40 protein-coding genes, 9 tRNA genes, 1 pseudogene and 1 riboswitch (1 of these 51 running past the window's edge) are annotated in these 57671 nt (G+C 74.4%); of the genes and pseudogenes, 24 read left to right on the plus strand and 26 right to left on the minus strand.

Annotated elements, in window-relative coordinates:
- Positions 1 to 416: 416 nt before the first annotated feature.
- Entirely contained in the window at positions 417 to 965 is a 549-nt protein-coding gene (locus ACZ7LB_RS30055) for a MarR family winged helix-turn-helix transcriptional regulator (protein ID WP_471472575.1), read from the minus strand.
- A gap of 138 nt (positions 966 to 1103) precedes the next feature.
- On the opposite strand from ACZ7LB_RS30055, the gene ACZ7LB_RS30060 reads away from it, so the two are divergent.
- On the plus strand, positions 1104 to 2381 hold the full coding sequence (locus ACZ7LB_RS30060; protein ID WP_471472659.1) for an MFS transporter: 1278 nt from the start codon (positions 1104 to 1106) through the stop codon (positions 2379 to 2381).
- 87 nt (positions 2382 to 2468) lie between these two features.
- Here ACZ7LB_RS30060 and ACZ7LB_RS30065 read toward each other — a convergent pair whose 3' ends face one another.
- Entirely contained in the window at positions 2469 to 4157 is a 1689-nt protein-coding gene (locus tag ACZ7LB_RS30065) for an ATP-binding SpoIIE family protein phosphatase (protein ID WP_471472578.1), read from the minus strand.
- A gap of 169 nt (positions 4158 to 4326) precedes the next feature.
- Positions 4327 to 5706: an NAD(P)/FAD-dependent oxidoreductase gene (locus tag ACZ7LB_RS30070; RefSeq protein WP_471472580.1), complete on the minus strand. Its 1380-nt coding sequence runs from the start codon at positions 5704 to 5706 to the stop codon at positions 4327 to 4329.
- Between the two features lie 374 nt (positions 5707 to 6080).
- Here ACZ7LB_RS30070 and ACZ7LB_RS30075 point away from each other — a divergent pair, with 374 nt between their 5' ends.
- Positions 6081 to 6866, plus strand: coding sequence for a TetR/AcrR family transcriptional regulator (locus tag ACZ7LB_RS30075; protein WP_471472582.1), 786 nt, complete (start codon positions 6081 to 6083; stop codon positions 6864 to 6866).
- 172 nt (positions 6867 to 7038) lie between these two features.
- Positions 7039 to 9003 carry a sigma-70 family RNA polymerase sigma factor gene (locus ACZ7LB_RS30080; protein WP_471472584.1) on the plus strand — a complete coding sequence of 655 codons (1965 nt, stop codon included), beginning with the start codon at positions 7039 to 7041 and terminating at the stop codon, positions 9001 to 9003.
- A gap of 973 nt (positions 9004 to 9976) precedes the next feature.
- On the opposite strand, the gene ACZ7LB_RS30085 is transcribed toward ACZ7LB_RS30080, so the two are convergent.
- Positions 9977 to 12094, minus strand: coding sequence for an asparagine synthase-related protein (locus tag ACZ7LB_RS30085; protein ID WP_471472587.1), 2118 nt, complete (start codon positions 12092 to 12094; stop codon positions 9977 to 9979).
- 829 nt (positions 12095 to 12923) lie between these two features.
- On the opposite strand from ACZ7LB_RS30085, the gene ACZ7LB_RS30090 reads away from it, so the two are divergent.
- The 4 genes from ACZ7LB_RS30090 (at position 12924) to ACZ7LB_RS30105 (ending at position 18695) form a co-directional block, all read left to right on the plus strand.
- The gene (locus ACZ7LB_RS30090) at positions 12924 to 14348 is read left to right on the plus strand and encodes an MFS transporter (RefSeq protein WP_161224123.1); all 1425 of its coding nucleotides are present in this window, start codon (positions 12924 to 12926) and stop codon (positions 14346 to 14348) included.
- 44 nt (positions 14349 to 14392) lie between these two features.
- The gene (gene lhgO, locus ACZ7LB_RS30095; RefSeq protein WP_471472591.1) at positions 14393 to 15631 is read left to right on the plus strand and encodes an L-2-hydroxyglutarate oxidase; all 1239 of its coding nucleotides are present in this window, start codon (positions 14393 to 14395) and stop codon (positions 15629 to 15631) included.
- A 721-nt stretch (positions 15632 to 16352) separates the two neighbouring features.
- Positions 16353 to 17225, plus strand: a complete 873-nt coding sequence (gene trmB, locus ACZ7LB_RS30100) for a tRNA (guanosine(46)-N7)-methyltransferase TrmB (RefSeq protein ID WP_471472593.1) — start codon at positions 16353 to 16355, stop codon at positions 17223 to 17225.
- A 9-nt stretch (positions 17226 to 17234) separates the two neighbouring features.
- The gene (locus ACZ7LB_RS30105) at positions 17235 to 18695 is read left to right on the plus strand and encodes a PrsW family intramembrane metalloprotease (RefSeq protein ID WP_471472595.1); all 1461 of its coding nucleotides are present in this window, start codon (positions 17235 to 17237) and stop codon (positions 18693 to 18695) included.
- A 56-nt stretch (positions 18696 to 18751) separates the two neighbouring features.
- On the opposite strand, the gene ACZ7LB_RS30110 is transcribed toward ACZ7LB_RS30105, so the two are convergent.
- From ACZ7LB_RS30110 to ACZ7LB_RS30150, 9 genes are all read right to left on the minus strand, one after another.
- Positions 18752 to 19705: an aldo/keto reductase gene (locus tag ACZ7LB_RS30110; RefSeq protein ID WP_471472596.1), complete on the minus strand. Its 954-nt coding sequence runs from the start codon at positions 19703 to 19705 to the stop codon at positions 18752 to 18754.
- A gap of 418 nt (positions 19706 to 20123) precedes the next feature.
- Positions 20124 to 21194, minus strand: coding sequence for a M23 family metallopeptidase (locus ACZ7LB_RS30115; RefSeq protein ID WP_471472599.1), 1071 nt, complete (start codon positions 21192 to 21194; stop codon positions 20124 to 20126).
- A gap of 10 nt (positions 21195 to 21204) precedes the next feature.
- A riboswitch (cyclic di-AMP (ydaO/yuaA leader) is annotated at positions 21205 to 21362 on the minus strand.
- Positions 21363 to 21597: 235 nt separating this feature from the next.
- Positions 21598 to 22869 (minus strand): PP2C family protein-serine/threonine phosphatase, encoded by a 1272-nt coding sequence (locus ACZ7LB_RS30120; RefSeq protein WP_471472601.1) that lies wholly within the window; start codon positions 22867 to 22869, stop codon positions 21598 to 21600.
- 279 nt (positions 22870 to 23148) lie between these two features.
- Positions 23149 to 23222 (minus strand) — tRNA-Met (locus tag ACZ7LB_RS30125).
- 168 nt (positions 23223 to 23390) lie between these two features.
- On the minus strand, positions 23391 to 24539 hold the full coding sequence (locus ACZ7LB_RS30130) for a dihydrofolate reductase family protein (RefSeq protein ID WP_471472603.1): 1149 nt from the start codon (positions 24537 to 24539) through the stop codon (positions 23391 to 23393).
- A 311-nt stretch (positions 24540 to 24850) separates the two neighbouring features.
- Positions 24851 to 24923 (minus strand) — tRNA-Lys (locus tag ACZ7LB_RS30135).
- Positions 24924 to 25090: 167 nt separating this feature from the next.
- The gene (locus ACZ7LB_RS30140; RefSeq protein ID WP_471472605.1) at positions 25091 to 27310 is read right to left on the minus strand and encodes a DEAD/DEAH box helicase; all 2220 of its coding nucleotides are present in this window, start codon (positions 27308 to 27310) and stop codon (positions 25091 to 25093) included.
- A gap of 459 nt (positions 27311 to 27769) precedes the next feature.
- Positions 27770 to 28372 carry a hypothetical protein gene (locus ACZ7LB_RS30145; protein ID WP_471472607.1) on the minus strand — a complete coding sequence of 201 codons (603 nt, stop codon included), beginning with the start codon at positions 28370 to 28372 and terminating at the stop codon, positions 27770 to 27772.
- Positions 28373 to 28468: 96 nt separating this feature from the next.
- A complete protein-coding gene (locus ACZ7LB_RS30150; protein ID WP_471472609.1) occupies positions 28469 to 28819 on the minus strand; it encodes a metallopeptidase family protein in 351 nt (116 codons plus the stop codon).
- Positions 28820 to 28916: 97 nt separating this feature from the next.
- Between ACZ7LB_RS30150 and ACZ7LB_RS30155 the strand changes: the two genes are divergently transcribed.
- The 7 genes from ACZ7LB_RS30155 (at position 28917) to ACZ7LB_RS30185 (ending at position 35663) form a co-directional block, all read left to right on the plus strand.
- Positions 28917 to 30581 (plus strand): metallophosphoesterase family protein, encoded by a 1665-nt coding sequence (locus ACZ7LB_RS30155; RefSeq protein WP_471472611.1) that lies wholly within the window; start codon positions 28917 to 28919, stop codon positions 30579 to 30581.
- 80 nt (positions 30582 to 30661) lie between these two features.
- Positions 30662 to 30734 (plus strand) — tRNA-Glu (locus ACZ7LB_RS30160).
- Positions 30735 to 30784: 50 nt separating this feature from the next.
- Positions 30785 to 30859: transfer RNA gene (locus tag ACZ7LB_RS30165), tRNA-Asp, on the plus strand.
- 24 nt (positions 30860 to 30883) lie between these two features.
- A tRNA-Phe gene (locus tag ACZ7LB_RS30170) sits at positions 30884 to 30957 on the plus strand.
- A gap of 117 nt (positions 30958 to 31074) precedes the next feature.
- The gene (gene hrpA / locus ACZ7LB_RS30175; protein WP_471472613.1) at positions 31075 to 35043 is read left to right on the plus strand and encodes an ATP-dependent RNA helicase HrpA; all 3969 of its coding nucleotides are present in this window, start codon (positions 31075 to 31077) and stop codon (positions 35041 to 35043) included.
- Positions 35044 to 35186: 143 nt separating this feature from the next.
- Positions 35187 to 35261 (plus strand) — tRNA-Asp (locus ACZ7LB_RS30180).
- Positions 35262 to 35477: 216 nt separating this feature from the next.
- Positions 35478 to 35663 (plus strand): DUF6274 family protein, encoded by a 186-nt coding sequence (locus tag ACZ7LB_RS30185; protein WP_471472615.1) that lies wholly within the window; start codon positions 35478 to 35480, stop codon positions 35661 to 35663.
- Positions 35664 to 36121: 458 nt separating this feature from the next.
- Here ACZ7LB_RS30185 and bldC read toward each other — a convergent pair whose 3' ends face one another.
- On the minus strand, positions 36122 to 36328 hold the full coding sequence (gene bldC, locus ACZ7LB_RS30190; RefSeq protein ID WP_003949541.1) for a developmental transcriptional regulator BldC: 207 nt from the start codon (positions 36326 to 36328) through the stop codon (positions 36122 to 36124).
- A 470-nt stretch (positions 36329 to 36798) separates the two neighbouring features.
- On the minus strand, positions 36799 to 37662 hold the full coding sequence (locus tag ACZ7LB_RS30195) for a DUF8083 family protein (RefSeq protein WP_471472617.1): 864 nt from the start codon (positions 37660 to 37662) through the stop codon (positions 36799 to 36801).
- Between the two features lie 218 nt (positions 37663 to 37880).
- On the opposite strand from ACZ7LB_RS30195, the gene ACZ7LB_RS30200 reads away from it, so the two are divergent.
- Positions 37881 to 38975, plus strand: coding sequence for a Leu/Phe/Val dehydrogenase (locus ACZ7LB_RS30200; protein ID WP_471472619.1), 1095 nt, complete (start codon positions 37881 to 37883; stop codon positions 38973 to 38975).
- A gap of 299 nt (positions 38976 to 39274) precedes the next feature.
- A complete protein-coding gene (locus ACZ7LB_RS30205) occupies positions 39275 to 39526 on the plus strand; it encodes a DUF3073 domain-containing protein (RefSeq protein ID WP_161228747.1) in 252 nt (83 codons plus the stop codon).
- Between the two features lie 95 nt (positions 39527 to 39621).
- Here ACZ7LB_RS30205 and purM read toward each other — a convergent pair whose 3' ends face one another.
- The 8 genes and pseudogenes from purM to purS form a co-directional block, all read right to left on the minus strand.
- Positions 39622 to 40704 (minus strand): phosphoribosylformylglycinamidine cyclo-ligase, encoded by a 1083-nt coding sequence (purM, locus tag ACZ7LB_RS30210; protein WP_471472621.1) that lies wholly within the window; start codon positions 40702 to 40704, stop codon positions 39622 to 39624.
- A gap of 48 nt (positions 40705 to 40752) precedes the next feature.
- Complete coding sequence (purF, locus tag ACZ7LB_RS30215) at positions 40753 to 42279, minus strand: amidophosphoribosyltransferase (RefSeq protein WP_161228749.1); 1527 nt, start codon at positions 42277 to 42279, stop codon at positions 40753 to 40755.
- Between the two features lie 62 nt (positions 42280 to 42341).
- A pseudogene (locus tag ACZ7LB_RS30220) lies at positions 42342 to 42605 on the minus strand (META domain-containing protein); the annotation flags it as partial.
- A 30-nt stretch (positions 42606 to 42635) separates the two neighbouring features.
- A complete protein-coding gene (locus tag ACZ7LB_RS30225) occupies positions 42636 to 43304 on the minus strand; it encodes an META domain-containing protein (protein ID WP_471472624.1) in 669 nt (222 codons plus the stop codon).
- Positions 43305 to 43339: 35 nt separating this feature from the next.
- Positions 43340 to 44137 carry a sterol carrier family protein gene (locus ACZ7LB_RS30230; protein WP_471472626.1) on the minus strand — a complete coding sequence of 266 codons (798 nt, stop codon included), beginning with the start codon at positions 44135 to 44137 and terminating at the stop codon, positions 43340 to 43342.
- A gap of 599 nt (positions 44138 to 44736) precedes the next feature.
- A complete protein-coding gene (gene purL, locus ACZ7LB_RS30235; RefSeq protein ID WP_471472628.1) occupies positions 44737 to 46995 on the minus strand; it encodes a phosphoribosylformylglycinamidine synthase subunit PurL in 2259 nt (752 codons plus the stop codon).
- A complete protein-coding gene (purQ, locus tag ACZ7LB_RS30240; protein WP_471472630.1) occupies positions 46992 to 47696 on the minus strand; it encodes a phosphoribosylformylglycinamidine synthase subunit PurQ in 705 nt (234 codons plus the stop codon). The genes purL and purQ overlap by 4 nt, the downstream gene beginning before the upstream one ends.
- Complete coding sequence (gene purS / locus ACZ7LB_RS30245) at positions 47693 to 47965, minus strand: phosphoribosylformylglycinamidine synthase subunit PurS (RefSeq protein ID WP_161228754.1); 273 nt, start codon at positions 47963 to 47965, stop codon at positions 47693 to 47695. The genes purQ and purS overlap by 4 nt, the downstream gene beginning before the upstream one ends.
- 342 nt (positions 47966 to 48307) lie before the next feature.
- Between purS and ACZ7LB_RS30250 the strand changes: the two genes are divergently transcribed.
- From ACZ7LB_RS30250 to ACZ7LB_RS30285, 8 genes are all read left to right on the plus strand, one after another.
- Positions 48308 to 48625: a histone-like nucleoid-structuring protein Lsr2 gene (locus ACZ7LB_RS30250; protein ID WP_471472632.1), complete on the plus strand. Its 318-nt coding sequence runs from the start codon at positions 48308 to 48310 to the stop codon at positions 48623 to 48625.
- Positions 48626 to 49083: 458 nt separating this feature from the next.
- Positions 49084 to 49155, plus strand: a tRNA-Gly gene (locus tag ACZ7LB_RS30255).
- A 100-nt stretch (positions 49156 to 49255) separates the two neighbouring features.
- Positions 49256 to 49328, plus strand: a tRNA-Gly gene (locus ACZ7LB_RS30260).
- A 243-nt stretch (positions 49329 to 49571) separates the two neighbouring features.
- Positions 49572 to 50606 (plus strand): ABC transporter ATP-binding protein, encoded by a 1035-nt coding sequence (locus ACZ7LB_RS30265; RefSeq protein ID WP_471472634.1) that lies wholly within the window; start codon positions 49572 to 49574, stop codon positions 50604 to 50606.
- A complete protein-coding gene (locus tag ACZ7LB_RS30270; RefSeq protein WP_471472637.1) occupies positions 50603 to 51400 on the plus strand; it encodes an ABC transporter permease in 798 nt (265 codons plus the stop codon). The genes ACZ7LB_RS30265 and ACZ7LB_RS30270 overlap by 4 nt, the downstream gene beginning before the upstream one ends.
- 35 nt (positions 51401 to 51435) lie before the next feature.
- Positions 51436 to 52686, plus strand: a complete 1251-nt coding sequence (locus ACZ7LB_RS30275; protein WP_471472639.1) for a sensor histidine kinase — start codon at positions 51436 to 51438, stop codon at positions 52684 to 52686.
- Positions 52683 to 53297, plus strand: a complete 615-nt coding sequence (locus ACZ7LB_RS30280; RefSeq protein WP_471472641.1) for a response regulator — start codon at positions 52683 to 52685, stop codon at positions 53295 to 53297. Before ACZ7LB_RS30275 ends, ACZ7LB_RS30280 begins: the two co-directional genes overlap by 4 nt.
- 49 nt (positions 53298 to 53346) lie before the next feature.
- Positions 53347 to 53419: transfer RNA gene (locus ACZ7LB_RS30285), tRNA-Gly, on the plus strand.
- A gap of 419 nt (positions 53420 to 53838) precedes the next feature.
- Here ACZ7LB_RS30285 and ACZ7LB_RS30290 read toward each other — a convergent pair.
- From ACZ7LB_RS30290 to ACZ7LB_RS30300, 3 genes are all read right to left on the minus strand, one after another.
- On the minus strand, positions 53839 to 54741 hold the full coding sequence (locus tag ACZ7LB_RS30290) for a phosphoribosylaminoimidazolesuccinocarboxamide synthase (RefSeq protein WP_471472643.1): 903 nt from the start codon (positions 54739 to 54741) through the stop codon (positions 53839 to 53841).
- A gap of 72 nt (positions 54742 to 54813) precedes the next feature.
- On the minus strand, positions 54814 to 56337 hold the full coding sequence (locus tag ACZ7LB_RS30295) for a N,N-dimethylformamidase beta subunit family domain-containing protein (protein ID WP_471472645.1): 1524 nt from the start codon (positions 56335 to 56337) through the stop codon (positions 54814 to 54816).
- A 1097-nt stretch (positions 56338 to 57434) separates the two neighbouring features.
- Positions 57435 to 57671, minus strand: the final stretch of a protein-coding gene (locus ACZ7LB_RS30300; RefSeq protein ID WP_471472647.1) for a M48 family metalloprotease. It continues 1944 nt past the right edge of the window; the window shows 237 of its 2181 coding nt (coding positions 1945-2181); the start codon falls outside the window, past its right edge; the stop codon is at positions 57435 to 57437.

The following is a 57671-nucleotide window of genomic DNA, read 5'->3' on the forward strand; positions in this document are numbered from 1 at the left end:
CCTTCGGTCTTGCGTTTCCGACTCTATCAGATCTTTCCGATCCGATTTCCTCGGTGCTTTCCAGGTTCCCGCTTCCGCGTTTCCCTTTCCGGCGGCTCCGACTCTATCAGAACCTTTCGGGTCCCGATTCCCCGTCAGAGGGGGCTGCCGGTGCGGCCGTTGGGCCGTTGCGGCGTCCCAGACACTAGCGGATTCCCCCGGCGATTCCCAATCGGTGTCGACCGGGCCGTCGGGCCCCGCCGGGAATACGAATTCGGGCATGCCGAAAATACGTTCCCGAAGGGAGATCCTGCTGGTGGTGTGGGGTGCCGCTACCGCGGCGGGAGGTGCTGCCGCAAAACCGTTACGGCTGTGTGGCAACCCGGAGAACATTACGGATCGGCCGGGGGGGCTGTCAAGCGACGCTGTCAAGATCTTTAATCGAGGTCGCTCAGGCGCCCGCCGGCGTCCGGCTGGGCGTCCTCCACCCGGCGCAGCAGACGGGTGAGGACCTCGCCCAGGGTCGTCCGCTCCTCGGCGGAGAGGTCCTGGAGGAGGTCCCCTTCGAAGACGGTGGCCAGGCGCATCGCCTCCAGCCACTTCTCGCGCCCCTCCGCCGTGAGCTCGACGATGACCCGGACCCGGTTGGTCTCGTCCCGGTCCCGGGTGACCAGGCCCTCGGCGACCATGCGGTCGATGCGGTGGGTCATCGCGGCCGGGGTGAGGCCGAGCCGCCGGGCCAGCTCACCGGGGCCCAGCCGGTAGGGGGCCCCTGACAGCACCAGCGCCTTGAGGACCTCCCAGTCCGTGTTGCCGATGCCCAGTTCGGCGGTCTGTCGGCCGTACGCCACGTTCATGCGGCGGTTGAGACGCGAGAGCGCCGAGACGATCTTCTCGACCTGGGGGTCGAGGTCCTGGAACTCGCGTTGGTAGGCGGCGATCTGCTCTTCGAGTGTCGGCTCGCCGGCGCCGGAGGTGTCGCCCATGAGCGCAGTATGGCACGCGGCCTCTTTGCCTTGAAGTCCTTCGCTGTGTACTGTTTACCTTCGAACTTTATCTTCTAAGTCTTCAGCCCTAACGGCTGGAGGCTTGCGATCCCGGAGAGGGTGAACGTGACCAGGGCGATGGGCGCTGCGATGCGCCGGATTCATGTGGGCAACGCACTCAGCGCGTTCGGGCTGGGCTTCACGGTCCCGTATCTGTACGTCTACGTGGCGCAGGTACGGGGGCTGGGGTCCATGACGGCGGGTCTCGTACTCGCCGTCTTCGCCGTGGCCGCGCTGGTCGTGCTGCCGTTCGCCGGACGGGCGATCGTCCGGCGCGGCCCGCTGCCGGTGCTGCTGGTCGCCCTCGTCACCGCCGCGCTGGGCGCGCTGAGCCTCGGGCTCGCCGCGGGGGCGGCCACGGTGCTGCTGTCCGCGGCGGCGCTCGGCGCCGGCCAGGCCGTCATGCAGCCGGCGCTCGCGACGATGATCGTGGACTGCTCCTCGGCGCAGACGCGGTCGCGGGCCTTCGCCACGCAGTTCTTCCTGCAGAACCTCGGGCTCGGGGTCGGCGGGCTCATCGGCGGCCATCTGGTCGACGCCTCCCGCCCCGCGTCGTTCACCCTGCTGTTCGCCATCGAGGCGGCGATGTTCCTGGTGCTGGTCGCCGTGATGGCGACGGTGCGGATGCCGCGGGCGCCGCGGGTGGCCGGGGTGCCCGGGCGGACGTCGGGCGGCGGCTGGCGGGAGCTGCTCGGCAACCGCGCCATGGTGCAGCTCTGCGTGCTGGGCTTCGTGCTGTTCTTCGCCTGCTACGGCCAGTTCGAGTCGGGGCTGAGCGCCTACGGCGTCGAGGCGGCCGGGATCTCCACGTCCGCGCTGGGCACGGCGCTGGCCGCGAACACGCTGGTGATCGTGATCGCGCAGTTCGCGGTGCTGAGGTTCGTGGAGCGGCGCAAGCGCTCCCGGGTGATCGCCTCCGTGGGCCTCATCTGGGCCGTGGCGTGGGCGGTGGCCGGTTACGCCGGGCTCGGGCACGGCAGCCAGGCGATGGCGACGGCGGCGTTCGTCTCCACGTACGCGCTGTTCGGGCTGGGTGAGGCGCTGCTGTCGCCGACGGTGGCCCCGCTGGTGGCGGACCTGGCGCCGACCGGCATGGCCGGGCAGTACAACTCGGCGTTCGCCCTGGTCAAGCAGCTCGCGCTGGCGATCGGGCCGGCCGTGGGCGGTCCGCTGGGGGCCTCGCTGCACGGGCCCTACATCGTGATGTTCCTGCTGTTCTCGCTGGGCATCACGGTGCTGGCGGTGCGGCTGGGCCGGCAGCTCACGGACGTGCAGAACCAGCCGTCCCTGGCGCGGGCCCGGGTGGTCCGGCAGGGCGGGCCCCCGGTCGGCGCCGTGGCGGCGGCGGAGGCCTGAGCGGCGCGGTGGCCCGTCCCGGCGGCGCGGCGGCGCGGCCGGGACGGGGTGGAGCGCAGAGCGGTGGTGCGGCGGTGGACCCCCGGGTCACCGGCGGGCCACCGCTCCGGCGTTCGCCGGCGGTCCGGGCAGGAGGAACTCGCACCAGACGGCCTTGCCGCCGCCGGGTGTGTGGCGGGCGCCCCAGTGGGTGGCGATGCTCGCGACGATGGCGATGCCCCGTCCGGACTCGTCCCCCGGCTCGGCGCGGCGCCGTCTCGGCAGGTGGTCGTCCCCGTCGGTGACCTCGATGATCAGGCGGCGGTCGGTGCGGCGCAGCCGCAGGCGCATCGGGGGCGTGCCGTGCTGGAGGGAGTTGGCGACCAGCTCGCTGGCGGCCAGCACGCCCAGGTCGTGCAGGTCGGCGGGGAAGCGCCAGCTCGTGAGGACGCCGGAGGCGAAGGCCCGCGCGCGGGGCGCCGCCTCGACGCCGCCGAGCAGGTCGAGGGCGGCGTTGCGGAACAGTTCGGCCTCGGCGCCCCGGCGGGCGGGGTGCTGGAGGACGAGGACGGCCACGTCGTCGTCGTGGTCCGGGGTGACGCCCGCGGAGCGGATCAGGCGGTCGCAGACCACCTGGGGACTGCCGGTCGCGCCGGCCAGGGCGTGCTCCAGCGCGGCGATGCCCTCGTCGAGGTCCTGGTCGCGGCGTTCGACGAGGCCGTCCGTGTAGAGGACGGCGGTGGAGCCGGGGGCGAGGGGGACGGAGCCGGAGGAGTGGACCCAGTCGCCGGTGCCGAGCGGCGGGCCGGTCGGTTCGTCGGCGCGGTGGACCGTGCCGTGCTCGTCGCGGACGAGGATGGGCAGGTGTCCGGCGGAGGCGTACTCCAGGCGGCCCTCGTTGGGGTCGTGGATGGCGTAGACACAGGTGGCGATCTGGTTGGCGTCGATCTCGGCGGCGAGGCCGTCGAGGAGCCGGAGCACCTCGTGCGGGGGCAGGTCGATGCGGGCGTAGGCGCGGACGGCGGTCCTGAGCTGGCCCATGACGGCGGCGGCCCGGACGCCGCGGCCCATGACGTCGCCGATGACGAGGGCGGTGCGGCCGCCGCCGAGGGTGATCACGTCGTACCAGTCGCCGCCGACGGCGGCCTCGGTGCCGCCGGGGTGGTAGGTGGCGGCGACGCGCAGGTCGTCGGGGGCCTCCAGTTCCTGCGGGAGCAGGGAGCGCTGGAGGGTGACGGCGGTCTCGCTCTGGCGGCGTTCGCTGGCGCGCAGCCGCTCGGCGGCCTCGGCGTGGTCGGTGACATCGATGGCGAAGACGAGCACGCCGCGGCCGTCGCCCCGCCCGGTCTCGGTGACCGGGGTGCAGGTGAAGGTGTAGGAGCGGCCGCCGGCGGCCCTGCGGGACTTGAGCGTGCGGGGTCTGCCGCTGCGCTGGACCTGGTCGAGCAGCGGGAAGAGGCCGAGTTCGTCGAGTTCGGGCAGGGCGTCGCGGGCGCGCGCCCCGGGCGGGCGGGCGCCGAAGGCCGCGGTGTAGGCGTCGTTGACGTAGGCGACGCGGTGGTCGGGTCCGTGCAGGAGGGCGACGAGGGCCGGGACGCGGTCGAGGACGTCGCGCACCGGGAGGTCGTCGACGGCCGGCACGGGCTGGGTGTCGTCACCGGACCGGCCGGCGCGGGCGGCGGGGACGGAGCCGTCCGCCCGTCGGCCCCGCGAGAGGGCGGGGTCCCGTGTGTCGGTCCGCGCTGCGGCGCGGCGCTGCGTTCCGGGGAGCCGGGCGCTCCAGCGCGTGAAGTTCACGAATCCTTGCCTCGTGTAGTCGTCGGCGGGCCGGGGCCGGTACCGGCCGGTCCCGGGGCCGCGCGGGTCGAGCGGTGGGGCGCCCGCGGTGGTGGACCAGTCTGGCAGGGTGCGGGCCCGGCCGACATCCGTCGGACGCCGGGCGGTCCGGCGGAGTTCCCGCCGTGGGTCAGGACGACCCCTTCGGGTCGCCCGGTGGTTCCGGGGAAGGCTTGCCACCGGCAGCGAGTTCGAACTCGGCACGCGGGTGTTCGAGCGACCCGAGGGAAACGATCTCCCGCTGGAAGAGTCCGGCGAGGATCCACTCGGCCAGGACGCGCGCCTTGCGGTTGGCGGTGGGAACGCGGCCGAGGTGGTGGGCGCGGTGCAGCAGCCAGGCGGGCAGGCCCGTCACCCGGCGCCCGTACACCTGGGCGACGCCCTTGTGGAAGCCGAGGGAGGCGAAGGAGCCGGCGTTCCGGTGGGCGTAGGCGCGCAGCGGTTCGCCGCGCAGGGCGCGGGTGAGGTTGTCGCCGAGGACCGCCGCCTGGCGCACGGCGTGCTGGGCGTTGGGGGCGCAGGTCCGGCCGGGCTCGCCGGCGGTGACGTCGGGGACGGCGGCGGCGTCGCCCGCGGCCCAGGCGTGGGGCGCGCCGTCCAGGTCGAGGCAGGGGGTGCATCTCAGCCGGCCGCGCTCGTCGAGGGGCAGGTCGGTGGAGGTCAGCACGGGGTGGGGGCGTACGCCGGCGGTCCACACGACGGTGCGGGTGGGGAGGCGGGAGCCGTCGCTGAGGACCGCGATCCGGTCCGCGCAGGACTCCAGGCGGGTCCGCAGCCGCACGTCGACGTTGCGGCGGCGCAGCGCGGTGACGGTGTAGCGGCCGAGGTCCTCGCCGACCTCGGGCAGGAGGCGGCCGGTGGCCTCGACGAGGATCCACCTCATGTCCTCGCGGGAGACGTTGTGGTAGTGCCGGGCCGCGTGGCGGGCCATGTCCTCCAGCTCGCCGAGCGCCTCCACGCCCGCGTAGCCGCCGCCGACGAAGACGAAGGTCAGGGCCGCGGCGCGGAGCGCGGGGTCGCGGGTGGAGGAGGCGATGTCCAGTTGCTCGATGACGTGGTTGCGCAGGCCGATGGCCTCCTCGACGGTGCGGAAGCCGATGCCGTGCTCCGCGAGCCCGGGGACGGGCAGGGTGCGGGCCACGGAGCCGGGGGCGAGGACCAGTTCGTCGTAGGTCGTGCGGCGGGCGCCGATCCCCTCGTCCTCGGTGGCGAGGGTGGTGAGGGTGGCGGTGCGGGTGGTGTGGTCGATGGACCGGACCTGGCCCACGACGACGCGGCACCGGTCGAGGACGCGGCGCAGCGGCACGACCACGTGGCGCGGGGAGATCGATCCGGCCGCCGCCTCGGGCAGGAACGGCCGGTACGTCATGTAGGGGTCGGGGGTGACCACGGTGATCTCGGCCTCTCCCCTCCGCAGTTCGCCCCTGAGGTTCCGCTGCAGCCGCAGGGCCGTGTACATCCCGACGTAGCCGCCGCCGACAACGAGAATGCGCGCACGTTCCTTCACCATCCCATGACGCACCCGGCGCACGCGTTTGTCCACAGGCCCGTCAATTTGTGTGACCGGGGACCACCCGGACGCCGCGCGGGCCCCCTCGCCGGGCCGGGCCACGGCCGCCCAGGTCAGCGGGGGTCGGAACCGGGGATGACGGCGGCATTTCCGGGGCGCATACGCCGCGCGCTCCGGGCGCCTGCCACACCGCGCGGAACGTGCCCCTTCTGAATTGACGCCCACTCAACTATGTTCATTGCTACGGAGTGTGGGGGGATGGCCTCATCGGGTCCATGCGACTGGACCACCCGAGGCGGGCCTGTTCCGGACACTCCGTCTTTCGATGGCGGGGAGAGTCTCCGGGGGGAGACGTCATTACCGGGGGATTGTCTATGCATGTTCAGGACTCTCATTGGTCGTCCGCCGCGTCCGCGGTCGCGGGCGGGGCGGCGGTGGGCACGGCGGTCGGCGCGCGGACGGACGGTCCGCGGACGGCGCCGCTGCGGGTGGACGCCCAGCGCAATCTGGAGCACGTGCTGCGCGCGGCCCGCGAGGTCTTCGGCGAGCTGGGGTACGGCGCGCCGATGGAGGACGTGGCGCGGCGCGCCCGGGTCGGGGTCGGCACGGTGTACCGGCGCTTCCCGAGCAAGGACGTCCTGGTCCGGCGCATAGCCGAGGAGGAGACGGCCCGGCTGACCGAGCAGGCGCGGGCCGCGCTGGGGCAGGAGGACGAGCCGTGGTCGGCGCTGTCCCGGTTCCTGCGGACCTCGGTGGCGTCCGGGGCCGGGCGGCTGCTGCCGCCGCAGGTGCTGCGGGTCGGCGTCGCGGAGGAGCAGGACGGCCCGGGGGCCGGCGCCGCCGGTGAGCTGCGGGTGCCGCAGCAGCGCCACCAGCCCGCCCCCGGCGATCTGCGCCTGGTGCCCGAGGAGCCGGTGGCCGTGGCCGCCCCGGTGCCCGCCGTGGACGACCACGGGGCGGCGGCGCTGCTGGAGGTCGTGGGCCGGCTGGTGGAGCGGGCCCGGGCCGCGGGCGAGCTGCGGACCGACGTGTCGGTGGCGGACGTGCTGCTGGTGATCGCCACGGCGGCGCCCTCGCTGCCCGATCCGGCGCAGCAGGCGGCGGCCTCGGCCCGGCTGCTGGACATCCTGCTGGAGGGGCTGCGGTCCCGCCCCGCGTGAGCGCCGCGGCGGTGCGGAGCTCCTACCCCGAACGCCTGAGCGTGGGCGCTCCGTATCGCCAAGTGCCCACGGACGGGTGATGGTCGGGTTCCGGAAGGCCCCGGCCACGGCGCGTGTGGCACGCTGACCCGGTGTTCAGTACTGGCCGGGAAGGTGTCGGGGGCTTTCCGAGATGAGCATTGACGGGCGGAACGGTTCCCCGGCCGAGGGCGGCCCCGAGACCGGGGGTCCGCCGCAGGTGCCGGAGCAGGGCGGCCGGGCGGACGTCCCCCGGGACGGTCCGCCGCCGGAGGCCGTGCGGCCCGGGGACTTCGCGTCGGGCGGCGTCCCGGCGCAGCGCGGGCCGGACGGGGACGAGGGGGTCCTGCCGCCCCCGCGCGACCTGCCGCCGTCCGACGCCGAGCTGATCGGCCGGATGCGCGCGGGCGACGACTCGGCCTACGAGGAGCTGTTCCGGCGCCACGCCGACGCGGTGCGCCGGTACGCCCGCACCTGCTGCCGTGACGCCCACACCGCGGACGATCTGACCGCCGAGGTCTTCGCCCGCGTGCTGCAGGCGGTGCGCGGCGGCTCCGGCCCCGAGTACGCGGTGCGCGCCTATCTGCTCACCAGTGTGCGGCGGGTCGCCGCGGGGTGGACGCGGTCGGCCGGGCGCGAGCACCTGGTCGACGACTTCGCGGTGTTCGCGACGCAGTCGGCGCGCTCGTCCGCGGTGTCCGAGGACGAGACCCTGGAGCTGGGCGCCGACGTCCGGGCGATGCACGAGGCCGAGCAGTCGATGGCCATGCGCGCCTTCCGGTCGCTGCCGGAGCGGTGGCAGGCCGTGCTGTGGCACACCGAGGTCGAGGACGAGTCGCCGAGCGAGGTGGCGACGCTCTTCGGCCTGGACGCCAACGGCACCCGGGTGCTGGCCAGCCGGGCCCGGGAGGGGCTGAAGCAGGCCTATCTCCAGGCCCACGTCAGCGACGCGCTGGCCGCCGAGGCGGGCTGCGCCCGCTGGGCCGACCAGCTCGGCACCTTTGCCCGCGGCCGGCTGCGCACCCGTGCCGAGCGGGGGCTGCGCAAGCACCTGGAGGAGTGCGCCCGCTGCCGCCTGGCCGCGAGCCAGATCGCCGAGGTGGCCAACGGCATTCCCGCCGTGGTGCCGGTCGCGGTCATCGGCTGGTTCGGCGCCGCCGGGTACGCCAAGGCGGCCGGGCTCATCGCCGGGGGCGGCACGGCCGCGAGCGCGGTCGGCGCCGCGGGCGCGGCAGCGGCGGCCGGCGGTTCCTCGGGCGGCTCGGGCGGCGCGGCGGCCTCGGAGGGGCTGGGCGCGCCGGTGAAGGCCGGTATCGCGAGCGGCGTGGTCGCGGTCGCCGCGGCGGCGGCCCTGGCCCTCGCCCTGGCGGGCAACGACGGCCCGGCCCCGCCCCCCGCGAAGGCCCGGCCGCCCGCGTCGGCCCCGGTGGTCCACCCCGCCCCCGACACCCCGGCCCCGCCCGCGCCCTCACCCCCCCGGCCCCCGGCCCAACCCCCCGCAGCACCCCCGCCCCCGACGCCCACGAGGCCCACCCCGCCCCCACCAGTCCACCCCACCGCCAGGCCCGCACCACCACCCCCGAAGCCCACGGCCACCAGAAGGCCACCCCCGCCCACCCCGACCACGCCCACACCCACGCCTCCGCCCCCGAGCACGAGCCCGACCCCCGCCCCGCCCGCGCCCCCCGCGGTCTACCGGTGGAGCGAACTGGCGTACGACGTCGGCGGCGACGGCACGGGCCCGGAGATGCGGCTGGCGCAGAGCAGTTGGGTGTGGCAGCGCACCTCGCTCTCGATCGCGGGCGAGGAGCACGCGCACGGCGTCACGGTGCGGGGCCGCTCCTCGGCCACGATCGACCTGAACCGCGCCTGCACGGCCTACGACGCGCTGGTCGGCGTGGACGACCTGTCGATGGGCCTGGGCGAACTCCGCTTCACGGTCCTGGCCGACGGCACCCCCCTCTGGACCTCCGGCCCGGTCAGGGGCGGCACCCCGGCCGTACCGGTCCACGTGGACATCACCGGCCACAAGACCCTGACCCTGACGGTGGAACCGAACAGCCCGCTGGACGAGGTGGTCCTGGCCGACTGGGCCGAATCCCGCTTCACCTGCGAGTAGCCCCCGAACACCCCCGCGCAACCGAGCAGCCTCCTGCCCCGCAGCCCGCGGGGCGGGGGCACCCACCCGGAGCCGACCGGCCGACCCGCCCACGGCGAAGGCGGAGAAGCGACAACGCGGCCGCGGGCCCGGCCCTCGCGCACGGCGAAGATCAAAAAGCGACCGCGGGCATGACCCGGCACCCGCCCACGACGGAAACCGGCAGACAAGGGGGTTCGGCCCCCACACCCGCGCCCGGCGGAAGCCGAAGCCGACAGCGAGCGCGCCCCCGCACCCGAGCGAGGCGCGAAGCCAGGAGCGGCCGAGGACATGAGGCCCGCCCCGGCCGAGAAACCGAGCGTGACCAACGGCGTGCCCCGCACCCGCACACGGCGGAACCCGACGGAGAAGAGTGGACGGGGATCTGCACCCGGCGGAACCCGGCCGAGAAGGTCGGGCGGGCACCCGCAGCCGCACACGGCGGAACCCGGCACAGGAGAGTGGGCGGATACCCGCAGCCGCACACGGCGAAAGCCGGAAGAGAAGGGCGGGCGGGCACCCGCAGCCGCACACGGCGGAACCCGGCGGTGGAGAGTGGGCGTGGCCCCGCACCCGCGTACGGCGGGAAGGGGACGGGGCGGGGGTGGTCGCCCGCAGAGGTTGGCGCGTCAACAAACTGCGCCCCACACCCACCCCATTCCGCGCCGTTCCGAGGACGACCACCCCCGCCCCGGCCCCAACCCCCCACCAGGACAAGGCGCAACACACACCCCCACCAACCGAAAGCTGCGCCGCAGGCACCCCCACAACCCACCCGCACCCGGCAACAACCCGCCCCAGGCATCCCCCACCCACGGAAACGATCCACCGCAGGCACCCCCCGCTCAGACCCCACCCGCACACAGCAACGGCAGGCCGCAGACACCCCCGCACACACCCCACCCGCACCCAACGAGCCCCGGCAAGGCCCACGGACCACCCCGGCGGCCGTCCCCTACCCCCGCCGAACCACCGCCCCCGCACCCCCCAACGCCCCCCGCTGCGGAACCACCCCCGCGGGAACCGCCCGCTGCCGACCGGGAGTCCCCGTCCAGCAGGTCCCCCGCCGGGACAGCAGCCGCCGCAGCCACAGTTCGAGCGAGATGAGGTCGGCCAGCCCGTCCAGCGCCAGCGCCTCCCCCGCAGCCGCCCCGCGCACCGCCTTCCGCACCACCCGCGCCTCCACCAGCCCCGCCTCCGCGAGCAGCGGTGTGTCGAACAGCCCCAGCAGGGAGTCCGCCGCCATCCGCAGCCCCGTGTGCGCCGCGGAGACCGCCGGCACGGCGGACGGCACCCCCCAGCCACCGGGCAGTTCGCTCACCCCCGCCCCCTCCAGCACCGACCGCAGCACCGCCGACCGCGCCCCCGGCCGCACCCGCAGCGCCTCGGGCAGCGCCCGGCAGGCCCGGACGACCTGGTTGTCGAGGAACGGCGTGTGCAGCCGCTGGAAGCGGATCTCCGCGGCCTGTTCCAGCACCCGCACCTCCGCCGCCCGCCGCGCCAGCGCCGCCCGCGCCCGGAAGTCCCCGGGCCGCTGCGCCGGCCCGACCGCGGACCGCTGCGCCGACGCCTGGAGGCGAACCGATACTTCAGCCAGCGCCTCCCCGGTCAGCCACCGCGCCGCCGGCCCGGGCCCGCCCCAGGTGAGCGCCGCGAGGGAGGCGTCCGTCGCCCCGCCGTCGCCCGGCGCGTCGAAGCGCCGCCGCAGCAGCCGTTCGGCGAGCCCTTCGAGCCCGGCCCGGTACGGGGTGCGGGAGAGCCGCCGGGCGGCGGCGTAGACGCGTGCGGGGACGAGGACGGAGCCGTCCGCCTTGGCGAGGGCGGCGACGGGCCGCACGAGATGGCGCCGCTTGCGGTCCATCAGCAGGTCGGCGAGGCGCGCCGGATGGGCGTCCAGGACCTGCCGCGCCCCGTACCCGGTGAAGTGGTCGGCGCTGCCCGCGGCGAGCCGCGCCCGGTGGCGCGCGGCGGCGACCAGGCAGGGCCCCGGCTCGTCGGTGAGCGGTCCGTCCAGGGTGGCGTAGGGCAGTTCGTGCCGGCCGCCGGCGACGACCACGTGGTGCAGCCGGGGGTCGGCGGCGAGCGCCCCGGCCCGTTCCAGTTCGGTGTCCTGCCCACCGGTGGCGAGGTCGTTGAAGGTCACGGCGAGCAGCCGCTCCCCCGCTCCGGTGCCGTGCCCGAGCACGGTGCCCGGCGCTCCCGGCAGCCCGGCCGCCAGCAGGGCCAGGGTCGCGGAGGCCGGGCCGCCGGAGAGGTCGGCGCCGATGCCGGGCACCGGCATGCCGCGCGCGGCCCGCCGTTCGGCGGGGCCCATGCCGGGGACGGGGCCGGGGTCGATGCCGTCCCCGGGGACGTGCCGGGGCGCGGCGAGGCGGGTGCGCACGGCCTCGACCAGGGCGTCCCGCACACCGTCGACGGCGTGGTCGGGGTCGGCGGGGGGCGCGGCGACGGCGAGCGAGGCCACCGGTTCGTATCCGGTGATCTCCCGCGCCCCGGCGCGCAGGACCAGCGCGTGTCCCGGCGGGATGCGCCGCACGCCGTCGTAGGGGGTGGAGTCGTCGAGGGCGGCGGGCACGTCGGGCGCGGCAAGCAGCGCGGCGAGGTGCCCGAAGTCGAGGTTGGCCTCGACGAGGTCGGCGAGGGGCAGCGCGGCGGTGGCGTAGGCGGTGCCGCCGGCCCAGGGGGTGTGGAAGACGGGGCGGGCCCCGGCGAGGTCGCCGCAGACGGTGATCCGGCGGCCGACCTGGACGACGGCGGTGTAGCTGCCGGACCAGGCGGTGAGATGGCGCAGGGCGCCGCCGCGCGCGGCGAAGAGGCTGAGCCGCAACTGCTCGTCGCTGGCACCGCAGATGCCGAGCACGGCGATACGGGTGCGGTCGTCGGCGGCGACGACGCGGATCTCGTCGGGGCGCCAGTCGCCGACGGCCCAGAGGGGGTCGGGGTCGCCCCAGAGGAGCTGGGAGCCGACCGGCCGCACGGTCTCGCCGTCGTGTCCGGTGGCTCCGGCGGAGTCGCTCCCAGCGGCTCCGGGGACGGCCGCGGCGGCACTGCTCCATCCCACCAACCACCGCATCGACGCCTCCACAGGCTGGGGACAACCAGCGCACCGCAGGAACTGGTTCCCCATGCTGCCATGAAGGGCGCGCCACGGAGCGTCGGCGGAGCCGCGTGTGCCCCACGAATGCGCCCCGTGGAGCCGTCCGGACCCGTCGGCGCGTCGTCTGCCGAGCCGTCAGCGGTCTCTCGTCCCCGTACCTCCCCAACTCCCGGGAAAACACCTCGTGTCCCATCGGACGCACCCGTCAACCGGGCCGCGCCCCGCTCCCGCGCCTCGTCCGTCGCACACGCGTCGGGCGCCGGTTCCGAGCCGACTCCGGCCGCTCCGGCCGGACCCGCGCACGCCCCCGAAACACGCCCTTCCGCTCCTCATGCACGCCCCCGAATCCCCGGTGGAGGCGCCTCAACCCCGGTGCGTGAGGGTCGATTTTCAGCCAATCTGAACCGGCGCCCCTCGTGACGGACACGCTCCGTGGAGGCTCTGCGCACCGCCCGGGTCCGCGCGGTCCGGGAGGCGAGGCATGCCCCCCGGACCGGTCCGCCGCCCGCGGGGATGTAGGCGGCGGCGTCCCCCAGCCCACTGGACCCAGTACAGCGGGCCGACCCACGCACCGCTCATGGAATCGCCGCCGGCTCGGCCCCAGAAAGAGCGCACACGCGGGCGCACGGCCACACACCGGGAGCGCGCCGCGACGCACCGTGCCCGCTCCGCACCTCAGTACGGACCACAATCCCGCCATCCGGAACAATGCCTCTTAACGCATGGGATGCGGCGAACTACGCTGGGTTTACGAATGCCGCGTGGTTATGCCAGGGCGGCAGCCGTCTGTGTCGAGGGGTGGCGCATGTCCAGGGAGCAACGCGGGCCGAACGAAAAGCTCGGCGCCGTTCTCGCCCTCGCGGGAATCAGCAACGCGGGCCTCGCCCGCCGCGTCAACGACCTAGGCGCACAACGCGGGTTGACGCTTCGCTACGACAAGACCTCGGTGGCGCGCTGGGTGTCGAAGGGCATGGTGCCGCAGGGCGCCGCCCCCCACCTGATCGCCGCCGCCATCGGTCAGAAGCTCGGCCGCCCGGTGCCGCTCCACGAGATCGGCCTGGCGGACGCGGACCCCGCTCCGGAGGTCGGCCTGGCCTTCCCCCGGGACGTCGCGCAGGCGGTCAGGTCCGCCACCGAGCTGTACCGGCTCGACCTGGCGGGCCGCCGGGCGGGCTCCGGCGGCATCTGGCAGTCGCTCGCCGGCTCCTTCGCGGTCAGCGCGTACGCGACGCCCGCGTCGCGCTGGCTGATAACCCCGGCCGACAGTTCGGTCGCGCGTGACGCGAGCCCGGCCGAGGGCTCCGGCGCACCGCTCAAAGTCGGCCACAGCGATGTGCAGAAACTCCGGGAGGCCGCCTCGGACGCCCGCCGCTGGGACTCCAAGTACGGCGGCGGGGACTGGCGTTCCTCGATGGTCCCCGAGTGCTTACGGGTCGAGGCGGCCCCGCTCCTCCTCGGCTCCTACTCCGACGAGGTCGGCCGCGCCCTGTTCGGCGCCTCCGCCGAGCTGACCCGCCTGGCGGGCTGGATGGCCTTCGACACCGGCCAGCAGGAGGCGGCCCAGCGCTACTACATCCAGGCCCTCCGCCTGGCCCGCGCGGCGGCCGACGTACCGCTGGGCGGCTACGTCCTGGCCTCCATGTCCCTCCAGGCCACGTACCGCGGCTTCGGCGACGAGGGCGTGGACCTGGCGCAGGCCGCGCTGGAGCGCAACCGGGGCCTGGCCACGGCGCGCACCATGAGCTTCTTCCGCCTGGTCGAGGCGCGCGCCCACGCCCGCGCGGGCGACGCGGCGGCGGCCGGCACGGCGCTGAAGGCCGCCGAGAGCTGGCTGGAGCGCTCCCGCCCCGGCGACAGCGACCCGACCTGGCTGGGCTTCTACTCCTACGACCGCTTCGCCGCCGACGCGGCCGAGTGCTACCGGGACCTGAAGGCCCCGCGCCAGGTGCGCCGCTTCACCGAGCACGCCCTGTCGAAGCCGACGGAGGAGTTCATCCGCTCGCACGGCCTGCGGCTGGTCGTCTCGGCGGTGGCCGAGCTGGAGTCCGGCAATCTGGACGCGGCCTGCGAGCAGGGCGTCCGGGCCGTCGAGGTGGCCGGACGGATCTCCTCCGCGCGCACCACGGAGTACGTCAGGGACCTCCTGCACCGCCTGGAGCCGTACGGCGACGAGCCGCGCGTGGCCGAGCTGCGCGAGCGGGCCAGGCCGCTGCTGGTGACCCCGGCCTGAGACGGGTACCGCCTCCCGGGTTTGAGGGCACTGTCGGCGGCGCAGTGCACTATCGGAGCCGGGAGGTGGAGCGGGTGCGGACCGGGAGCGCATACGACTGCGACGTGCTGGTGGTCGGCGGCGGCATCGTCGGGCTGTCCACGGCGTACGCGATCAGCCGCGCCGCGCCGGGCACCGGGGTCACCGTGCTGGAGAAGGAGCCGGGCCCGGCCCGCCACCAGACGGGCCGCAACAGCGGCGTGGTCCACAGCGGCGTCTACTACCGCCCCGGCTCCCTCAAGGCCCGGTACGCGGTCCGGGGCGCCGCCGAGATGATGAAGTTCTGCGCCGAGTACGGCATCGCCCACGAGGTCACCGGCAAGCTGATCGTCGCCACCGAGCGCTCGGAGCTGCCCCGGCTGCACGCCCTGGTCCAGCGCGGCCGGGAGAACGGGATCCCGGTGCGGGAGCTGGGCCCCGCCCAGATCGCCGCGTACGAGCCGGGGGTCCGGGGCCTGGCCGCCATACACGTCGGGACGACGGGGGTCTGCGACTACCGGGCGGTGGCCCGGCAGCTCGCCGCCGCGTCCGGCGCGGAGCTGCGCACCGGGGAGGAGGTGGTCCGCGTCGACCGCCGCCCCGGGCTCGGGGTCGCGGTCCGCACCCGCAGCGGCACGGTGCTGCGCGCGCGGGTCCTGGTCAACTGCGCGGGGCTGCACTGCGACGAGGTGGCCCGGCTGACGGGCGACGAGCCGGGCATGCGGATCATCCCCTTCCGGGGCGAGTACTACGAGCTGGCGCGCCCGGAGCTGGTCCGCGGGCTGGTCTACCCGGTGCCCGATCCGGCGTTCCCGTTCCTCGGCGTGCATCTGACCCGGGGCATCGACGGCGGCGTGCACATCGGACCGAACGCGGTCCCGGCACTGGCCCGCGAGGGCTACGGCTGGGGGATCGTACGGCCCCGCGAGCTGGCGTCGACGCTGACCTGGCCGGGCACCTGGCGGATGGCCGGACGGCACTGGCGGTACGGCGCCGGGGAGCTGCGCCGGTCGCTGTCCAGGACGGCGTTCGCCACGGCGGTGCGCCGGCTGCTGCCCGGGGTGCTGGACGGGGACCTGGTGCGGGCGGCGTCCGGGGTGCGGGCGCAGGCGGTACTGGCGGACGGAACCCTGGTGGACGACTTCCTGATCCGGGAGGGCCCCCGGACGGTGCACGTGCTGAACGCGCCGTCCCCGGCGGCGACGGCGGCCCTCCCCATCGGCCGCGCGACAGCCGCCCGGGCCCTGAAGTCCCTCACCACCTGACCCACCCGAAGCCGGCACCGACCGGAGCAACACCCCACCCCCACGGGCCCGGCACCAGCCACGGCGCAGCCGAAGCACCCGTGGACATGCCCGCACCCGCACACGGCGGAAGCCGACGGAGAAGGGTGGGCCGGGCTCGCACCCGCGCACGGCGGGAAGCGAAGGACAACGGTGGCCGTGCCCCCCGCGCACGGCGGGAGCCGGAAGAGAAGAGTGGGCGAATGCCCGCAGTCGCGCAGGGCGGAAGTCGGCGGAGAAGGACGGGCGGGCGCCCGCACCCGCGCACGGCGAGAGCCGGAAGAAGAGGACGGGCAGGTTCCCGCAGTCGCGCACGGCGGAATCCGGCGGAGGAGAGTGGGCGGGTACCCGCAGTCGCGTACGGCGGGAAGGGGACGGGGCGGGGGTGGCCGCCCGCAGAGGTTGGCGCGTCAACGGGCTGCGCCTCATCGCCACCCGATTCCGCGCCGTTCCGAGGACGACCACCCCCGCCCCGGCCCCAACCCCCCACCAGGACAGGGCGCAACACACACCCCCACCAACCAAAAGCTGCGCCGCAGGCACCCCAACCCACCCACGGAAACAGACCACCCCAGGCACACCCCCACCCACGGAAACGACCCGCCACAGGCACCCCCCGCACAGACCCCACCCGCACACAGCAACGGCAGGCCGCAGGCACCCCCGCGCACCCCACCCGCACCCCACGTAAAATCGACGCACTGTGTCTGATTCCCCCAACACCCCCGCGTCCCCCCAGCCGCACGCCCCCCGTGCCAAGGGCGAGCCCCGGTTCCCCGACGGCCCCCGCGCCGACCCCGCCGGGTCGCACTTCGAGCGGCGCATCCGGAGCTTCCAGCCCCGCCGCAGCCGGGTCACCACCGGTCAGGCGGACGCGTTGCAGCGGCTCTGGCCCGCGTGGGGCCTGGACATCGACGGACAGCGGGTCATCGACCTGGCCGACCTGTTCGGCAACACCGCCCCCGTCGTCCTGGAGATCGGCTTCGGCATGGGCGAGGCCACGGCCCTGATGGCCGCCGACGCCCCCGGCACGAACATCCTGGCCGTGGACGTCCACACCCCCGGCCAGGGCAACCTGCTGCGCCTGGCGGACCTCGCCGGTCTGACCAACGTCCGCGTGGCCAACGGCGACGCGATCATCCTGCTGCGCGAGATGCTCGCCCCCGGCTCCCTCGCGGGGCTGCGCGTCTACTTCCCCGACCCGTGGCCGAAGAAGCGGCACCACAAGCGGCGCCTGATCCAGCCGGAGTTCCTGACGCTGGCCGCCTCCCGGCTGGTCCCCGGCGCCCTCGTGCACTGCGCCACCGACTGGGAGCCGTACGCGGAGCAGATGCTGGAGGTGCTGACCGCGCACCCGGCCTTCGAGAACACGGCCCCCGGCGGCGGCTTCGCGCCCCGCCCGGAGCACCGCCCCCGGACCCGGTTCGAGGGCCAGGGCCTGGAGAAGGGCCATGTGGTGAACGACCTGCTCTTCCGCCGTGTGGAGCCCGGCGAGGAACGGGACACCGAGGAGTGGAACGGCGAGGAGCGGGACGCCCGGGAACGGAACGGCGAGGAGCGGAACGCCAACGGTTAGGGTCCTGAAGTGGCCACCAGTCCCCCGTACCCGCCGTACGCCCCCCACCCGGCGCACGTGCCACACCCGGCACGGCCGCCCCGCCCGCACTGGTGGCACCGCGCCCGGGTGCGCTACGGTGCCCTGGGCACGCTGCTCGCGCTCTCCGGCCTGGTCATCCTGGCCCTGGTGCGCCGGCAGACCGGAGCGGACGGCTTCCTGGTGGGCCTCGGCCTGGCGGTGCTCCCCGTCCCGCTGCTGGTCGGCGCGTTCCACTGGCTGGACCGGGTCGATCCCCGCCCCTGGCGCAACCTGCTGTTCTGCTTCGCCTGGGGCGCCTGCGCGGCGGCGCTGATCGCCATCGTCGCCAACAGCTTCGCCACCCGGTGGATAGCGACGGCGACCGCCGACCCGAGCGGCGCGGACACCCTGGGCGCCACGGTGATCGCACCGGTCGTGGAGGAGTCCGCCAAGGCCGCCGCGGTGCTGCTGCTGTTCCTGTTCCGCAGGAAGCGCTTCACCGGCCTGCTGGACGGCGTGGTGACGGCGGGCGTCACCGCCGCCGGCTTCGCGTTCACCGAGAACATCCTGTACCTGGGCGAGGCCTTCGGCACCGACCAGGCCAGCGGGGAGCGGGGCGTCGCCTCGGTGGTGGCGGCGACGTTCTTCGTCCGCGTCGTCATGTCGCCGTTCGCGCACCCGCTGTTCACGGTGCTCACCGGCATCGGCTTCGGGCTGGCGGCGCTGCGCGCGGACCGCCCGGGCAGCCGCCGGGCGCGCCGCGCGCTGCTCCCGCTCACCGGCCTGCTGCTGGCGATGGGCGTGCACTCGCTGTGGAACGGCTCGGTGACGTTCGGGACGTACGGCTTCTTCGTGGTGTACGGGGTGTTCATGGCCCCCGCGTTCGGCCTGCTGACCTGGCTGGTGATCCGGTCCCGGCAGGGCGAGCTGCGCACGGTCCGCACGGAGCTGCCGGTGTACGTGCCGGCCGGGTGGCTGGGCCCGTTCGAGCCGTTCGCGCTGGGCTCGGTGCGGGGCCGGAGGGCGGCCCGGCAGTACGCCCGCCGCCACGGGGGCCGGCGGGCGGAGCGGGCGGTGGCGGAGTACGGGACGTACGCGAGCGCGCTGGCGTACCTGCGCCGGAAGGGGCGCCTCGGCCGGGCGGGCGCGGACTACCCGGCGCGGGAGCGGCTGCTGCTGGACGCTCTGTGGGAGCGCCGGGAGGCGGCCCGCCCGGCGCTGGACCACGCGGCGCGGGCGACCGCGCCGCGCCGCCCGTACCCGGTGCCGCCGTGGCCGCACCCGCACGCCGGCCCCTGGCCGCAGGGCCACCACCGGTACGCCCCGCGCGTCCCGTACGTCCCGCATCCGGCGCGCGCCCCGTACGGGCACCCCGTGCCCGCCCCGTACACCCCCTCCGCCCCGTACGGCCCGTACACGCCGTACGGCTCCTTCCCGGTGCTCCCCCGGCCCGGGCCGCCCCGCCCGTAGGCACGGCGGCGTCCGCCCCGGCCGGGTCGGCGCCGGGGCGGACGCCGCGCGGGGGCTCAGGCGGAGGCGTCCGTCAGCAGGCCCGTCTCCTCCTCCGTCAGCTCCAGTCCGGCCACGCCGAGCAGTGCCGGGAGCTGCTCCACGGTCCGCGCGGAGGCGATCGGCGCGGCCACCGTCGGCCGCGCGGCGAGCCAGGCGAGGGCGACCGTGGCGACGGCGGTGCCGCGGTCGCGGGCGATCCCGTCGAGGGCGGCCAGCACCCGGCGGCCCCGCTCGCTCTCCAGGTGCCCGGCGGCTCCGGCGGCCCGGGGGCTGTCGACCCGCGCGCCGGGCCGGTACTTGCCGGTGAGGAAGCCGGAGGCGAGGGCGTAGTACGGCACGGCGGCCAGCCCGGCGCGCTCGGCGAGGGCGGACAGCTCGCCCTCGTAGGTGCCGCGGGAGACGAGGTTGTAGTGCGGCTGGAGCGCCACGTACCGGGCGAGCCCCTCGCGGTCGGAGAAGTCCAGGGAGGCGGCGAGCCGTTCGGCGGTGATGTTGGAGGCGGCGATGTGCCGGACCTTCCCGGCCCGCACCAGCTCGTCGAGGGCGCCGATGATCTCCTCGACCGGCACCTCGGGCTTGTCGAAGTGGGTGTAGTACAGGTCGATGTGGTCGGTGCCGAGCCGCCGGAGCGAGGCGTCGGCGGCGGCGCGGATGTTGGCGGCGGTCAGCCCGGGGTAGTCGGGGTGCTGGCTGACCTTGGTCGCGACGACGACGTCGGAGCGGCGGCCGCGGGAGGCGAGCCATTCGCCGATGAGGGTCTCGGACTCCCCGCCGCTGTTGCCGTCGACCCAGGCGGAGTAGGAGTCGGCGGTGTCGACGAAGTTGCCGCCGGCGGCGGTGTAGGCGTCGAGGACGGCGAAGGAGGCGTCCCGGTCTGCCGTCCAGCCGAAGACGTTGCCGCCGAGGGCGAGCGGGAAGACCTCCAGGTCGGAGGAGCCGAGCTTGCGCAGATGCGAGGTGGTGGTCATGCCCTGTGTCAACGACCGGGCGGGAACCGGGCATTCCACCGGCCGGGCATTTCACCGGCCCGGCATTCCACCGGCCGGGCGGAACGGCCGGGCATTCCGCACGCCGGGCGGAACGGCCGACCGGTGCCCGCCACCGGACCGGTGGGGACCGGCGGCCCCGACCTCGGGGGGCGAGTGTCGGGACCGCCGGGGCATCGGGAGCGTCACCGCGGCGGCGCCCCGCACGGCGTCACGGCGGGCGGGCGGCACGCGGGAGGGCACGGCGGGACCACGGGGCCCCGCCCGGCGCGGCGGTACGCGGACACGGCGGCGGTACCGCGGACACGACCGCTCGTCGGCACGGCCGCCCGGCGGGCACCGCCCGTGTCCCGCGCGGGACGCGGGCGCGCCGCCGTACCGCGGGTCCGCCGCGGTGGTGTCAGAGGCCGAGGCCCTTGCCGCGCAGCCAGGCCGCCGGGTCGACGCCGCTCGCGGAGCCGCCGGGGTGGACCTCGAAGTGCAGGTGCGGGCCGGTGACGTTGCCGGTGGCGCCCACGCGGCCGATGACGTCGCCGGTGTTGACCTGCTGGCCGACGCCGACGCTGATCGACGACTGGTGGCAGTACCAGAGCTCGGTGCCGTCCTCCAGGGTGAGGACGGTGCGGTAGCCGTAGGCGCCCGCCCAGCCCGCCTCGGTGATGGTGCCGGTGTGGACGGCCTTGACGAGGGTGCCGGTGGGGGCGGCGAAGTCGAGCCCGGTGTGGTGGCCGGAGGTCCACATGCTGCCGGCCTGGCCGAAGGTGGAGGTGAGCGTGTAGGAGGAGGTCGGCAGCGTGTACTGCCGGGCCAGCTCGGCGAGCCGCTCGGCCTCGGCCTTCTCGCGGGCCTCCTCCTCGGCGCGGGCCTTCTCGGCGGCGGCCTTGGCCTCCGCCTCCTTCTTCGCCTCGGCGGCCTTGTCGGCGGCGGCCTGCGCGGCTTCGGCGGCCTGCTTCACGGCGGCTTCCCTGGCCTTCTCGGCGGCCTTGTTCTCCACCTGGACCTGCTGCTGCTCGGCCTGCTCCAGGATCCGGGTCCGCAGCGCCTCACCGGCGTCGGCGGTGCCCTGGGCGGTGTCGGCGGTGGTGACGCCGACGGCGCTGAGCGGGGTGGCCGCGGTCTCGGGACCGGAGGGCTTCTCGTCGCCGGCGACCAGCGCGCCGACCTTCGACAGGCTGGGCAGGTCCGGCAGGGAGATCGAGACCGGCGGCTTGCCGGTCTGCGCGCTGGCCATGCCGCCCGCTCCGACGGCCGCGATGACGCCGACGCCGAGGACGGTGGAGCTGCGGGCGAGCCCGCCGCGCTGCTTGGCGACGCGGTGCCGGCCGCGCACGGGGCGGACGGACTCCGCGGTGGGGTTCCATTCCTCCCAGGGACCCTCTTCGGGGCGGGGGACTCCGTGGCCGAAGGTGTCGTCGACGCCATGGCCGGAGGGTGCGAACGGGGCCTCGGGGACAGGCCGGTTGGACGCCACGTGGGCGTGCTCCTTTCCTTCCTTCCGCCTACCGGGTTAGCTGACGGGTTCGGAGCAGGAAGGTCTCCTACGGGCGGTTTTCGGCCATGTCGCCATGGCGGCGTGCGCCCGATTCACCCCAAGGTGGTGGTTCCCCGGTTCCCTCGCGGGATTCGGCATGTGCGCGCGGAGCCGCCTTCTGTGACGGCTGGGACGACCGCGCTGCGTTATCGAACGTTAATAGACGAGAGCCGGGTATTCCAAGCCGCTCCGCTTGATCATTAACGATTCGGGGGTGATCCAAAGCACTACGGCAGGCGAAAACGGGGCGAGTTGGCCCCGCGCCCGGCGCTCCGGGCACCACTTCTTCACCTCACACCGTCCTGATGGTGTGTCAGTTGTTATGCGGAGGGCGGTCGCTCTCTCACCGTCCGTGACGGCCTCCGGGACGGTGGACGGCGAGCAGCGCCATGTCGTCGGCCATGCCCCCGCCGGAGTACCGGCGCACATCCTCGGCCAGGGCGTCGAGCAGGTCCGCCGGGTAGGCGAAGCGGTTGCCCCGCAGCCGTGCCTCGGGGTCGTAGAAGACCCCGCGGGCGTCGCGCGCCTCGGACAGCCCGTCGGTGTGGAGCAGCAGGGTGGCCCCGGCGGGGAAACCGGCCTCCTCGGCGCGGTCCGGCCACACCCCCAGCTCCCCCATGCCGAGCGGCAGCGCGGCCTCCCGCGCGGGCAGCGGGCGCACGGTGCCGTCGGCGTACAGCATCAGCGGCGGGGGGTGGCCCCGGTTGACGACCCGGACGGCGCCGTCGCCGTGCGGGAGTTCCGCGAGGACGGCGGTGGTGAAGCCCTCGAAGTCGTCCAGACCGTCGCGCCGGGTGCCCTCGCGGGCGAGCGCCCGTTCCAGCCGCTGCGCGACCGCCTCCAGGGTCGCCTCCTGCTCGGCGGCCTCCCGGAACGCGCCGATGACCACCGCGACGGCCGCGACGGCGCCCATGCCCTTGCCGCGCACGTCGCCGACGAGGAGCCGGACGCCGCGCGCGCTGTCCTGCACGGCGTAGAGGTCGCCGCCGATGAAGGCGCCTGCCTGGGCGGCCTCGTAGCGGGCGGCGATCTCGAAGCCGCCGATCCGCTCCGGGGGCCGGGGCAGCACGGCGCGCTGGGCGGCCTCCGCGATCTCACGGGTGGAGGCGAGCCGCTCGTCGGTGCGGCGGACGGAGGTGTTGACCAGGACGGCGAGGACGGCGACGGTCGCGATGGTGAACAGCTCGGTGAGGGAGTCGACGCTGTGGAGCACGCCCTTGGTCAGTTGCAGCAGGCTGACGGAGGCGATCACGGCCGCCGCGGTGAGGACGGTGCCGCGCCGCGAGTAGAGGGGCGCGGCGACCAGCGGGGCGGCGGTGTAGAGGGGCCCGGCGGTGAAGTACCGCGGGGTGAGGGAGTCGTAGACGATCGCGACGAGGATCAGCAGCGGCGGCAGCAGGCGGACCAGCCGGTTGCCGACGGGGGGACCCCGCCGGGGGGCGGGCAGGCGCAGCGGGCCGGGTCCCTCGTCGTGGCTGCCGTGACCGCGGTGAGGGCCGCGACCGCGCCGGATTTCCGGCCGGCCGGTCGACGCGCCGGAGCGGGGGCGGGCGGGCGCGGGCGGGCCGGGGGGCGGTCCGTCGGGGGACCGGCCGTCCGGTTCCTCGTCGCCCATGTCACCTGGCCGCACCACTCGTCTCCCGCCACCCGCCCCGCACGTCCGTGCCGGTGTCGCCGTCCGGGTCCCAGGTTTCCCGGGGCGGGGGCGGCGGGCGAGCGGTGCGCGCCGATCGGATGACGGCCGGACGGCCACCGGACGGGAGGGCGGGGGCGGGGGCGGGGGCGGGGGCAGATTGGAAACGGAACGCCGGGGAGCCGGGGAGCCGGGGAGCCGGGGAGCCGGGAAACGCACCGGAGGCCGGAACCCTTTCGGATTCCGGCCTCCGGCCTTCAGTAGCGGGGACAGGATTTGAACCTGCGACCTCTGGGTTATGAGCCCAGCGAGCTACCGAGCTGCTCCACCCCGCGTCGTTGTGTGACCAGTGTACGCCATCGCGGGACCACCGCGCACACACGTTTCCCGTGTCCCGCGCGCCCCGGCCGTCACCTCCGCCCCGCCCCGTCCCTGGAGCCGGACGGCGGGCGCCGGGACGCCGGGCCCGGGGAACCGGAACGCGGGGGCGGGGGCGCCGGGGTTCAGGGGGCCGTCAGGTGCCGGTTCGGCGCGGCGGCCCGCTCGGCGTACTCCGGCAGGACGACCACGACGGCGCCCGCGGCGGCCAGCGCCCCGCTGCCGTCGGCCCCGGAAACGAAGGTGTCGGGCTCGCGCCAGGCCGTGACCACCCGGCGCACCCCGGCGTCGAGGATCAGCCGGACGCAGGGTGCGGGGCGGGAGGCGCGGCGGGAGCAGGGCTCCAGGCTGGAGTAGACGGTGGCGCCGGGGAGCCGGGGGTCGGCCGGGTCCGTCCGGGCGAGGGCCACCTCCTCGGCGTGCGCCACGGGGTCGCCGCCCTCCCGGGAGTGGCCGCGGGCCAGCTCCGTGCCGTCGGCGGCCACCACGACCGCGCCGACGCTGAAGGCCGTGCGGGAGGGCGGGCACTGGGCGGCCAGGTCGCAGGCGAGCCCCAGCCAGTGCCGGTCGGCGGCGGTCGCCTCCGGGCCGGTGCCGGGTGCGGTCGGCCGGTACCGCGCCAGGACGACGTCGTCGATCCGCCGGGTCTCCACGAGCGCCAACCGCCCGTCCTGGTAGCCGCCGGGCCCGAAGAGGCGGGGCGCGGCGGGGTCCCCGACCAGCACGGGGGCGAGGGCGAGCTGGAGTTCGTCGGCGAGGCCCTGGCGCAGGAGCTGGGTGTGGACGGTGCCGCCGCCCTCCACCATGAGCCGCCGCACACCGCGCCGGTCGTGCAGGTGCTCCAGCACGGCGCGCCAGTCCGGGCCGGGGCCGAGCGGCACGATGTCACCGGCGAGCCCGAGCCCCCGGGCCCGGCGGGCGCCCCCGTCGGTGGTCAGGAGGACCTTCTCACCGCCGGTGTGCCAGAACCGGGCGGCCGGGTCCAGCTCGCCGGTGGCGCTGACCACCGCCTTGAGCGGATGCTCCGGCTTCCCGGCGGCCACCCTTGCGGCCCGCCGCGCGGCCGAGGCGACCAGCAGCCGCGGATTGTCGGCCCGGAGGGTGCCGGCGCCGATCAGGATCGCGTCGCAGGAGGCCCGGACCCCGTCGACCCGGTCGAAGTCGGCGGGGGAGGACAGCAGCAGCCGCTCGGGGCCGGTGTCGTCCAGGTATCCGTCGAGCGACACGGCGGCGGAGAGCAGGACGTGGGGCAGGGGCATCGGGGTCTCTCCCATCACGGGGCCTCCGTGCGGGCCCGGCGCCACGATCCTCCCGGACGCGTCGGCGCACGTCGCCCGTGCACCGCCCCTCACCGCCGCCGGGGCGCCGCCGCCCGCCGTACGCCGGCGGGGATCCCGGGCTCGCCGCACATCCGGCCCGGCGGAGGAAGAGGCCAACGCCCCCTGGCAATGGGCGGGTTGAGCCCGCTCCCGGGAGGACGCGCCCGGGAGGGCGCCCGACGCGGGGAGGGCGGCCCGCGAGTGTCCGGGGCCGCGGAACGGAAAGGACCCCGGCCCACGCCAAAGGCGGGCCGGGGTCCTGCAAGTAGGCCCTGTGGGACTCGAACCCACAACCAATGGATTAAAAGTCCACTGCTCTGCCAATTGAGCTAAGGGCCCAGGTGCTGCTGCTCGATGATGCCACTCCGAGCATAGCCGGACGCGGGCGCGCCGCCGATCGGGTATCCGGGTCACGGTCGCATCGGCCGGGCGGGGAAACGGCGCGGCCCCCGCCCGGCGGGGGCGGGGGCCGCGGCGCTCAGTGGGCCCCGGGGGCCCACGGGGCGTCAGCCGTTGCGCTTCCAGCGCGGCTTGTCGTCGCGGCGGCCGAAGGAGGACGTGCCGCGGTGGTCGTCACGGCGGCCGTAGGGACGCTCGTGGCCGCCGGAGCGGAAGCCGGGGCGGTCACCCTGGCGGTCGCGGTTGAACGGGCGGTCGCTGCCCCGGTGGCCGCCACGCTCGCCGCCGCGGTCGTCGCGGCGCTCGAAGGAACGGCCACCGCGGTCGTCACGACGCTCGCCCCGGTCGTCACGGCGGAAACCACCGCGGTCGCCCCGGTCACCGCGGTCGTCCCGGCGGAAACCGCCGCGGTCGTCACGGTCGTCGCGACGGAAGCCGCCGCGGTCGTCGCGGCGCTCGAAGGAACGGCCACCGCGGTCGTCACGACGCTCGCCCCGGTCGTCACGGCGGAAACCACCGCGGTCGCCGCGCTCACCGCGGTCGTCCCGGCGGAAACCGCCGCGGTCGTCACGGCGCTCGAAGGAACGGCCGCCCCGGTCGTCACGGCGGAAGCCGCCGCGGTCGTCACGGCGCTCGAAGGAACGGCCACCGCGGTCGTCACGACGCTCGCCCCGGTCGTCACGGCGGAAACCACCGCGGTCGCCCCGGTCGCGGTCGAAGGAGCGCGGAGCGCGCTCGGTGCGCTGCTCCATGTCGCGCGCGCCCGGCTGCTCCGGCACGGAGACCTCGGCCTCGGCGGCCGGCGCGGCCTCCGCGGCGACCTCGGCCAGCACCGTCTCCGGGTCCTCGCCGCGCTCCCGCGCGACGCGGGTGACCAGCCGGTCGGCCTCCTCGCGCAGCTCGGTCGCGCGCCGCTGGGCCCGCTCCAGCTCCTTGGTGAGCTGGGCGACCTCGCGCTCGGCCTGCTGGGCGGCGTTGCCCGCCGACTCGGCCTGGACCTCGGTCATGGACCGGGCGCCGGTGATCTCGGCGACCTCCGGGTCGAAGGCGGCGCCGCCCTGGATGATGTGGCGCGTGGCGTCGACGCCCGCGTCCTCCATCAGCCGGAAGATCTGGCGCCGCTGGTGCGGCAGGGAGAGGGAGACGACGGTGCCGGTGCGGCCCGCGCGCGCCGTGCGCCCGGCGCGGTGCAGGTAGTCCTTGTGGTCGCCGGCCGGGTCCACGTTGAGGACGAGGTCGATGCCGTCGACGTGGATGCCGCGCGCGGCGACGTCGGTGGCGACCAGGACGTTGACGTAGCCGTCCTTGAAGTCGGCCAGGGTGCGGGTGCGGGCGCCCTGGGTCATGCCGCCGTGCAGCGCGTCCGCCTTGGCACCGGCCTCGCGGAGCTGGTCGGCGACGCGGTCGGCGCCGAGCTGGGTGCGCACGAAGATGATGGTGCGGCCCTTGCGGGAGGCGATGGCCGCGGTGACCGGCGCCTTGTCCTTGGGCTTCACGACCAGGATGTGGTGCGACATGGTCGTCACCGCGCCCTGGGCCGCGTCGACCTCGTGGCTGACCGGGTCCTTCAGGTACCGGTCGACGAGGGTCTTGATCTCGTTCTCCATGGTGGCGGAGAACAGCATCCGCTGGCCGCCCGCGGGCACCTGGTCGAGCAGTTCGGTGACCTCGGGCAGGAAGCCCAGGTCGGACATCTGGTCGGCCTCGTCGAGGACCGCGATCTCCACGTTCTCCAGGGAGCAGGCGCCGCGGTTGATGATGTCGCGCAGCCGGCCCGGGGTGGCGACCAGGATGTCGACGCCCTTCTCCAGGGCGTAGATCTGGTTGCCCATGGAGGTGCCGCCGCAGACGACCTTCATGCGCAGGCCGACGACGTCGCCGTAGGGCTGGAGCGCGTCCGCGACCTGCATGGCCAGCTCGCGGGTCGGCGTCAGGATGACGGCGCGGGGCTTCTTCTTCTCGGTGCGGCCGCCGGCCAGCGTGGCCAGGGTCGGCAGACCGAAGGAGAGGGTCTTGCCGGAGCCGGTGCGGCCCCGGCCGAGGATGTCCTTGCCGAGCAGGGCGTCCGGGATGGTCGCGGCCTGGATCGGGAAGGGGGTGGTCACGCCGTTCTGCGCGAGCTTGCGCACGACGCCCTCGGGCAGACCGAGGTCCTCGAAGGTCATTTCGGGGGTCTCCGGGGCCTCGGGGGCCTCCGGCACCTCGACCGTGTCGTCGGCGACGGCGGTCCCGGTGGCCTCGACGACCGCCTCGGGAGCCGCCTCGGTGACCTCGACGCCCTCGGCGTTCTCGGGCACGACGACGTGATCAGTACTGATGATGGACATGCGAATGCGAAACCTTCCGGAGTCTCGTCGGCACGCGCCCGTCAACTCCGTGAATCGCGATTCGCAATACGACCGCCTCGATGCGGTCCACCACGGCAAGGGAGAGTACGCGCCACACGGCGCGCTCTGCAGTGGCGCCGGGCAAATGGGATCAAACGATCTACCACCATACGCACCGTGCCCCCCTCAAGGCAAATCGCCTGTTCGGAGCGGGCACCGGCGGACCTCCGCGATCCGCGCGGCCTCCCGGCGCCCGGAACGGGCGAGCGGCGGCACCACGCGTGGCACCCCGCCGCACCCCCGCGCAGGGCACCCCTCGGCACCCCTCGGCACCACCCGGCACCCGCGCACGGCACCTCCCGCACGGCGTCCCCCGGCGCCCAGGGGGACGCGCCCCGCGCCGCACCGCCGGAGCCCCGCCCGCGGATTCCCCGCCCCGGGCCCGGCCGCGCGGCGGCATCACGCCCAGCCCCGTGCCCCGTACCCGGGCACCGGCACCCCCGCCTCCGGGGCCGGTTCGCGCTGCGCGAGCTGGGTGCCGGGCGGTTCGTGCGCCGACGAGGAGGGTTCCGCCACGGTCGGTTCCGGGTCCGGGGAGGGCGGCGGCTCCTGGGTCGGTTCCGGCTCCGGCTCCTCCGTCCACGGGGGGTCCGGCGGGGGCGTCCGGGACGGGACCGGCTCCGGGGGGCCCTCCCCGGGGGGCGCCGATCCGGTGGCGCGCGGGGGCGCCGGTGCCGAGGGGGCGCCGGTGCCCTTCGCCTCCCCCTCCGCCCCCTCCGCCCGCCCGCCGTCGGCGCCGTCGTCCTCGGGGCGGGCCTCCTCGGTCCCCGTCCCCCCGGCGGGCCCGCGGTGCCCCCGGCCCGCCTCGGCCACGCCGTACCCGGCCTCGCCGCCCGACACCACGTCCGTGCCGCCGGGGACCCCGGCGCCCCGCTCGCCTGCGGAGTGCGACGGCCGGGCGCCCCCGCCGGACCCGTCGTCGCCGACGCTCACGCAGCCGGTGGCGGCGACGGCCGTCAGGACCGCGACGGCCAGACGGGCGGGTACGTTCAAGGGGCGCACGGGCGGCCACCTCCGGGGTCAGGGGTCGACGTGCCCAACTCCCGCCACCCGCGGGAGGACACGCGGCCCGCCCCGCGGAACCGGCCCCCGGGCGGGTCAGCCGTACCCGAGGGCGTGCAGTCGCGCGTCGTCGATGCCGAAGTGGTGGGCGATCTCGTGCACCACCGTGATCTCCGTCTCCTCGACGACCTCCTCGCGGGTGGCGCAGTGGCGCAGCGTCGGCCCCCGGTAGACGGTGATCCGGTCCGGCAGCACCCCCGCGTACCACTCCCCGCGCTCGGTGAGCGGCGTCCCCTCGTACAGCCCGAGCAACTCGGGGTCGTCGGCGGGCGGTTCGTCCTCGACGAACACCGCGACGTTGTCCATCAGCCGCGTCAGCTCCGGCGGAATGCGGTCCAGCGCCTCGGCGACCAGTTCCTCGAACTCCTCGCGCGTCATCTCCAGCACGCCCCCATTGTCGGCCACGGCACCCGGGACGACGACCCCTTGGGCCGGTCGCGCCACGGCCCGCATATCCGCGGCGCGAGACGGGCATACGCGACCAATGGCCCGCGTTCCCCCAGTCCCGCACCCTCTGGCCGAGAGGGCGCGGCGCGTCCTGCGCGCACCCGCGGCCCTCGCCCGCGGCGCCCGCGACCGGCGCCGCGCCCGGCGGGCGGCCGGAACCGGTGCCCCGGACGGAGCGGGTGCCGGTGCCCTCGGCGCCGCCGGTGCCGCCTCCCGCCCCCGGCGCTGGGCCCGCGCCCTCGGCATGGTCGCCGTCGTCCTGGGGGGCGCCTGGCTGGGCCTGCTGGCCGTGGGCGACGTCCGCGTCCCGGTCGGCCCGATGAACACGACGATGACCCTGCGGCCCTCGTTCGACGGCGGCACGAAGATCAACATCTCGCCGCTGGGCGCCCTGCGGCTGGACAGCCACACCGCCCCCGTCCGTCTGGACGTCAACGTCGACCAGCTCGACCCCGCCCGCGCGGGGGCCCTCGTCGACCATCCCGAACGGCTCTCCGGGCTCCAGGAGGAGGTCGCGGCCGACGTCGCCCGCGGCACCCTCGGCCTCGCCGCCCGCTCCGGCGTCGCCGTCGTCACCGGGGCCACCGCGCTCGGCCTCGCCGTCTACCGCCGCCCCCGCAGGGCCCTGGCCGCCGGGGGCCTGGCGCTGGCGCTGCTGGCCGCGTCCGGGGGCACCGCGTACGCCACCTGGAACCCCGACTCGGTCCTGGAGCCGAAGTTCTCCGGGCTGCTCTCCTCGGCACCCTCCCTGGTCGGCAACGCGCGCAGCATCGTCACCGAGTTCGACGTCTACCAGAAGGAACTGGCGCGCCTGGTGACGAACGTGACCAAGCTCTACGACGTCACCTCCACGCTTCCCGTCTACCAGCCGGACCCGACCACGATCCGGGTGCTGCACGTCTCCGACATCCACCTCAACCCGGCGAGCTGGAAGATCATCGGCTCGCTGGTGCGGCAGTACCGGGTCGATGTGATCGTCGACTCGGGCGACACCATGGACCACGGCACGGCCGCGGAGAACGGCTTCCTGGACCCGGTCGAGGATCTGGGCGCCCCCTACGTCTGGGTGCGCGGCAACCACGACTCCCGGGTCACCCAGAAGTACCTGGAGGGGCTGCGGAACGCCCATGTGCTGGACGACGGCCGGGCCCTGACCGTCGCCGGGCTGCGGTTCGCCGGGACCGGCGACCCGCAGTTCACCCCCGACCGCTCCCGGCCGCTCGGCGCGGAGGCCTCCCAGGAGCTGGCCGGGGCCCGGCTGGCCTCGGCCCTCCGCGACCAGCGGGCGGCGGGCACCCCGGTGGACATCGCGGTCGTCCACGAGCCGTCGGCGGCCCGCGAGGTGGACGGCGAGGTGCCGCTCGTGCTGGCCGGCCACCTCCACCACGAGGGCATGGAGGTCATGAAGTACGGGACCCGGCTGCGCACCGAGGGCTCCACCGGCGGCAGCGGTCTGCGCGCGGTCGAGGGCGAGCATCCCGATCCGATCCAGGCGTCGATCCTCTATCTGGACCGCGGCACCCGCCGCCTCCAGGCCTGGGACGAGATCCGGCTCGGCGGCCTGGGGCTGACGACGGTGGAGGTCAGCCGCCATCTGCCCAAGGAGAACCAGCCGGGCGCCACCCCCTCCCCCACGACCCCGGACGGCTCCCCCACCTCCGGCGCCACGGCGCCGGGAACCCCCTCCCCCACCACTCCGTAAAGCGTTTTGGCGATAGCTCCCGCCATCCCATATGCTTCTCACGTCCCCGACGCGCCGAGAGGCGCGCAGGCGGGCCGATAGCCCTCATCGTCTAGCGGCCTAGGACGCCGCCCTTTCAAGGCGGTAGCACGGGTTCGAATCCCGTTGGGGGCACGCAGTACGGTGTGCAACACTGACTCACGTCGGTGCGCACACACCCACATGGTCCTGTGGAGCAGTTTGGAGTGCTCGCCACCCTGTCAAGGTGGAGGCCGCGGGTTCAAATCCCGTCAGGACCGCTGAGGTTTCACGTGAAACCTCGCGGCTGGGTAGCTCAGTTGGTACGAGCGATCGCCTGAAAAGCGATAGGTCGCCGGTTCGACCCCGGCCCCAGCCACAGCACAGGCCCCGATCTTCGGATCGGGGCCTTGTTGTGTCCGGCCCTGTCCGGCGTTCGGCCCCGGGACAAAAGAGTTCGCCAGCCTTTTCTCCCGGATGAGACCCTGGAAGCCGTATGTCTACGCACCCCGCTCCCACCCTCGGCACCCTCGCCTCCCGGCTGACCGAGCTGTCGCTGCGCGATGCGCACCGGCTCGGCCGTCGGCTGGAGGGTGCGCGGAAGATCCGTAAGCCGGAGGCCCGGGCCACCGTTCTCGCCGAGATCGAGACGGAGGTGGCCAGGGCCGAGACGCGGATCGGCGAGCGACGCGCCCGCGTCCCCGACGTCACCTATCCCGAGCAGCTCCCGGTCAGCCAGAAGAAGGACGACATCGCGGCGGCCATCCGCGACCACCAGGTCGTCATCGTCGCCGGTGAGACGGGGTCCGGGAAGACCACGCAGATCCCGAAGATCTGCGTGGAGCTGGGCCGCGGGGTGCGCGGGATGATCGGGCACACCCAGCCCCGGCGGATCGCCGCCCGCACCGTCGCGGAACGGGTGGCGGACGAGCTGGACACCCCGCTCGGCGAGACCGTCGGCTGGAAGGTGCGCTTCACCGACCAGGTGAACCCGGACTCCACCTTCATCAAGCTGATGACCGACGGCATCCTGCTCGCGGAGATCCAGACCGACCGCGAGCTGCGGGCCTACGACACGATCATCATCGACGAGGCCCACGAGCGGTCCCTCAACATCGACTTCCTGCTGGGCTACCTCGCCCAGCTCCTCCCGAAGCGTCCGGACCTCAAGGTCGTCATCACCTCGGCGACCATCGACCCCGAGCGGTTCTCCCGGCACTTCGGGGACGCGCCGATCATCGAGGTCAGCGGGCGGACGTATCCCGTGGAGGTCCGCTACCGGCCCCTGCTGGAGGAGGACGGCGAGGACGCCGACCGGGACCAGATCACCGCCATCACCGACGCCGTCGAGGAGCTGATGGGCGAAGGGAAGGGCGACATCCTCGTCTTCCTCTCCGGTGAGCGCGAGATCCGGGACACGGCGGACGCGCTGGAGAAGAAGAAGTTCCGCTTCACCGAGGTGCTGCCGCTCTACGCCCGGCTCTCGCACGCCGAGCAGCACCGCGTCTTCCAGCAGCACACCGGGCGCCGGATCGTGCTGGCCACCAACGTCGCGGAGACCTCCCTGACGGTCCCCGGCATCAAGTACGTCATCGACCCCGGCTTCGCCCGCGTCTCCCGCTACAGCCACCGCACCAAGGTGCAGCGGCTGCCCATCGAGCCGGTCTCGCAGGCCAGCGCCAACCAGCGCAAGGGCCGCTGCGGCCGCACCTCCGACGGCATCTGCATCCGGCTGTACAGCGAGGACGACTTCACCGCGCGGCCGGAGTTCACCGACGCCGAGATCCTGCGGACCAACCTGGCCTCCGTCATCCTCCAGATGACCGCCGCCGGGCTCGGGGACATCGAGAGGTTCCCCTTCATCGACCCGCCCGACCACCGCAACATCCGCGACGGCGTGCAGTTGCTGCAGGAGCTGGGCGCGCTCGACCCGGCCCAGAAGGACTCCCGCAAGCGGCTGACCGACACCGGCCGCAAGCTCGCCCAGCTCCCCGTCGACCCCCGGCTGGCCCGGATGGTCCTGGAGGCCGACCGCAACGGCTGCGCGCGCGAGGTCATGGTCATAGCGGCGGCGCTGTCCATCCAGGACCCGCGCGAGCGCCCGGCGGAGAAGCAGGCCCAGGCCGACCAGCAGCACGCCCGCTTCAAGGACGAGACCAGCGACTTCCTCGCCTATCTCAACCTGTGGCGCTATCTGCGCGAGCAGCAGAAGGAACGCGGCTCGTCGTCCTTCCGCCGGATGTGCAAGCAGGAGTACCTGAACTTCCTGCGCGTCCGGGAATGGCAGGACATCTACACCCAGTTGCGCACCGTCGCCAAGCAGATGGGCATCCACCTCAACGACCAGGACGCCCCCGGCGACCGCGTCCACGTCTCCCTGCTGGCCGGGCTCCTGTCCCACGTCGGCATGAAGGACGTCAGGACCGGCGGCGGCGAGAGCGGGAAGGGCCCGGGGAAGAACGAGTACCTGGGCGCCCGGAACGCCAAGTTCGCGATCTTCCCCGGCTCGGCGCTGTTCCGGAAGCCGCCGCGCTTCGTGATGTCCGCCGAGCTGGTGGAGACCTCCCGGCTCTGGGCCCGCGTCAACGCGCGGATCGAGCCCGAGTGGGTCGAGCCGCTCGCCGGCCACCTCCTCAAGCGCACCTACAGCGAGCCGCACTGGGAGAAGGACCAGTCGGCCGTGATGGCCTACGAGAAGGTCACGCTGTACGGCGTGCCGATCGTCGACCAGCGCAAGGTGAACTACGGCCGGATCGACCCGGAGGTCAGCCGCGAGCTGTTCATCCGCAACGCCCTGGTCGAGGGCGACTGGCGGACCCACCACAAGTTCTTCGCCGACAACCGGCGGCTGCTGACCGAGGTCGAGGAGCTGGAGCACCGGGCCCGGCGCCGGGACATCCTCGTCGACGACGAGACCCTCTACGACTTCTACGACCAGCGGGTGCCCGAGCACGTCGTCTCCGGCGCGCACTTCGACTCCTGGTGGAAGCACAAGCGCCACGAGCAGCCCGACCTGCTCGACTTCGAGCGCGAGATGCTCATCAACGAGAAGGCCGGCGCGGTCACCAAGGACGACTACCCGGACTCCTGGCGCCAGGGCCCGCTGAAGTTCCGGGTGACCTACCAGTTCGAGCCCGGCGCGGACGCGGACGGCGTGACCGTGCACATCCCGCTCCAGGTGCTCAACCAGGTCACCGACGAGGGCTTCGACTGGCAGATCCCCGGGCTGCAGGAGGAGGTCGTCACGGAGCTGATCCGCTCCCTGCCGAAGCCGATCCGCCGCCACTACGTGCCCGCGCCCAACTACGCCGGGGCGTTCCTGGAGCGGGCGGTGCCCCTCCGGGAACCGCTGACGGTGACCATGGCGCGCGAGCTGAAGCGCATGGTGGGGGTGCCGCTGGAGGCGGAGGACTTCGACTGGGCGAAGGTCCCCGACCATCTGCGGATCACCTTCCGCATCGTCGACGAGCGGCGCCGTACGCTGGCCGAGGACAAGGACCTGGAGGCCCTGAAGCTGCGGCTGCGGCCGAAGGCGCGCAAGGCGCTCTCCCAGGCCGCGGCGGCCACCGCCGAGCGTGCCGGAGGGGAGTCCCTGGAGCGCTCCGGACTGACCGACTGGACCATCGGCAGCCTGACCCGGGTCTTCGAGACCCGCCGGGCCGGCCAGCCGGTGAAGGCGTACCCGGCGCTGGTCGACGACGGCGACACCGTGTCCGTGCGCCTCTTCGACACCGAGGCCGAGCAGGCGCGGGCGATGTGGCGGGGCACGCGGCGGCTGATCCTGCGCAACATCCCGGTCAACCCGGCGAAGTTCGCGTCCGAGAAGCTGACCAACCAGCAGAAGCTGGGGCTCTCCGCCAGTCCGCACGGCTCCGTCCAGGCGCTGTTCGACGACTGCGCGACCGCGGCGGCCGACCGGCTGATCGCGGACCTCGGCGGACCGGCGTGGGACGAGGAGTCCTACCGCAAGCTCTACGACGGGGTCCGTTCGGAGATCGTCGACACCACGGTGCGCGCGGTGGGCGGGGTCCAGCAGGTGCTGGCCGCCTGGCAGGCCTGCGAGCGCCGGCTGAAGGCCGTCCGCAGCCCCGCGCTGCTGGCCAACCTCCAGGACGTGCGGGCGCAGCTCGACGCCCTGGTCGGGCCCGGGTTCGTGACGGAGGCGGGGCTGGGCCGGCTGCCGGACCTGATGCGCTATCTGGTCGCCGCCGACCGCCGCCTCCAGCAGATGCCGGCCAACGTCCAGCGGGACACCACCCGGATGGAGAAGGTCCACGAGATGCGGGACGAGTACCTGTGGCTGCTGGAGCAGATGCCGCAGGGGCGGCCGGTGCCGCGGGAGGTGCTGGAGGTGCGGTGGATGATCGAGGAACTGCGGGTCAGCTACTTCGCGCACGCGCTGGGCACGGCCTATCCCGTCTCGGACAAGCGGATCGTGAAGACCATCGACGCGCTGGCGCCGTAGGGGCGCGGAGGGGTACGGAGGGGCTCCGCCACCGGCCGCGCACGGTGACGGGGCCTCGACGGAGGGTGAGTTCGACCCCGGGCGCACCCTCCTGTAAAGTCTCTTCTCGCAGCGCAACGCAGCAGCAAGCGCCGCGAAAACCTGGTCCTGTGGAGCAGTTTGGAGTGCTCGCCACCCTGTCAAGGTGGAGGCCGCGGGTTCAAATCCCGTCAGGACCGCAGTGGGAGAAGGGCCCGAGTCATCGCGACTCGGGCCCTTCTCCGTGCGCTCCCGCACCCCTCCCCGCGCCACGCCCCGGGGACCCCGCCCGCGGTCCCGCGCCACCGATGTCCGGGAAAGCCCTCAGCGGCCCTCTGGCGGCCTTGACGGCGCCGGATTCCCTCGGTACTCCAAAGGCAGGGCCCAAATCCCCGTGCGGCCCCCGGAGGTGGCGTATGGCGGCATCGGTCAGGCACGAGACGCGGGCCCTGCTCCGTGCGCATCTGTCGGCCGCGTCCTCGTACCGCCACGCGACGCGGCGCTGCCCCGTCTGCCACCGGCTGCTGCGGCAGGCGCTGGACTCCGCGCCGGCCGCGTCCCCGACGGACCGTCAGGAGGCCGCGGCGGCCGGGAGCGCCTGAGCGCCCCGGGCCGGGCGGCGCCCCAACACCCGGGCCGCGGCGGGCCGCTGGGAGCGGTTCCGTCCTCATAGCGCACACCGGCCGGGGGCAACAAGGAGCGGACCCTGTGACGGGTGTCACCGCAAGAGTTTTTGAAATGACGGCGCTCACACCTGACCCGCCACCAGCCAATTTAATATGTGCAATTGCACCGTACGCGACACCCCTCCGGGGGTCCGGCGGGACCGCGCGCCCGGACCGCCGGGCGCCGCCCCGCGACTTGCCCCACGGGCACAAAAAAGACCGCGCTGGACCCGGCGGAGTCCAGCGCGATCGACGACGTATCCGGTCGGTTGCCCGACGGGGTGAAGCGGCTCGGATGCGGGGCCTGTTGGGGCAGGACCCTCGTCGTGTGGAGCTGTGGTCCGGACCTTCCGGCAGATTGGGGGACCTGCCGTTATGTCCGGTTATTCAGTTGTTCAGGCCTCGCTGCGCTGCTGCGGAATGCCCGCGAGCAGTGCGCGGACCTCCGCCTCGCGGTAGCGGCGATGCCCGCCGAGCGTGCGGATCGACGTGAGCTTGCCGGCCTTCGCCCACCGCGTGACCGTCTTCGGGTCCACGCGGAACATGGTGGCGACCTCAGCCGGGGTCAGCAGCGGCTCGGCATCAGGGGTGCGAGCGGTCATGAGCGGCCTCCTCGGGAGAACCGAACCTTCTCGGTTCATTCCTCTAAATTCTGCACCTTGACCCGCGTTGCCCGATATGGCGGACGCGAGTCGAGTCGGTTATAGGACGAACGGCTTGTCCTCGGCACTACAACTACACCATCTGTCCAGCCGCGTCGGCCAAACCGATGGAATTGCCCTCCCAGGTGTTCATCAGCGACGGAAGCCGATGGACCATGCCATAGCGGACAGTCACTCCAGTGTGACGATCAGTCACACTGGAGTGAAGGAGGCACCTGACCCCCCAAAAGCATGCAATGCTGCGAATCCGCCTGAAGTGCACCACAACAGTCGGACAGAGCCTCCCCCGGACTCCTTGTCCTATTTTGGCACGAGGAGGGGGAAGGGGCGCAAGAGTGGGGTACGTGCGTTCCGTCACGGTTGCCACGAACTGCCCGGATCGGGACCTACGTCCCTTCCGCGGGGCCGCGTCAGTTGGCCGACCGCCGGTCCCGCACCGCCCGCCACCGCTCCACCAGCCGCCCGTAGGCCTCCCCGGCCGCCTCCCCGTCGCCCCGGCGCAGCGCCTCGATCCCCTCGGCCACGTCGGCCGCCGAGTGGTCCTCCGCCAACTCCCCGGCCGGCAGGGCGTGCACCAGACCTCCGTAGTCCAACTCCACCAGCGAACGCGGGTGGAACTCCTCCAGCCAGCGCCCCACGTCCACCAGGCCGTCGATCAGCGGCCCCTCGTCCATCGCCTCCCGCAGGGCCCGCAGTCCCCGCGCCACCCGGCGCCGCGCCTGGGCCATCGGCGTCCGGTAGCGCAGCACCCGGGGCGGGCCGCCGGAGCCGCCGGAGCCGCCGGAGCCGCCGGAGCCGAACTCCCGCTCCTCGTCGGAGACCAGCACGAACCAGTTGATCGGCACCTGCCAGGTGGCCGTGCGGATCCACGGGCGGGCGTCCGGATGGCCGCGCAGCCAGCGCTCGTAGTCCTGCGCGCTCTGGCGCCGCACCACGGGCGGCAGCAGGGCGTCCAGCACCGGCTCCGGGAAGTCCTCCGCCAGCTCCGCCAGGGCCTGCCAGCCGCGCAGCCTGGTCCGCCACGGGCAGATCCGGACGACCCCGTCCTCCCGGGCCACGAAGGCGTCCGCGCTCTCGTGCACCGGCACCGCGACCGGCGGGGTGGGCAGCAGGTCCGCCAGGGAGCGGCGCAGCTCGTCCTGGCAGGACGGCAGGTCGCTCCGGCGGGCGTAGCGGGCCCAGTGGGCGCGCTCGGGCTCGGGGAAGGCGGCCAGCGGCTCGTAGACACGCAGGTACGCCGCATAGGGGACGATCACCGAGGAGACCTTGGGCACCCCTGCTCCCTCCCCCGCGCACCGTCCCGAAAACCTGCCGGGCCCCGGCGGGGGGCGCGGGACCGCCCGCGGACCGGGGACCGGCCGGGCCGCGACGGGAGAGGATCATGGGCACGGTGCGGCGGCGGGGACCCGGCAGGCTCTAATCTCATGAGCGAGTCCCCGCCATCCGCACGGGGTCCTCACCATCCCGCCGCAACTACACAGGAGTCACCACCGTGACCGACGTAACCGGCGCACCTGCTGATGTACTGCACACCCTGTTCCACTCGGACCAGGGCGGACATGAGCAAGTCGTGCTCTGCCAGGACCGCGCCAGCGGTCTCAAGGCCGTCATCGCCCTCCACTCCACCGCCCTGGGCCCCGCCCTCGGCGGCACGCGCTTCTACCCCTACGCCACCGAGGCCGAGGCCATCGCCGACGCGCTCAACCTGGCGCGCGGGATGTCGTACAAGAACGCCATGGCCGGTCTCGACCACGGCGGCGGCAAGGCCGTGATCATCGGGGACCCCGAGCAGATCAAGTCCGAGGAGCTGCTCCTCGCCTACGGCCGGTTCGTCGCCTCGCTCGGCGGCCGCTACGTGACGGCCTGCGACGTCGGCACCTTCGTGGCGGACATGGACGTCGTGGCCCGCGAGTGCCGCTGGACGACCGGCCGCTCCCCCGAGAACGGCGGCGCCGGGGACTCCTCCGTGCTCACCTCGTTCGGCGTCTACCAGGGCATGCGGGCCGCCGCCCAGCACCTCTGGGGCGACCCGACCCTGCGCGACCGCACCGTCGGCGTCGCGGGCGTCGGCAAGGTCGGCCACCACCTGGTGGAGCACCTGCTGACGGAGGGCGCGCGGGTCGTGGTCACCGACGTGCGCGAGGACGCCGTCCGGCGGATCACCGAGCGCCACCCCTCGGTGCGCGCCGTCGCCGACACCGACGCGCTGATCCGCGAGGAGGGCCTGGACATCTACGCCCCCTGCGCGCTCGGCGGCGCCCTGAACGACGACACCGTGCCGGTGCTGACCGCCTCGGTGGTGTGCGGCGCGGCCAACAACCAGCTCGCCCACCCGGGCGTCGAGAAGGACCTCGCGGACCGCGGCGTCCTCTACGCGCCGGACTACGTGGTGAACGCCGGCGGTGTCATCCAGGTCGCCGACGAGCTGCACGGGTTCGACTTCGACCGGTGCCGGGCGAAGGCCGCGAAGATCTTCGACACCACGCTGGCGATCTTCGCACGTGCGAAGCAGGACGGTATTCCGCCGGCCGCGGCGGCCGACCGGATCGCGGAGCAGCGGATCGCGGAGGCCCGTCCGGGGGCCTGACCGGACGGGGGTCCCCCGGACCCGGGCGGTACCCGCCGGGGGCGGGTGGGAGAGAACTCTCACTTCTTCCGGCGGGTCGACCGCCGAAAGGTGGTTAAAATCGGCCTTGACCAGCGAGGACGGGGCTCCTCGCCGGGCCCGGGGACACCCACGTCCTGCGGGCGACGTACCGTATGGGCGTGGGCTCAGGTACCGTGGAAGCCCTACGGACCGGTCTCTCCACGGAGAGCCCGTTCCGGACCATGAACGCGTGTCAAGACTCTGGGGCCGTCGAGCCCCGTCGTTGAGGGGGTCGAGCCATGGGGCGCGGCCGGGCCAAGGCCAAGCAGACGAAGGTCGCCCGCCAGCTGAAGTACAACAGCGGTGGGACTGATCTCTCACGCCTGGCCGAGGAGCTGGGCGCATCGACGTCGAATCCGCAACCGCCTAACGGCGACCGGTTCGAGGACGATGAACAGGACGACGACGTGTACGCACGGTACGCCGACCTCTACGAGGACGACGACGAGGACGAGGACGGCCAGTCCCCGCAGCAACGTCGCGGCGCTTGACCTTGTACTGAACGCACGCCCGGTCGGTGACCTCGGTCACCGACCGGGTTCTGTGCTACCCGCACGCGGGGCGTCGCCGCCCCGCGTGCGTCATCTCATCCGGCGTAGTCGCCCACCAGCGCGGCGCCGGTCGTGTGCTCGCCCCGGTCGGTGACCGTGCCGGCCACCCAGGCGTCCAGGCCGCGGTCGGCCAGGGTCGTCAGGGCGACGTCGGTGGACTCCTCGGGGACGATGGCGATCATGCCCACGCCCATGTTCAGGGTCTTCTCCAGCTCCAGCCGCTCGACCCGGCCGGTGCGGCCCACCAGGTCGAAGACCGGCGCCGGGGTCCAGGTGGAGCGGTCGACGATGGCGTGCAGCCCGTCGGGGACCACCCGGGCCAGGTTGGCGGCCAGACCGCCGCCCGTGACGTGGCTGAAGGCGTGCACCTCGGTGGTGCGGGTCAGGGCCAGGCAGTCCAGGGAGTAGATCCTGGTGGGCTCCAGCAGCTCCTCGCCCAGGGTGCGGCCGAGGCCGTCCAGGTGGGTGTCGAGGGCCAGACCGGCCTCGTTCAGCAGGACGTGGCGGACCAGCGAGTACCCGTTCGAGTGAAGCCCCGAGGCGGCCATGGCGATCACGGTGTCACCCCGGCGGATGCGGTCGGGTCCGAGCAGCCGGTCGGCCTCCACGACGCCGGTGCCCGCGCCGGCGACGTCGAAGTCGTCCTCGCCCAGCAGTCCGGGGTGCTCGGCCGTCTCGCCGCCCACCAGGGCGCAGCCGGCCAGCACGCAGCCCTCGGCGATGCCCTTGACGATCCCGGCGACGCGCTCGGGGTGGACCTTGCCGACGCAGATGTAGTCCGTCATGAACAGCGGCTCGGCACCGCACACCACGATGTCGTCCATGACCATGGCGACCAGGTCGTGGCCGATCGTGTCGTAGACGCCCATGCGCCGGGCGATGTCGACCTTCGTGCCCACGCCGTCGGTGGCGGAGGCGAGCAGCGGACGCTCGTAGCGCTTGAGCGCGGAGGCGTCGAAGAGCCCGGCGAATCCGCCGAGGCCGCCCAGGACCTCCGGGCGCCGGGTCTTCGCGACCCACTCCTTCATCAGCTCGACGGCGCGGTCGCCCGCTTCGATGTCGACGCCGGCTGTCTTGTAGGACGCCGCTGCGTCCCTGGCACCAGTTGTGTCAGGCATGACGATGAGAACCCTTTGTGTCGGACGGCAGGTGGTGCGGACGGCCCGCTACGGGCGCCGGATGGCGTCGGCCGCTGCCGTGGCGGCCGGCCCGGCGGCCAGCTCGGTCTCCAGGAGCTGCTTGCCGAGCAGCTCGGGGTCGGGCAGCTCCATCGGGTACTCGCCGTCGAAGCAGGCCCGGCACAGGTCGGGCTTGGCGATGGTGGTCGCGTCGATCATGCCGTCGATGGAGATGTACGCCAGCGAGTCGGCGCCCAGCGAGGTGCCGATCTCGTCGATGCTCATGCCGTTGGCGATCAGCTCGGCGCGGGTGGCGAAGTCGATGCCGAAGAAGCAGGGCCACTTCACGGGCGGGGAGGAGATCCGGATGTGGATCTCGGCGGCGCCCGCCTCGCGGAGCATCCGGACCAGGGCCCGCTGGGTGTTGCCGCGGACGATGGAGTCGTCGACGACGACCAGCCGCTTGCCCTTGATGACTTCCTTGAGCGGGTTCAGCTTGAGGCGGATGCCGAGCTGGCGGATGGTCTGCGAGGGCTGGATGAAGGTCCGGCCCACGTAGGCGTTCTTCACCAGGCCGTTGCCGAAGGGGATGCCGGACGCCTCCGCGTAGCCGATGGCGGCGGGGGTGCCGGATTCCGGGGTCGCTATGACGAGATCGGCGTCGGCGGGGGCTTCCTTCGCCAGCCGGCGGCCCATCTCGACCCGCGAGAGGTAGACGTTGCGGCCCGCGATGTCGGTGTCCGGACGGGCCAGGTACACGTACTCGAAGACACAGCCCTTGGGCTTCGCTTCTGCGAATCGCGAGGTGCGCAGCCCGTTCTCGTCGATGGCGATGAACTCACCGGGCTCGATCTCGCGGACGAAGCTGGCACCGCAGATGTCGAGGGCGGCGGACTCCGAGGCGACGACCCAGCCGCGCTCCAGCCTGCCGAGGACCAGCGGGCGGATGCCCTGCGGGTCGCGGGCGGCGTAGAGGGTGTGCTCGTCCATGAAGACGAGGGAGAAGGCACCGCGCACCTGGGGCAGCACCCGGGTGGCCGCCTCCTCGACGGTCAGCGGCTTGCCGTCGTCGTCGGTCTGGCCCGCGAGCAGCGCGGTGACCAGATCGGTGTCGTTGGTCGCCGCGACCCGGCCGGAGCGGCCCTCCTGCTTGGGCAGGTCGGCCACCATCCCGGCGAGCTGAGCGGTGTTGACCAGGTTGCCGTTGTGGCCGAGCGCGATGGAGCCCTGGGCGGTGGCCCTGAACGTCGGCTGGGCGTTCTCCCACACGGAGGCGCCCGTGGTCGAGTAGCGGGCGTGTCCGACCGCGATGTGACCCTGGAGCGAACCTAGCGAGGTCTCGTCGAAGACCTGGGACACCAGTCCCATGTCCTTGAAGACGAGGATCTGGGAGCCGTTGCTGACCGCGATTCCCGCGGATTCCTGGCCCCGATGCTGGAGGGCGTAGAGCCCGAAGTACGTGAGCTTTGCGACCTCTTCACCCGGAGCCCAGACACCGAAAACGCCGCAGGCGTCCTGGGGGCCCTTCTCGCCGGGAAGTAGATCGTGATTGAGTCGACCGTCACCACGTGGCACACAACCGAGTGTAGGCGAGGCCGACCGCTGGTCCGAATTGGGGACACCGGACCCGCTCCGGCTCACCGGACCGCGACGGCGCGTACGAAGGTGCCGTCTTCCCTGGTCAGCGTGAGGGTGTCCTGATCGATCCGGTAGTCGGCGCGCCCCTCGAAGAGGCGCAGCATCCGCTTCTCGGCCGCCATGAGTGAGCCTTCGCACATCATTCGGGTGGTGCGCGGCACTCCGAGAGTGATCCTCCCGTCGCGGACGGTGGCGGTGGCGGAGACGCGGTTGCAGGGCAGGCGGCCCGCGACGGTGCCCCCGGCCCGGTCGAAGGTGAGCCGGGCGGTGGTCCCGCCGGGCTCGGTGACCTCTCATTCCGTGCCGTACAGGGACGCTTCGGGCCGCTCGCTCAGCCGGACGGTGTCGCCGTCCGCCGAGGTGAGGGTGAGCCGGCCGGGGCCGGGCGCGGTGGCGGTGACCGGGCCGCCGGTGAGGGCGCCGACGAGGGAGTGCTCGACCGCCACCGGGACGCTCACACAGCCCCGCTCGGTGAGGACGGCGTCGGTGAGGCGGACGCGGGAGCCGTCGACGCGGGCGCGGGCGCCGAAGCCGTTGCAGCCGGTGCTGCCGGACACCGCGCCGTCCGGGTCGATCCGCAGCCAGGCGCCGGGTGCCCGGTGGGTGGTGCCGTCCGCAGTGACGTCGTCCACGCCCCAGTGGACGCCGGTGACGGTGGCGGGGGACGCGGCGGAGGCGGCGCCCGGCCCGCCGCCGGGGCTCCCCGCGCCGTCCGCCCGCTCGGTGCCGCAGGCCGCGGTGAGCGGGAGGAGCACGGCGAGGACCGCGGCGGCCAGGGCGGTGGCGGACCGCGGGGCCGCGGCGGTCGGCGGGGCGGCGGGGGAGGGCGCCGGGGCCGTGGCCGACGGCCGGACGGCGGTCGGCGGAGCCGGGGCCGTGGCCGGGGCCGTGGCCGTGGCCGGGGCCGTGGCCGACGGCCGGACGACGGTCGGGGCGGTGGGGTGGTTCTTCTGCCGGTCCATGGGGGTCCGACGGGGGCAGGGCGTGCCCGGTTCCCTCAGCCCGCGAGCGGCAGCAGCGGCGCGAGGTCGGCCCGCTCCCCGCTCGCCCGCACCCGGCCGTCGTCCACCGCGTCCCGCCAGGCCAGCCGCCCGGTGGCCAGCCGGACCCAGGTCAGCGGGTCGGTCTCGACGACGTTGGGCGGGGTGCCGCGGGTGTGCCGGGGCCCCTCGACGCACTGCACCACGGCGTGCGGCGGGATCCGCACCTCCGTCGAGCCGCCGGGCGCCCGCGCGGCCAGCGCGTCGGCCAGCAGCCGGGTCGCGGCGGCCATCGCCCCGCGGTCGTACGGGACGGCGAGGCCGGGGACGGCGGCGTCGAGGTCGTCGCTGTGGACGACGAGTTCCACCGCGCGGGTGACGACGAAGTCGGCCAGCGGCAGCGCCCCGCCGCCGGTCGGCAGCAGCCGTCCGCCCGGGTGGGCGTCCAGGAGGGCGGTGAAGCGCCGCTCGGCCTCCGTGAGCAGGTCCTCGGGGCCGGGGTGCGCGGCGGCCAGGGCGCGGGCGGTCCGGTCGACGGCGTCCGCGTCGGCGCCGGGGGCGAGGGGCCAGTCGGGCAGGCGGGCGTCCTGCCGGACGGGTCCGGGTCCCTCCAGCAGCGGGCCGAGGACCGCGAGGGAGGCCCCGGCGTGCGCGATCAGCTCCCCCACGGTCCGGTCGCCCGGCCCGGCGGGCAGCGCGAGGCTCTCCGGGGTGAGCGTGCGGACGGCCGCGCGCAGGTGCGCCGACTGGGCGAGCACGGCGGCACGGGTGCGGACGGGGTCGTAGGCGCGGGCGCGCTTCCTGGCGGGCGGCATGGCGGCGAGCTTAGGCCGTCCGAGACCGGGACCGAGGGGACGGGTCGAGGCTCCAGGGGGGACGGGCCGGGGGCTGGGACAGGCCGGAGGCGCGGGCGGGGGCGGACGGAGGTGGGCCCGGCCGGGCCGGAGGCGGGAGGCGTACCGGGCCTCTTCGGCGGCGAGGAGCGGGGCGGGGCCGGGACGCGTCCGGCGACGATCGGGCGGGAGGGCGGGGGCGGGCGGGCGTGGCTGGGGAAGGGATGGCCCGGAGGACGGGACCCGCCCGCCCGGCGGCGAGGGGGTGCAACGGCATCGAGGCCCGCCCGGCGGCGAGGGACGGGACGCGGCCCAGGGCGAGGGGCGGCTGCCCAGGGCAAGGGGCGGCTGCCCAGGGCAAGGGGCGGCGAACGGGGCCGGATGAGGGGCGTCTCCCGGGGGCTGCGGCAGGAGACGGGGAAGGTGCGGAACCCATCCGCCAGATGCCGGCGAGCGCCCGTCGGCACCGGGCCCCGGGCGCGGGCCCGCCCGGGAGTACCGGCCCGGCGCTCCTACGGCGGCCCCGGGAACGGCGAGGCCCCCGCCCGGCGGACCGGACGGGGGCCTCGAAGCGGCGGGGCTCAGGCGAGCAGCGCCGGAATGGTGTTCTCGTGGGCCTCGCGAAGCTCCGCGAGAGGCAGCGTGAACGCGCCCTGGACCTCCACCGCGTCCCCGTCGACGACACCGACACGGGTCGCCGGGAGACCGCGCGCACCGCACATGTCGGTGAAGCGGACCTCCTCGGAGCGCGGCACGGCCACGACGGCGCGGCCCGCGGACTCAGAGAACAGGAAGGTGAAGGCGTCGAGCCCGTCCGGGACGACCAGCCGCGCGCCCCGTCCGCCGAGCAGCGCCGACTCCACGATGGCCTGGACCAGCCCGCCGTCGGAGAGGTCGTGCGCGGCGTCGACCATGCCGTCGCGGGAGGCGGAGATCAGGATCTCGCCGAGCAGCCGCTCGCGCTCCAGGTCGACCCGGGGCGGCAGGCCGCCGAGGTGGTCGTGAACGACCTGGGACCAGGCCGAGCCGCCGAACTCCTCGTGGGTGTCGCCCAGCAGGTACAGCAGGTGGCCGTCCTCGCGGAAGGCCGCCGGGGTGCGCCGCGCCACGTCGTCGATGACGCCGAGCACCGCGACCACCGGGGTCGGGTGGATGGCGGCCTCGCCCGTCTGGTTGTAGAGCGAGACGTTGCCGCCGGTCACCGGGGTGCCGAGCTGCCGGCAGCCGTCGGCCAGACCGCGCACGGCCTCCACGAACTGCCACATGACCGCCGGGTCCTCGGGCGAGCCGAAGTTCAGGCAGTCGGAGACGGCGAGGGGCTTGGCGCCCGTGGTCGCCACGTTGCGGTACGCCTCGGCCAGGGCGAGCTGCGCGCCCGTGTACGGGTCGAGCTTGGCGTACCGGCCGTTGCCGTCGGTGGCGATGGCGACGCCGAGGCCGGTCTCCTCGTCGACGCGGATCATGCCGGAGTCCTCCGGCATGGCCAGCACGGTGTTGCCCTGCACGAAGTGGTCGTACTGCTGGGTGATCCAGCGCTTCGACGCCTGGTTCGGCGAGGCGACCAGCTTGAGGACCTGCTCGCGCAGCTCCTCGGAGGTCTCCGGCCGGGGCAGCTTGGCGGCGTCGTCGGCCTGGAGCGCGTCCTGCCAGTCGGGGCGGGCGTAGGGGCGCTCGTAGACCGGGCCGTCGTGCGCGACGGTGCGCGGGTCGACGTCGACGATCTTGCCGCCGTGCCAGAAGATCTCCAGCCGGTCGCCGTCGGTGACCTCACCGATGACGGTGGCGATGACGTCCCACTTCTCGCAGATCTCGAGGAAGCGGTCGACCTTCTCCGGCTCGACGACGGCGCACATGCGCTCCTGCGACTCGCTCATGAGGATCTCCTCGGGCGAGAGCGTGGAGTCGCGCAGCGGGACGTCGTCCAGGGTGACGCGCATGCCGCCGGAGCCGTTGGAGGCCAGCTCGGACGTGGCGCAGGACAGGCCGGCCGCGCCGAGGTCCTGGATGCCGACGACCAGCTTCTCCCGGAACGCCTCCAGGGTGCACTCGATGAGGAGCTTCTCCTGGAAGGGGTCGCCGACCTGGACGGCCGGACGCTTGGACGGCTTGGCGTCGTCGAAGGTCTCGGAGGCCAGGATCGAGGCGCCGCCGATGCCGTCGCCGCCGGTCCGGGCCCCGTAGAGGATGACCTTGTTGCCGGTGCCGGAGGCCTTGGCGAGGTGGATGTCCTCGTGCCGCATGACGCCGATGGCACCGGCGTTGACCAGCGGGTTGCCCTGGTAGCAGGCGTCGAAGACGACCTCGCCGCCGATGTTGGGCAGGCCCAGGCAGTTGCCGTAGCCGCCGATGCCGGCGACGACGCCGGGCAGCACGCGCTTGGTGTCGGGGTGGTCGGCGGCGCCGAAGCGCAGCGGGTCCACGACGGCGACCGGGCGGGCGCCCATGGCGATGATGTCGCGGACGATGCCGCCGACGCCGGTCGCGGCGCCCTGGTAGGGCTCCACGTACGACGGGTGGTTGTGCGACTCCACCTTGAAGGTGACCGCGTAGCCCTGGCCGACGTCGACGACGCCGGCGTTCTCGCCGATGCCGACGAGCATCGCGTCGCTCTGCGGGGCCTTCTCGCCGAACTGGCGGAGGTGGATCTTGGAGGACTTGTACGAGCAGTGCTCGGACCACATGACCGAGTACATGGCCAGCTCGGCGCCGGTCGGACGGCGGCCGAGGATCTCGACCACCTTCTCGTACTCGTCCTTCTTCAGGCCCAGCTCGGCCCAGGGCAGCTCGACGTCGGGGGTCGCGGCCGCGTGCTCGACCGTGTCCAGAGGCGTCCGGCTCATGCGTTGACCAGCTTCTTGAGGATCGAGGTGAAGAACGGGAGCCCGTCCGTGCGGCCGCTGCCGACCAGCGGCTCGACGGCGTGCTCGGGGTGCGGCATCAGACCGACGACGTTGCCCGCCGCGTTGGTGATGCCGGCGATGTCGTTGAGCGAACCGTTGGGGTTGCCGTAGCCCTCGGCGGCGTCGCCGTCGACGGCGTACCGGAAGGCGACGCGGCCCTCGGCCTCCAGCTCGTCCAGGGTGCGCCGGTCCGCGACATAGCGGCCGTCCATGTTCTTCAGCGGGATGCTGATCTCCTGGCCGGCGGCGTAGTCGCTGGTCCAGGCGGTGCCCGCGTTCTCCACCCGGAGCTTCTGGTCACGGCAGATGAAGTGCAGGTGGTCGTTGCCGAGCATCGCGCCGGGCAGCAGGTGGGCCTCGGTGAGGATCTGGAAGCCGTTGCAGATGCCGAGCACGGGCAGACCGCCGCGCGCCCCCTCGATGACGCTCTCCATCACCGGCGAGAAGCGCGCGATGGCACCGGCCCGCAGGTAGTCGCCGTAGGAGAAGCCGCCGCACAGCACCACGGCGTCGACCTGCTGGAGGTCCTTGTCCTTGTGCCACAGTGCGACGGGCTCGGCCCCGGCGACGCGGATCGCGCGCCGGGAGTCCCGGTCGTCGAGGCTGCCGGGGAAAGTGACGACGCCAATACGAGCGGTCACTTCGCGGCTCCCGCGACTGCGTCGTCGGCCTCGACCTTGACGGTGAAGTCCTCGATCACGGTGTTGGCGAGGAAGGATTCCGCAAGATCACGGATGCGGGCGAGGGCGGCGTCGTCGACCGGCCCGTCCACTTCCAGTTCGAATCGCTTTCCCTGGCGGACGTCCGAGATCCCGTCGAAACCCAGTCGCGGCAGTGCGCGCTGCACCGCCTGGCCCTGGGGGTCGAGGATCTCCGGCTTGAGCATGACGTCGACTACGACGCGTGCCACTGGCACTCCCGGTATGTGTGGTGCTGAGCAGGTTCCTTCAGACTACCCGTCCAAAATTTCTACGCGCGTAGTGTTGTAGGAAAGTACGTGAGGCCCCTCACGGCCCGGCTCCGGGGAGCGGCTCGCGCGAAAAGCTTCGGAAAAGATCCCGGATCGAGCACCGGCAGCTATTGCGCGGGAGACACGCGGGGAGATTAAGTCGAGCTTCCACATTCATTGCCGGGCACTGTACAAATGAAATGTCATTAGCCGATACTTTGCCCAATTGCAGACGAACAGTCGGCATCACCGTGACGTCCTGGCACGTCACCGCGGAGATGCCGCACGAAGGGACCGATATTCGTGGCGCAGCGTGTCGTGGTCACTCTCTTTGACGACATCGACGGCTCGGAAGCGGCGGAGACGATCGCCTTCGGGGTCGACGGCAGGACGTACGAGATCGACCTGAACGAAGCCAATGCCAGGGAACTCCGCGCGGCCCTGGAGCCCTACATGGCGGCCGGGCGCAAGCGCTCGCGCTCCGGCCGGACGTACCGCCAGACGGAGGTCGCCCCCGATCCGGCGGCCGTCCGGGCGTGGGCCCAGGCGAACCGGATGGACGTGCCGGCCCGGGGCCGGATCCCGAAGCGGGTGTACGAGGCGTTCGCCGAGGCGCAGTGAGCGGTGCCGCGGGTGGGTCCCGGACGCGGCGGCCCGTCTCGCGGTGAGCCCGGGGCGCGGTGAGCCCGGGGCGCTGAGCCTCGGCCCGGTGCGGCTCGGTGCCGTACGGCCGGCGCCGTGGGGCCCGGCGCGCCGTGCCGGGCCGCGGAGGGCCGGCGCACGACCGGCCCCGCGGGCGGCCCGGCGGGGCGGCGGGGCGGCGGGGCGGATTCCACCCCGCCTCGGCCCCGTGCCGGACCGCTGCGGAGGGGTTCCGGACGGGTCCGGGGACACGTCCCCGCCGAGGGGCGCGTCCCGGCACGAGCCCCGGGCAGGCGTGCGCGGCGTGCGCCCGCCGGGGCGGCCGACGGCCGCTCAGCCGCCCCCGTCACCAACCGACTTGCGCTGCACCCCGGGTGATCAGCTAAAGTCTGGAGCACGCCGAGGGGCGAGGCCGAAAGGCCCGGCCCGAGGAACATGCGGGTGTAGTTCAGTAGTAGAACATCCCCCTTCCAGGGGGAAGGCGCAGTGTGCAATTCCTGTCACCCGCTCCGCATCGCCGAACCGATCATCCGGAAGGGTCCGCCCTTCCGGATGGATCAGGTAGGCTGGTGCCCGCACCGATCGGTGAAAGCCGGTCGGGAGCCATCTGCGGACGTAGCTCAGTTGGTAGAGCGCAACCTTGCCAAGGTTGAGGTCGCGAGTTCGAGCCTCGTCGTCCGCTCGGGAATGAGACCCCGGTCCTCCACGGACCGGGGTCTTTTCGTTTCCCCGGAACTTCTCCCGGCCCGTTCCCCATGGAACTCATCGGCTTCCGGACGGCGGCCCCGCGGACGTCCGCGCTTCCGTCCTCCCGCGCCTTCCGCCGCCCCGGCTCCGCCCCTTCCCGATGGCGGCTGACATTTGTCATATCGAGTGATGACAGCGCGCACTGCTGCCCGCTCCCCCGTGCCGTGATGATCGGATCATGGAAGCGAACGGACACGAGCACGTGATCGATGTCACCGGGCTGCGGCGGGTCTACGACGGTGGATTCGAGGCGGTGCGCGGCATCGACTTCTCCGTGCGCCGCGGGGAGGTCTTCGCCCTGCTCGGCACCAACGGCGCCGGCAAGACCTCCACGGTGGAACTCCTGGAGGGCCTCGCCGCCCCCGCCGGCGGACGGGTGCGCGTCCTCGGCCACGACCCGTACACCGAGCGCGCCGCCGTACGCCCCCGCACCGGCGTCATGCTCCAGGAGGGCGGCTTCCCCTCCGAGCTGACCGTCGCGGAGACGGCCCGGATGTGGGCCGGGTGCGTGAGCGGGGCCCGCCCCGTGCCCGAGGCGCTGGCGCTGGTCGGCCTGGAAGCGAAGACCCGCACCCGGGTGAAGCAGCTCTCCGGCGGCGAGCGGCGCCGCCTGGACCTGGCGCTCGCCCTGCTCGGCGAGCCCGAGGTGCTCTTCCTCGACGAACCCACCACCGGCCTCGACGCCGAGGGCCGCCGCGACACCTGGGAGCTGGTCCGCCGCCTGCGCGACGGCGGCACGACGGTGCTGCTGACCACGCACTACCTGGAGGAGGCGGAGAGCCTCGCCGACCGGCTGGCGATCCTGCACCGGGGCCGCATCGCCGCCACCGGCACCCCCGCCGAGGTCACCGCCACCCAGCCGTCCCGGATCGCCTTCGAACTGCCCGAGGGCTACTTCGTCGGCGATCTGCCGCCCCTGGACGCGCTCGGCGTCACCGGCCACCGGACCGACGGCCGCCGCGTCCTGCTGAGCACCCGGGAACTCCAGCGCGCCGCCACCGGTCTGCTGACCTGGGCCGAGCGCGCCGGGGTGGAGCTGCGCGGACTGGACGTGCGGTCGGCCTCCCTGGAGGAGGCCTTCCTCGGCATCGCCCGGGAGGCCCGGGAGGCGGCCGGCGAGGCGCCGCGGGACACCGGCGGCACGAAGGACGCCAAGGGCCCCAAGGGCGCCAAGGACAACAAGGACGCCAAGGAAACGGAGTACACGGCATGAGCACCACCGGCACCCCGGCCGCCCCGGCCGCCACCACCCCCGTGAGCCGGATGGCCTCGCTCGCCCGCGCCGAACTCACCCTGTTCGGGCGGAGCAAGGGCACCCTGGTCGCCGCCGTGTTCGTGCCGCTGGTGCTGCCCGTCAGCGTCCGCGCCGCGGCCCAGGGAATGGACCTGGAGGAGGCCGGGCTGAGCGTCGGCACCGTGGTGCTGCCCGCGGCCGTCGGCTTCTCGCTGCTGTTCGCCGTGTACTCGGCGCTCGTCGGCGTCTTCGTCGTCCGGCGCGAGGAGCTCGTCCTGAAGCGGCTGCGCACCGGCGAGCTGCGGGACGCCGAGATCATCACCGGGACCGCGCTGCCCGCCGTCCTGACCGGCCTCGTCCAGAGCCTGCTGCTGGCCGTGGGCTGCGCCGTCCTGCTGGACCTGTCGGCCCCCTCCGCGCCGCACCTCGCGGTCGCCGGGCTGCTGCTGGGGCTGGTGCTGTGCACCGCGCTGGCCGCGCTCACCGCGAGCTTCACCCGCACCGGCGAGAGCGCCCAGGTCACGCCGATGCCGCTGATGCTCGTCTCGATGATCGGCTCCGGGATCACCTTCCCGCTGGAACTGCTGCCGGACCGGATCGCCACCTTCTGCGAACTGCTGCCCCTGACCGGCCCCGTCACCCTGCTGCGCGGCGGCTGGACAGGCGCCCTGTCGGCCTCCGAGGCGCTCTTCGCCCTGGCCACGGCGGTGGCCTGGACCGCGCTGGCGGTGTTTGCTGGGGCCCGGCGGTTCCGTTGGGAGCCGCGGCGCTGAGGCGCGACGGGCGGGGCAGTGGAGCGGGAGAGGACATGCGGGGACCGGAGAGCTGGTGGCGGAGCAAGAGCACGCCGGCCAAGGTCGAGACCTACACGAGGTGGTCGTTCCACTTCTTCGGTCTCCTTGAGACGGCCGTGATCGCCATGTCGGCCTTCGGCGAGACCGGGCCGCGGCTCGCGAGCACGCTGACGCTGCTGGTCGCGGCGCACGCGGCGCTCTGCGCGGTGACCGCCTCCCGGTCGCTGGACTTCCTGCGGGGGCTGCGACCCCGGCCGGTGCGGGCGCTGTGGACGCTGGCCGCCGCCACCGGGGTCCTCTCGGTCGGCGCCCTCGTCCTCGCGCTGCACGGCCCGTCCGGCGACGGGGTCGACACCGCGGGCGGCGCCGTCCTCGGGACGGTGACCTGCTTCGGCGCGGGCATCATGGCGCTGGCGGCGCGCGACCGGCGGCAGGTCGTCGTGATCGTGGTCTGCTGCGGGGCGGGCGCGGGCACGGCCGCCCTCGTCCTCGGCATGTCGGTCCTCGGCGCCCTGGTGACGGCCTGCGTGGTCCTGGTGGGCTCCGGGCTGCTGGCCATGACCTCGCTCTTCTCCGTGTGGCTGCTCAACGCGGTGTACGCGCTCGACGAGGCCCGCGAGACCCGGGTGCGGCTGGCCGTGGCGGAGGAGCGGCTGCGCTTCGGACGCGACCTGCACGACGTGATGGGCCGCAACCTGGCGGTGATCGCGCTCAAGAGCGAGCTGGCCGTCCAGCTCGCCCGGCGCGGGCGGCCCGAGGCGGTGGAGCAGATGATCGAGGCGCAGCGCATCGCCCAGGAGTCGCAGCGGGAGGTCCGCGACGTGGTGCGCGGCTACCGCGAGGCGGACCTGGGGACCGAACTCACCGGCGCCCGGGGCGTGCTGTCGGCGGCCGGGATCGACTGCCGGGTGACCGGCGAGGCGGCCGGGCTGCCCGCGCCGGTGCAGTCGGCGCTCGGCTGGGTGGTGCGGGAGGCGACCACCAACGTGCTGCGGCACGGCGAGGCGGAACGGTGCACCGTACGGGTGCGGACGACGAGGGGGCGCGTGGTGCTGACGGTGGAGAACGACGGGGCGGTCGCCCCGCCCGGGGCGGACACCCCCGCCGGGGCCGCCGGGACGGGCGGCTCCGGGCTGGCCGGGCTGCGGGAGCGGCTCGCCGCCGTGGGCGGCACCCTGGAGGCCGGGCGCGTCGGCGAGGACCTGTTCCGGCTGGTCGCCGACGTCCCGCTGGCCGCCGGGCCCGCTCGGGAGGCCGTGTCATGAGCGACGCCGTGCGGGTCCTGCTCGCGGACGACGAGCACCTGATCCGGGGCGCGCTGGCCGCCCTGCTGTCCCTGGAGGACGACCTGGTGGTGGTGGCCGAGGCGGCCACCGGCCCGGAGGCCCTGGCGATGGCACGGGCGCACCGGCCCGACGTCGCCGTCCTGGACCTGCAGATGCCCGGCGCCGACGGTGTGAAGGTCGCCACAGCGCTGCGGACCGAACTGCCCGGCTGCCGGGTGCTGATCGTGACCGGTCACGGGCGGCCGGGACATCTGAAGCGGGCGCTCGCGGCGGGGGTGCGCGGCTTCGTGCCGAAGACGGTCAGCGCCCAGCGGCTCGCGGAGCTGATTCGCACGGTGCACGCCGGGAACCGCTACGTCGACCCGGAGTTGGCGGCCGACGCGATAGCCGCCGGGGACTCCCCGCTGACCGCGCGGGAGGCGGAGGTGCTGGAGTACGCCGCCGACGGGGCGCCCGTGGCGGAGATCGCCGAACGGGCCGCGCTGGCGGAGGGGACCGTGCGGAACTACCTCTCGTCGGCGGTCACCAAGACCGGTGCGGAGAACCGGCATGCGGCGGTGCGGCTCGCCCGGGAGCGGGGTTGGGTATAGTGGTCCACGCGTCACGGCGCCGCCCCCGCGGTGGAGCCCACGGCGCAGTGCGAACGTAGCTCAGTTGGTAGAGCGCAACCTTGCCAAGGTTGAGGTCGCGAGTTCGAACCTCGTCGTTCGCTCCGCATAAGAGCCCCCGGTTCCGGCCGGGGGCTCTTTCGTGTGCCCGTGGTGCGGGGGCGTCCCGGGGACCGGGGGCTGGTGCCTCGGTGCCTCGGTGCCTCGGTGCCTCGGTGCCTCGGGAAGGGTGCCGTTCCCGGGTGCTTCGCGGCGGGAGCCGCCTCCGCGCGTGGCCCGGGACGGGCGTCCGCCCGGGTGCGACGGGCCGGGTGCCGCTCCCGCGGGGCCGGCGGTGGTGCCGGTCCGGGGCGACACCCGCGCCGGGGCCGACGCCACGGGGCTCTCGCGGGACGGGAGCCGCTCCGCGCCCGTCCGGGGTCCGGGGCTCCCCCGGGGCCGCGCTTGCCCGGCCCCGGTTCGGGCCGGCCCCGGGCCGGTACTCCCGCCCGGGGCGCGTCCCGCGCAGGATCATGTGCCGGGATCAGGACCAGCGCACGCCCGTCAGACGCTCGTACGCCTCCACGTACTTGGCGCGGGTGGCGTCCACGACCGCCTGCGGCAGCGCCGGCGGGGGCTGCTCGCTCCTGCGGTCCCAGCCGGACTCCGCCGAGGTCAGCCAGTCGCGCACGAACTGCTTGTCGTACGACGGCTGCGGGCGGCCCGGCTCCCACTGGTCGGCCGGCCAGAAGCGGGAGGAGTCCGGGGTGAGCACCTCGTCCGCGAGGACCAGCTCGCCGTCCGCGCCGAAGCCGAACTCGAACTTGGTGTCGGCCAGGATGATCCCGCGCTCCCGGGCGATGTCCCGGCCCCGCGCGTACACCGCGAGGGTCGCCTGGCGCAGCCGGGCCGCGGTGTCGGCGCCGACCCGGCGGGCGACCTCCTCGTAGGAGACGTTCTCGTCGTGCTCGCCGACCTCCGCCTTGGTGGCCGGGGTGAAGATCGGGGCGGGCAGCTCGGAGCCGTCGACCAGGCCCTCGGGGAGGGCGAGGCCGCACACCGTGCGCGACTCCCGGTACTCGGCCAGCCCGGAACCGGTGAGGTAGCCGCGGGCCACGCACTCCACGGGCAGCATCTCCAGGGACCGGCAGACCAGGGTGCGGCCCAGCCAGTCCTCGGGGGCCCCGGCCGGCAGCGCGGTGCTCAGCACGTGGTTGGGCACCAGGTCGGCGAGCTGGTCGAACCACCACAGCGAGAGCTGGGTGAGGACGCGCCCCTTGTCGGGGATCCCGTTCGGCAGCACCCAGTCGTACGCGGAGATGCGGTCGCTCGCGACCATCACGAGGTCGCCCGCCTCGTTCCGGTACAGGTCGCGCACCTTGCCGGTGTGCAGATGCACCAGACCCGGCACCTGGATCGGCTCGGGCTTCTCGACGAATCCGGACACGGTGTTCCTCCCCGTGGTTCTTGTCCTTTCCCACGATTCTCCCGTACCTCCGGGTCCCCGGTGGACACGGGGTCAGTCGCGTTTGCAGATGCGGTCCAGGAGGTTCGCGGTGGCGCGCTGGACGCGCTCGTCGACGTGGCCGGGGCGGTCCAGGGCCGGGGACCAGGCGAAGGTGCCGGAGGCGAAGACCCAGGCGCCCGACGGCGCCCGGTACAGGGAGGTCTCCTGGTGGCGGCGGACCCCGTGGGCGTCCCGGTAGGGGGAGTGGGCGAGCAGCACCCGCTCGTCGTGCTCGGGCAGCGGGGTGCGCGGGAAGTAGCGGTCGGCCTCACCGGCGACCAGTCCCTCGATCCCGTCGCCCTCATGGGCGCCGGCGGCCTCCCAGAGCCAGTGGCCGGCGTTGCGGACGACCAGCGGGTGCGGCTCGGGGACGGGGCCCGCGTACTGGATGCCGAGCAGGTGCTGCTCGGCCCGGTCCGCCTCCCGCCACAGCACCGGACGCCCGGGGCCCCTGCGCTTCCGGCAGGTCAGCAGGCGGTCGGGGGTGCCGGACGGGGAGGGGGCGAGGTCGACCCGCCAGTACATGGTGTTCGCGGAGAGAAAGACCAGGGAGGTGCCGCCGTCCCGGGCCCCCTCGGCGGCGCGGCGCATGGCGGCGGACCAGTACTCGTCGTGGCCGGGGAAGACCAGCCCCCGGTAGCGGGCCGGGTCGACCCGTCCGGAGTGCAGGTCGCGGGCGTCGGCGTAGGCGAGGTCGTAGCCGTAGCGCTCGGCGAAGCGGATGAAGTCGTAGGCGTGCCCCACGTGCAGCGGCAGGCCCGCGCCCGCGTACGGGCGGTCGAAGGAGACGGTGTTCGCCGCGTCGGACTCGCCCAGCAGCCGCCCCTCCTCGTCCCAGGCGTGGTAGAAGCTGGCGCCGGTGCGGCCGTCCTCCGGGTAGAGGTTGTACGCCTGCCAGGTGATGTCCGGCAGCAGCAGGAGCAGGTCGGCCGGGTGGTCGTCGCGGACGGTGAACGGCACGTGGGAGCGGTAGCCGTCGGCGGTGGTGAGCACCGCGACGTAGGCGCCGATGTTCCAGTACGACGGGATCTGGAGCCGCCAGGAAAGCCACCAGTGGTGGCAGGAGACGGTGCGGTCGGCGGCGAGCGGGGGCGGCTGCACGATGCCGGACAGGCGCGGACTGGTGGTGATCTTGGCGGCCCCGTCGCCCCCGTAGTGGCCGATGCGGTAGATGTCGACGCCGAACTCCTGGGGCGGGTCGACGGTGACGTGGAAGTCGATGGCCTCTCCGGGCGCGACGGCACCCGTCGAGGTGAAGCCCTTGATCTGCCGTCGCACGTCGTCGGCGGCGCGCGGCCCGCCCCCGTCCGGGCTCCGCCGGGCGGCCGGGCGGCCCCGGTCGGGACTCCCCGGGCGGGCCGGGGAACCGTGCGGCTCCGCCCGGCCGGGCTCCACGTACCAGGGGACGACCTGACCCGTCTCCGCGAAGTACGTCTCACCGCCGCGCAGCCAGGGCACCGGCCCCTGGCCGAAGGGGTCCGTCACGGCGTGCGCGAGTGCTCCGGACTCCCAGCGGCGGATCTGCTCCGGACCCATGGGACATTCCCCTCCCTTGTGCCCCCGTGGTCGTGCCTATGACGAACGCCGTTGCCATGTGCGCGAACGGTCCCAGCACATCACATATCGCACGCGCGCTGTCACTGTTCGTCGCGAAGTGGCCGAAAGTGGAATGCCGAAGTCCGGTTCATCGGGGGCGGGGCGGGGGCGCGGAGGTGGGCTCGGCCGGGGGCGGACGGGGCCGGGCCAGGGGCCGGGGGCGGGGCACGGACGGGCGGGACGGGGGTGGTCCGGGCCTTCCCACCGGTCACGGAAGCGGGGCGGGGCGGGGCGGGGCGGGGTGGCGTGGGGTGGGGCTGCGGTCGGCCTCGGCCGGGGACGGGTGGGCCTCGGGGCCGGGGCGGATGGGTCTCGGGCCGGGGCCGCGGCGGGCGGACGGAGCCGTCCGGTCTCGGCCTCCGGGGGCACCGGGTGCGCATGGGCGAGGAGGGGAGGTTCCGGCTCCGGTCCGCGTGACGGGTCCGGTCGGGCGTCGGTTTCGTGGCCCCGGTGTCGGCTCCGGTCCGGGCTCCGGGGGTCCGGGTTACGGGACCGGCCGAGGTCGCGGGGTCGGTAGGGGGCCGGTTTCGGCACGGGCTCCGGGGCGGGCCGAGGTCGCGGTTCCGGTCCGGGTGAACTCGGCGGTGCGGGGCCGCCGGCGTTCGGATATGACGGTGTGGGTCCTGCCTGGGCGGGGAGTTGAGCGCGGCGCGCGTCGGAGCGGTGGGGCCGGAACGGGATCGGCCGGGGAAGGGTGCAGGGCCGTGTCAGGCGCAGAGTGCGGTGCGGGGCCGTGGGTGTGCGCGCCCGCCGGCCTGGCACGCATCAACGGGTGCGGCACGCATCACCGGTGCGGCGGCGGGTCGCGGGTGCGGCGCCGGGTCGCGCGAGGGCACTGGTCACTGGCACTGGCCCCCGGACCGTGCCGGGAAGGAAGCGGTACGTGAGCGACACCCCCTGCCCGGTGTTCACGCGCACCCCGGGCAGGGGGAAGTACCCAGAGCAAGGGGCGCCCAGGGACAAGCGTGCCCGGCGCCGGGGGGCCGAGGCCCGCGGACCCCCGGGCCACGTGGCCCGGGGCGTCGGTCGGGCAGGGCTCAGACCAGGCGGACCGGCTTGTCCGGGCGTATGCCGTGCTCCACCAGCCAGGCGCGCAGGGGCGCGCAGTCGCCGCTCTCGACGAGGGCGCGGACGCGGGGGGCCAGGTCCGCCACGCGCACGCCGTCGACCAGGAGGGACGGGCCGTCGAGCCAGTCCAGCCCGGGACGGGCACCGGCGGTGTCCATCGCGGCGCAGCAGACCATGGCCGTGACGTGGTCGGTGAGGATCTCCCG

Source organism: Streptomyces sp. NPDC107521 (assembly GCF_055598485.1).

Coding starts and splice junctions, on each gene's coding strand:
- ACZ7LB_RS30055 (WP_471472575.1), bottom strand. CDS start 965: ATGGGCGACACCTCCGGCGCCGGCGAGCCGACACTCGAAGAGCAGATC.
- ACZ7LB_RS30060 (WP_471472659.1), top strand. CDS start 1,104: ATGGGCGCTGCGATGCGCCGGATTCATGTGGGCAACGCACTCAGCGCG.
- ACZ7LB_RS30070 (WP_471472580.1), bottom strand. CDS start 5,706: ATGGTGAAGGAACGTGCGCGCATTCTCGTTGTCGGCGGCGGCTACGTC.
- ACZ7LB_RS30075 (WP_471472582.1), top strand. CDS start 6,081: ATGCATGTTCAGGACTCTCATTGGTCGTCCGCCGCGTCCGCGGTCGCG.
- ACZ7LB_RS30080 (WP_471472584.1), top strand. CDS start 7,039: ATGAGCATTGACGGGCGGAACGGTTCCCCGGCCGAGGGCGGCCCCGAG.
- ACZ7LB_RS30085 (WP_471472587.1), bottom strand. CDS start 12,094: ATGCGGTGGTTGGTGGGATGGAGCAGTGCCGCCGCGGCCGTCCCCGGA.
- ACZ7LB_RS30090 (WP_161224123.1), top strand. CDS start 12,924: ATGTCCAGGGAGCAACGCGGGCCGAACGAAAAGCTCGGCGCCGTTCTC.
- ACZ7LB_RS30110 (WP_471472596.1), bottom strand. CDS start 19,705: ATGACCACCACCTCGCATCTGCGCAAGCTCGGCTCCTCCGACCTGGAG.
- ACZ7LB_RS30120 (WP_471472601.1), bottom strand. CDS start 22,869: ATGGGCGACGAGGAACCGGACGGCCGGTCCCCCGACGGACCGCCCCCC.
- ACZ7LB_RS30130 (WP_471472603.1), bottom strand. CDS start 24,539: ATGGGAGAGACCCCGATGCCCCTGCCCCACGTCCTGCTCTCCGCCGCC.
- ACZ7LB_RS30140 (WP_471472605.1), bottom strand. CDS start 27,310: ATGTCCATCATCAGTACTGATCACGTCGTCGTGCCCGAGAACGCCGAG.
- ACZ7LB_RS30155 (WP_471472611.1), top strand. CDS start 28,917: ATGGCCCGCGTTCCCCCAGTCCCGCACCCTCTGGCCGAGAGGGCGCGG.
- hrpA (WP_471472613.1), top strand. CDS start 31,075: ATGTCTACGCACCCCGCTCCCACCCTCGGCACCCTCGCCTCCCGGCTG.
- ACZ7LB_RS30185 (WP_471472615.1), top strand. CDS start 35,478: ATGGCGGCATCGGTCAGGCACGAGACGCGGGCCCTGCTCCGTGCGCAT.
- bldC (WP_003949541.1), bottom strand. CDS start 36,328: ATGACCGCTCGCACCCCTGATGCCGAGCCGCTGCTGACCCCGGCTGAG.
- ACZ7LB_RS30205 (WP_161228747.1), top strand. CDS start 39,275: ATGGGGCGCGGCCGGGCCAAGGCCAAGCAGACGAAGGTCGCCCGCCAG.
- purM (WP_471472621.1), bottom strand. CDS start 40,704: ATGCCTGACACAACTGGTGCCAGGGACGCAGCGGCGTCCTACAAGACA.
- ACZ7LB_RS30225 (WP_471472624.1), bottom strand. CDS start 43,304: ATGGACCGGCAGAAGAACCACCCCACCGCCCCGACCGTCGTCCGGCCG.
- ACZ7LB_RS30230 (WP_471472626.1), bottom strand. CDS start 44,137: ATGCCGCCCGCCAGGAAGCGCGCCCGCGCCTACGACCCCGTCCGCACC.
- purL (WP_471472628.1), bottom strand. CDS start 46,995: ATGAGCCGGACGCCTCTGGACACGGTCGAGCACGCGGCCGCGACCCCC.
- ACZ7LB_RS30265 (WP_471472634.1), top strand. CDS start 49,572: ATGGAAGCGAACGGACACGAGCACGTGATCGATGTCACCGGGCTGCGG.
- ACZ7LB_RS30270 (WP_471472637.1), top strand. CDS start 50,603: ATGAGCACCACCGGCACCCCGGCCGCCCCGGCCGCCACCACCCCCGTG.
- ACZ7LB_RS30275 (WP_471472639.1), top strand. CDS start 51,436: ATGCGGGGACCGGAGAGCTGGTGGCGGAGCAAGAGCACGCCGGCCAAG.
- ACZ7LB_RS30280 (WP_471472641.1), top strand. CDS start 52,683: ATGAGCGACGCCGTGCGGGTCCTGCTCGCGGACGACGAGCACCTGATC.
- ACZ7LB_RS30295 (WP_471472645.1), bottom strand. CDS start 56,337: ATGGGTCCGGAGCAGATCCGCCGCTGGGAGTCCGGAGCACTCGCGCAC.